This window comes from Kineosphaera limosa NBRC 100340 (assembly GCF_000298215.1).
Classification (GTDB): Bacteria; Actinomycetota; Actinomycetes; order Actinomycetales; family Dermatophilaceae; genus Kineosphaera; species Kineosphaera limosa.
In genome coordinates, this window is record NZ_BAHD01000034.1 from 1 (window position 1) to 57671 (window position 57671).

Sequence of the window (57671 nt, forward strand, 5' to 3'; positions counted from 1 at the left end):
ACTTCACCTGGGGGCACACGTCGGCACCCGGCAGTTAGAAGGCTGTTGATTGATCCGCTCGTCCACCTGACCCGTCAGCTGTTGGGCTGATTTTTGGTCTCTGCGTCCGAACCGATCTCCCACTCTAGCAGGCCCTCTCGTCCTCCGCAACTTGCCGGTCCTGGCGAGGACCTGGGTTACAGACGACATGCCTAGTGGAGCCTGGTTGTCGTGGGATCCCGCCTCGGGACCGGCCTGCGTTCGGATCGCTGTGCGATCTTCTTGAGTCCGTTCCTCCCGTTCAGCGGGGCGAGAAGAACTTTAGGCAGGCTCAGCCCGCGGAAGCAAATCGGCTGGTCAGCGGCTTGCGCGCCCTCGGATCGTCAGTTGGCCGGCCGAGGAACAGTCGGGCGCGACCTCAGCGACGGGCGGCGGCCAGGTTGCGCCGACCCCGCTTGAGGACTGCCGCGTGACCGTGCAGAAAGTCCTCCTCGGCCAGCACGTACTCGGGATCGGCGAGCTTGACGTTGTTCAGCGACGCTCCGCCCTCCCCGATGGTCCGGCGCGCGGCGTTGCGCGAGTCCGCCAGGCCGATCGCCACGAGGGCGTCGGTGACCGAGGTTCCGGGCGCCACGGTGGCGCCGTCCAACTCGCTCGTGGCGTCGGCGAAGGTCGCCGGGTCGATGCCGGCGAGGTCGCCCTTGCCGAACAACGCCGCCGAGGCGGCCTGCACGGCGGCGGTCGCCTCCGCCCCGTGCACCAGGGTCGTGATGTCGCTAGCCAAGGCTCGTTGTGCCGTGCGGCGGAAGGGTTCGTCGGCCACCTGGCGCTCGAGGTCTTCGATCTCGTCGCGGGTGCGGTCGGTGAAGACCTTGAGCAGCTTGACCACCGAGGCGTCCTCGATGTTGAGGAAGTACTGGTAGAAGGCGTACGGCGAGGTCATCTGCGGGGAGAGCCACACGCTGTTGCCCAGCGATTTGCCGAACTTCTCCCCCGAGGCGTCCGTCAGCAACGGCGTGGTCAGGGCGTGCACCGATGCCCCCTCGACCCGATGCACCAGGTCGACGCCGGCCGTCAGGTTGCCCCACTGGTCCTGCCCGCCGGTCTGCACCGTGCAGCCGTGCTCGCGGTACAGGTGCAGGAAGTCGAGCGCCTGCAGGATCTGGTAGCTGAACTCGGTGTAGGAGATGCCCTGGTCGGAGTTCAGCCGAGCGGCGACCGCGTCCTTCTTGACCATCTGGTTGACGCGGAAGTGCTTGCCGTAGTCGCGCAGGAAGTCCAACGCGCTGATCGGTGCCGTCCAGTCGAGGTTGTTGACGAAGATCGGCGGGTTCGACTCGTCGGCACCAAGGATCGCCTGCACCTGGGCGGCGATGCGCTCGACATCGCGGGCCGTGTCGTCTTTGGTCTTCAGCACCCGCTCACTGGAGGGCCGCGGATCGCCGATGAGGCCCGTGGAGCCCCCGACGAGGCCGATGATCCGATGCCCGGCGCGCTGCAGATGGCGCAGCACGATGAGCTGCACGAGGTTGCCGAAGTGCAGCGACGGGGCCGTGGGGTCGAAGCCGCAGTACACCGTGACCCGCCCGGACAGGGCCTGCCCCAACTCCTCGACGTCCGTGGTCTGGGCGACGAGTCCGCGCCACTGCAGTTCATCGAGGATCGTCGGGGCCCCAGTGCCGGGAGTGCTGTCGGCAGCGGGGCTGCCTACGCCCACGTCGGTTGTGCTCACGGTCGGCCGGTCCCTTCGTGTCGGCCTGCCGCGCGGGCAGACCGGGTGAGTCGATGCTGATGTTCGGCATCCAGCCTGCCGCATGTGCTCCTCACGGCCTCGTCTGCCCCCGGCGCGTCGCGCCGCCGCCACCAGCACGGCCACTGAGGCCTCGGCGTTCACTACGCCGGACACCCGGGCGATAGACCGAGACCGTGGGCTCTCCGACCGACCAGAACCGCCACGGAAAGTCCTGCGCATCGCCGCCCGGGCCGGACACACCCACGCGGGGGCCGGTCGCCATCTCCTCCGGTGCTCGCTGCGCCGGAGCATGCACGGTCACCGGCCCGCCTCCGGTCACGAAGAGGCCGTTCTGCTCCCGGTCCAAGCCCAGCGCGGAGGCCAGCCGGGCGGGTCCGCGAGCGAGGTCGCGTTGCTTGGGGGCAGCCTTGCCCGGCCGCGTGCGCCGGTCCGTTGCCACCGATTGGCCGGCGATCACTTCGCCGGCGCGCATAAGCACCGCGCTGGCCCGCCCCGCCGGTCCGCACACGAGGTTCGCACAGAAATGCATGCCGTACGTGAAGTAGACGTACAGGCCCCCGGGCGGGCCGAACATCGCCTCCGTGCGCGGCGTCTGACCGCGAAAGGCGTGGGAGCCCGGATCGTCCGCGCCGTCGTACGCCTCCACCTCGGTGAGCCGAACAGCCACGGGACCGTGGGTGACGACGCAACCCAGCACCTCCGGGGCTACCTGCAGCACCGGGCGATCGAAGAACTCGGCCGTCAGGGGCGGCCCGAACTGCGCGCTCATGTCCACGCCGCTCTCCCTGCGGGCCACTCGCCGGGCCTGCGGCGTCAGTCGCGCACGGACAGCGGCTTGGCGGCCCAGTGCCGATGCCACGCGCTGACCTGCCGGGCGCGGGACAACTGCTCCCGGACCTGCTGCGGTGCGGTGCCCCCGCGGCCGTCGCGCGAGGCCAGCGAGCCCTCTACCGAGAGGACCTCACGTACCCCGGGGGTCAGCGCCTCGTGGATGCCGACCAGGTCGTCGTCGGACAGTTCCCACAGCTCGATGCCGCGCTCCTCGCACACCCGAACGCAGGAGCCGGCCACCTCGTGCGCCACCCGGAAGGGCACACCCTGGCGCACCAGCCACTCCGCGACATCCGTGGCCAGCGAGAAGCCCTGGGGGGCCAACGCCGCCAGGCGATCGGTGTCGAACCGCATCGTCGCGATCATCCCGGCGAACGCCGGCAGCAGCACGTGCAGCGTGTCGACCGCGTCGAAGACCGGCTCCTTGTCCTCCTGCAGATCGCGGTTGTACGCCAGCGGCAGGGCCTTGAGAGTCGCCAGCAAACCGGCGAGGTCGCCGATGAGCCGGCCCGCCTTTCCGCGGGCCAACTCCGCGACATCCGGGTTCTTCTTCTGCGGCATGATGCTCGACCCGGTGGAGAACGCGTCGTCGAGGGCGATGAAGCCGAACTCCTTGGTGGCCCACAGGATCACCTCTTCGGCGATGCGGGAGACGTCGACCGCGGCCATCGCGGCGACGAAGCAGAACTCGGCGACGAAGTCGCGGGAGGCCGTGCCGTCGATCGAGTTCTCCACTGCGCCGTCGAAACCGAGGTCCTGGGCGACGAGCTCGGGATCAAGACCCAGCGAGCTGCCGGCCAGGGCACCCGAACCGTACGGGGACACGCTCGTGCGGGTGTCCCAGTCCCGCCACCGGTCGACATCCCGCAGCAGTGCCCAGGCGTGGGCCAGGAGGTGATGGGCCAGCAGCACCGGCTGGGCGTGCTGCAGGTGGGTGCGGCCCGGCATCGGCGCCTCGCCCGCGGCGCCCGCCTGATCGATGAGCGCATCGACGACGTCGAGCACGAGGGCACTGCACGTGCGGGCGTGGTCGCGCAGGTACATGCGGAACAACGTGGCGATCTGATCGTTGCGGGAGCGCCCGGCGCGCAGCCGCCCGCCGACCTCCGGGCCGGCCCGCTCGATGAGGCCGCGCTCCAGGGCCGTGTGCACGTCCTCGTCGTCGGGCGCCGGGGCGAACGCGCCCGACGCCACGTCATCCCCGAGCTGCCGCAGCGCCGCCAACATCGTCCGCAGACTCGCGTCGGCGAGCAGCCCAGCGCGATGCAGCACCCGAGCGTGGGCCCGCGATCCGGCCAGGTCGTAGGGGGCCAGGCGCCAGTCGAAGTGGGTGCTCTTGCTCAAGGCCGCCAGCGCCGCGGCGGGCCCGCCGGAAAACCGACCGCCCCACAGAGCCAGCGGCGTCCCCTGAGCCCCGTCGGTCGTCGCGCCCTCGCGCGCGCCTGCCTGCTCGTTCACTACGTTCTCCTGCGGTCGTCCAGCGGTTCGGTCGTCAACAGTCGGGTTCTGCGTCATCTTCTCGGTTGCCCCCGGATCCGTCACCGTCGGGTCCGGGTGCCGCCAGGCTGCCGGCCCTGTCGTCGGTCAGGTCGGGGTCGTTGCCGGCGGCCATCGCCAGGAGCCGCCGCACCACCTCCGCGCCGCCTGGCACATCGGCAGCGACCACCAGAATCGTGTCGTCACCGGCGACCGTCCCGACAATACGGCCGGCCTGCCACACCGCGCTGCGGTCGATCGCCGAGGCAAGGAAGCTCGCTGCGCCCGGCGGGGTGCGCAACACGACGAGGTGCCCGGCCTGCTCCGCGGCGACCAGCAGCTCCTCGCAGAGCCGACGAAGGCGGGAGTCGACCTCCTCGACGGCGACGGCCGGACGCGGGGTCATGTCACCGCCCTCGGCCGGCACCGCATAGACCAGCGTGCGCCCGCGGCGAACCTTGACCGCGCCGAGATCGACGAGATCGCGGCTGAGGGTGGCTTGGGTCACCTCCAGCCCGTCGTGCGCCAGCATCCCCAGCAGTTCGGCCTGCGAGCGCACGGGTTGGTTGTCGAGCAGTTCGACAATGCGCCGGTGGCGGGCCGTGCGGGACTGGGCGATGGGCACGTCAGCCGGCCTCCCTCGACGGGGTCGCCGACCGGCTGGGCGGCTGAGGCTGGGCGGTCGGCGCCGCAGCGTCCAACAGGCCGGGTAGGGCGGCGACGAACTCGTCGGCGTGCCCCGGTTCCAGGAGCAGCGACGGGGCGAGCCGAATCGTGTCGGGGCGCACCGGATTGACGATGAATCCGGCCTCCTGGGCCAGAGCCGTAGCCTGGGAGGCCACGTCAGCGCGCAGCCCGATGCCGAGCAGCAGCCCGTGCCCCCGCACCCCGTCGATGAGGTCGTGACCCAGCCCCAGCACCCCGTCGCGCAGCTTGGCGCCGACCTGGTTCACGTGGTCGAGGACCCCGTCGCGCTCGATGAGCGTCAGCACGGCCAAGCCCGCGGCGCACGCGAGCGGATTACCGCCGAAGGTCGTGCCGTGCTGGCCGGCGGTCAGCAGGCCGGTCACCTGGGGGCCGTAGGTGACGAGCGCCCCGATGGGGAAGCCGCCGCCCAGGCCCTTGGCCAGCGTCATCGCGTCGGGCACGATGCCGGCGCGCTCGTGGGCGAACCAGACGCCGGTGCGCCCGATGCCGCTTTGGATCTCATCCACGATGAGCAACGCGCCGTGGTCGGTGGTCAGCGCGCGCGCCAACCGCAGGTACTCCGGGTCGGCGGGCAGCACCCCGGCCTCGCCCTGCACCGGCTCGACGACGAAGGCGCCGATCTGGTCGCCGTGCTCCGCGAACACCGCGCGCAGTGCGTCGGGGTCGTTGTACGGCACATGCGGCAACACGCCGGGCAGCAGCGGGTCGAACGGCTCGCGGTAGGCGGGTTTGTGAGTGAGGGCCAGCGCGCCCGTCGACCGGCCGTGGAAAGCTCCCGTGGTCGCCAACAATCCTGTGCGACCGGTGCGGCGGGCCAGCTTGATGGCCGCCTCGATCGCCTCTGTGCCGGAGTTGGTGAAGAACACGCCCGAGCCGGCCGGGGCCTGCGCCAGCCCCAGGATCCGTTCGGCCAGCTCGACCTGACCTGGGGTGGTGAAGAAGTTCGAGACGTGCATCAACTGGTGCGCCTGCGCGGCGACGGCCGCGGCGACCTGCGGATTCGCGTGTCCCAGGCTGTTGACGGCCAAGCCGCCGACGAGGTCGAGGTAGCGGCGGCCCTCGACATCCCAGACCAGATCGCCGGCGCCGCGCTCCAGCACCAGCTTGGGACGGCCGAAGACGCCCAGCAGCGAGTGTTCGTAGCGATCCAGCAGGGCCTGCGATCCGCTCATGAGTGGCCTCCTTGCACGTCGGGCTGGGTGTCGGAGCCGGATTCGGCGGGCCCGTCGGGGAGCACCATCGTGCCGATTCCGGAGTCCGTGAAGACCTCCAGCAGCACCGCATGAGCCACCCGACCGTCGATGACGTGCGCCTGGCCGACGCCGGAGTCGACGGCGCGGATGCAGGCCTCCAGCTTGGGGGCCATCCCGGCGTCGATCGTGGCGAGCATGCCGCGGGCCTGAGCGACCGGCAGCTTGGAGAGCAGGGAGTCGCGGTCGGGCCAGTTCGCGTAGATGCCCTCGACGTCGGTGAGCATGACGAGTTTGCGCGCGTCCAGCGCCGCCGCCAACGCGGCCGCCGCGGTGTCGGCATTGACGTTGAGCACGGCGGTGTCGTCGTCGAGGTCGCGGGCGATCGTGGAGACGACCGGCACCCGTCCGGCGTCGAGCAGGTCGTGGATGGCGGAGGGGTCGACTCGCTCGACGTCGCCGACCAGGCCCAGGTCGACCGGGGTGCCGTCGACGAGCGTCCCGCGGCGGCGGGCGCCGAACAGGTGCGCGTCCTCACCGGAGAGGCCGACCGCAATCGGGCCGTGCCGATTCAGCAGGCCGACGAGCTCGCGACCCACCTGGCCCACGAGCACCATCCGGACGACGTCCATCGCCTCCGGCGTCGTGACCCGCAGGCCGCCGCGAAACTCGCTGTGGATGCCGAGCCGCGTCAGCATCGAGCCGATCTGCGGTCCGCCCCCGTGTACGACCACCGGGCGCAGTCCCGCGTACCGCAGGAAGGCGATGTCCTGCGCGAACGCCTCCTTCAGGTCCTGCCGCACCATCGCGTTGCCGCCGTACTTGAGCACCACGATCGCGCCGCGGAACCGCTCCAGCCAGGGCAGCGCCTCGACGAGGGTGGCCGCCTTGTCGGCGGCCGCCTGCTGGCTCGTCCCGGTCGTCGCAGAACTCATGTCACTCATCCCTCTCAGGTGCTGTAGGCGGAGTTCTCGTGGACGTAGTCGTGGGTCAGGTCGTTGGTCCACACCGTCGCCGCCTCCGACCCGGCATGCAGCTCGACGAGCACGTGCACGGTGCGGCCGGACAGGTCGACGCCGGAGCGGTCGTCCCCGACTCCCATCGCGCGGCAGACCTGCACGCCGTTGATCGAGACGTCCAGGGTGCGCGGGTCGAACGCGGCGTCGGTCGTGCCGACGGCGGCCAGGATTCGGCCCCAGTTGGGGTCGCCACCGAAGACCGCGCACTTGAAGAGGTTGTTGCGGGCCACGGCGCGGCCCACGCTCAGGGCATCGTCCTCGGTGGCAGCCCCGACGACCTCGATCGTGATGTCGTGGTGCGAGCCCTCGGCGTCGGCCAGCAGCTGCATCGCCAGATCGCGGCAGGCGCGGGTCAGTGCGTCGGTGAACTGCGCCTCGTCGACCTGCGCCGAGGCAGCCCCGGAGGACAGCAGCGCGACGGTGTCGTTGGTCGACATGCAGCCGTCGGAGTCGAGGCGGTCGAAGGAGAGGCGGCAGGCCTCGCGCAGGGCCCGCTCCAACTCCGGCGCCGTCAGGGCCGCGTCGGTCGTCAGCACGACGAGCATCGTGGCCAGCGAGGGAGCGAGCATGCCCGCGCCCTTGGCCATCCCGCCGATGCACCACCCGTCGCCCTCGACGAGCACCTCTTTGGCGACGGTGTCGGTCGTCATGATGGCGGTCGCCGCGTCGGGCCCGCCCGTGTCGGACAGTGCCGCGACGGCGGCGTCGACACCGCCCAGGAGGACCGGCATGTCGAGGCGTTCGCCGATGAGACCCGTGGAGCAGACGAGCACGTCACCGGAGGAGACGCCCAAGGCACCCGCGACGTGTTCGGCCGTGGCGTGGGTGTCTGCGAACCCCTCCGGCCCGGTGCAGGCGTTCGCGCCGCCGGAGTTCAGGATCACCGCATCGAGACGCCCATCGGCAACCGCCACCCGACTCCAGGTGACCGGCGCTGCCTCCACTCGGTTGGCGGTGAAGACCGCGGCCGCGGCGTGACTCGGGCCGTCGTTGACGACGAGCGCGACGTCGGGGCGGCCGCTGGCCTTGAGCCCGGCGGTGACGCCGGCCGCACGGAAACCTGTGGGAGTGGTGACGCTCACGAGGGGCTCCTGTTCGCCTTCTTGGGATGTGTGGCGGTGGTGCCGACACCGGCCGACGCGGTCTGGGCGATCGTGTGCCCCGCGGCCCGCCACACATCCGTGACCGCGCCCACCTGCTCGAGCGGGACGAGGAACCAGTCGGTGTCGAACGTCGACATCGTCACGACGCTCACGCCCACTCCGGTCAACGGGTCGAGCAGGTCACGCAGCACCCCGACGAGGGTGAAGTCCAGCGGCCCTTGCACCTCGAACGCCAGAAACGGGCCCGCCTGATCGACGCCGATCGGCACCGCGTCCGCCGCGGCCACGACCGAGGTCTCGTGGGCGTTCCAGGTGACCGACGCCAGCGGCCCGCCGCTGCGCGCCCACGTCGGAATCGGGCTACCGGGCTCCAGCCGAGCGATCTTGACGGGCTCGGTGTGCAGCGCCAGCGTCCAGACCGGCTGATCCGTCTCAGGCTGCGTCGACTCGGCTTGGACCGCCCCCGACGGGCTCGACCCGGGTTCGGTGGGTTCGGCTTCGGTGATCACGGAGCGACTCCGGCGGTGGGCAGACCGGTGGGCTCGGGCAGGCCGAGCGCGAGATTGGCGCAGTGCACCGCCGCGCCCGCGGTGCCCTTGGTGAGGTTGTCGACCGCTGCGGTGACGACGACCCGACCGGCCGACTCGTCGACCGCGAGCTGCAGGGCCACGCAGTTGCTGCCCAGCACCGCCCCGGTCGAGGGCCAACGCCCCTGCGGCAGCAGGTGCACGAACGGCTCCGCCGCGTAGGTCTCCTCCCACGCCTGGCGCACGGACTCCGCCGCCACCCCCGGCGCCAGGCGCGCGGTGCAGGTGGCGAGGATGCCGCGGGGCATCGGGGCCAGCGTCGGCGTGAAGCTGACAGTTGCCCCCGCCCCGGCCGCGGCCGACAGGTTCTGCACGATCTCGGGGGTGTGCCGGTGCACGCCGCCCACGCCGTACGGGCTCATCGCGCCCATCACCTCGGCGCCCAGCAGGTGCGGCTTGAGAGAGCGGCCCGCGCCGGAGGTGCCGCTGGCGGCGACGACGACGACGTCGGTCGGGTCGATGACGCCCGCGGCCAGACCGGGCGCCAGGGCCAGGCTCACCGCCGTCGGATAGCAGCCGGGTACCGCGATCCGGGTGGCGCCACGCAGGTCGTCGCGGGCGCGGGTGCCGTCGGCCCGCACGAGCTCAGGCATGCCGTAGGGCCAGGTGCCGGCGTGCGGGGTGTCGTAGAAGCGCGCCCACGCCTGGGGATCGGCGAGGCGGAAGTCGGCGCCGCAGTCGACGACGGCGACGTCCTGTGGCAGTTGCGCGGCCAGGGCCGCCGAGGCGCCGTGCGGGAGGGCGAGGAAGACGACGTCGTGCCCGGCCAACACCTGCGGGGTCGTCGGCTCGAGCCGGCGGTCGGCCAGACTCGGCAGGTGCGGCTGGTGGTCGCCCAGCAGCGAACCGGCGTTGGCGGACGCGCACAGCGCGCCGATCTGACATTCGGGGTGAGCGAGCAGCAGCCGCAGGATTTCTCCCCCGGCGTAGCCGCTCGCGCCTGCGATAGCGGCAGTGAACACCCGAGCAAATATACGCTGCGCCGTAAACTTATGCGAATACCGGGTGGCCCGGGATGGGGGGGCCAGGTCGCCACGCCGGCGCTACGCGATGGGGTCGTCTGCGCCCCAGCCGATGAGTCCGACGGTGCGGGCCTGCTCAGCCAGACCCGCGGTGGCCCGGTTGTGCAGACTCTGCGGCGTGTCCGCACCGGCCCGCACCATCCGCCCGGACCACGCGTCGAGTCGCCCGTCTGCCAGGGCGAGCGCCAGCTCGACGACCTGCGCCGGATCCGTCCAGTCCGTGCGCTGGCGGTGCACCGGCATCGACTCGGTCATGTCGGTGCGCACGACGCCCGGCGCGAGGTCGAAGGCGTAGACCCCCCGACCGGAGCCGGAGGCGTGGGTCGAACCGGTGATGCGGCCGAGCGCACTCTTGCCGACGTGGTAGGCGGAGGCGACCTCGCCAGGCCTGGTGCCGGCCCCGGAGTTCAGGTTGATGATGCGACCGGATCCGGCGGCGAGCATGCCGGGCAGCACCATCCGCGTCAGCAGGTAGGGGCCGCGCACGTTGACCTCGACGGCGTCCCACCACTGCGCCGGATCGGACTCCTCGATCGGCACCTCGTCGTCGACCACCCCGGCGTTGTTGACGAGCACGTCGATGCGGCCCGCCTCATCGAGCACCTGGGCGATCCAGTCGTGCACGGCGCGCTCGTCGGTGACGTCGACGGCAGCGAGCTGCAGGTCGCCGAGCGTGCCGCCGGAGCGAGAACAACCGAACACGCGGTAGCCGGCGTCGGCGAAGCCGCGGGCCAGGTGCGCCCCGATGCCGCGCGCGGCGCCGGTGATCACGACGACGGGAGACTCACTCACGACCATCACCCACGCTGGATCGCTCCTGTCGCCGCGTTCGCCCGCGCGACGGCCGCGTCCCGCAGTTCACTGACCTGGGCCGTCGTCATCGTCTTATCCCGCGGCCGGAACGTCATTCGGTACGCCAGCGACTTCCTACCCTCGCCGAGCTGCTCCCCGCGGAAGACGTCGAAGAGTCGCAAGGACTCCAGCGCCTCACCCGCACCGGCCCGCAGGGCGTCGCGGACGTCGGCGGCAGGCACCGACTCGTCGACGACGAGCGCGACGTCGGAGTGGGCCACCGGCAGCGTCGAGAGCGTCTGCACCTGCACCGGGTCGCCCGCGGCGGCGATGATCGCGTCGAGGTCGAGCTCGGCCGCACACGTGCGGGCCGGCAGGTCGAACGCAGCGCACACCTTGGGGTGCACCTCGCCGGCGTGCCCCACGAGCGTGCCGTCGGGCAGGCTCAGCGCCGCACACCGACCCGGGTGGAACGGCGAGTGCGCGTCCGCGGCCACCACGAGCTCGACACCGAGCGCGCGGGCCAATTCCGTGGCCGCGCCGATGGCGTCGGTAGCGTCGAAGGGGCGGCCGGCTCCCCAGGGGCCGGCGGGGTCGGCGTCGCCGCTCAGAGCGATCGCCAGGTGTCGCGGCTGTCGTGGCACGGCCGCGGTGATCGCCGCCAGGGTCGCCTCGTCCGGCAGCTGGCCCACCGGCGGGATCGGCGCCTTGGCAACCCCCTCGGCCGACACCGCCTGCGGGCGTACGACCAGCCCGTGCTCGAACACGGCGACGTCGCGGGCACCGCGGTTGACGTTGAGTCGCAGCGTCGCCAGCAGCGTGTCGAGAATGTTGGTGCGCAGCAGCGGCTGTTCGTCCGACAGCGGGTTGGCCAGGCGCACCGCGGTGCGCCGCTGGTCCTGCGCCGAGTGCCCGAGCTTGTCGAAGACCTCGGCACCGACGAACGGATACGACCAGACCTCGGTCAACCCCAGCCCCGCCAGCACCGCACCGGCCAGGCGCAGCGCGCGCTGGGCGCGGGTCAGGCCGCGGCCGGCGGGCGCGATCGGCAGCACCGAGGGGATGCGGTCGTAGCCGCGGATGCGGGCGACCTCCTCGACGAGGTCGGGGCCGTTGGCCAGGTCGGGACGCCATGACGGCGGCTGCACCTGCACCCGGCCGAAGTCCGCCGGGCGCCGATCGACCTCTGTGGCCTCTGCGACCTCGGTGACCTCGCAGCCGAGGTCGCGCAGCGTGGCGACGACGGCCTCGTGATCGAGACCGTCGGGCACCTGGCCGCCGGTCGCCTCCGGCGGCTGCACGAGCCGCCAGGCCAGGGCGGTGTCGAAGGCGAACCCGTCGCGCTCGACGCGCTCGTCGACGTCGGTGACGCCGGGGTCGATGGTGCCGCCGCCGAGGTCGGCCAGCAGCTGCGCGGCGAGTTGCGCGACCTTGGCCGTCATCGCCGGGTCGACGCCGCGCTCGAAGCGCTTGCTCGCCTCGGTGCTCAGCTTGTGCCGCCGCGAGCTACGGGCCACGGTGATCGGGTCGAAGTGGGCGGCCTCGATGAGCACATTGCTCGTCGTGGGGCCGACCTCGCTGGTCTCCCCGCCCATGACGCCGGCGATGGCCAGCGGCAGGTCGCCACCGTCAGTGATGAGCAGGTCCTGCGGGTGCAGGGTGCGGGTCACGTCGTCGAGGGTCTTGAGCGTCTCCCCCGGTCGCGCGCGGCGCACCTCGATCGCCCCGGAGAGGGTGTCGAGGTCGAAGGCGTGCAGCGGCTGCCCGGTGAGCATCATGAGGTAGTTCGTGATGTCGACGGCGAGGCTGATCGGGCGCATGCCGACCTGGGTCAGCCGGGTCGTCATCCACGACGGGCTGGCGGCCTGGGTGTCGACGTCGCGCACGATCCGTGCGACATATCGGTCACAGCCGACGTTGCCGTTCGAACCATGGATGGGGGCGTCGTCGATCAGCCGCACTTCGAAGCCTGCGTCGTTGGCGGCCGGCGGCTGCACCTGCTCCCCGACGGGGTCGCGGAACGAGGCGGTGGCGCCGGTGGCCAGCGCCAGATCGCGGGCGATCCCGCGCAGCGAGAACGCGTACCCGCGGTCGGGGGTGACGTTGACCTCGACGACCTCGTCGGCCAGCCCGAGCAGCTCGATGGCGTCCTGGCCCGGCTGCAGCCGCGCGACGACCTCCGGGGAGTCCGCGAAGTACTCGGTCAGCACGATGATCCCGTCGTGGTCCTCGCCCAGGCCCAGCTCGGCGGCCGAGCAGATCATGCCGTTGCTCATGTGGCCGTACGTCTTGCGGGCGGAGATCGCGAAGCCGCCGGGCAGGGTCGCTCCGGGGAGCACGACGACGACGAGGTCGCCGGGGCCGAAGTTGTGGGCGCCGCAGACGATCTCCTGGGTCACCGACTCGTCGCCGCCGGCGGCGGCGCGCTGGCCGTGGTTGCCGACGTCGACGTGGCAGAAGTGGATCGTCTTGCCGTTCTTCTGCGGCTCGTCGGTCTTGTCGAGGACGCGGCCGACGACGAGCGGACCGACGATGTCGCCCCCGTGCAGCCCCTCCTCCTCCAGCCCGACCTTGACGAGGTCGGCGGCGATGTCGACGCCGGTCTTGGCCGGGTCGACGTCCACCAGTTCACGCAGCCACGAGACCGGGGCCCGCATCAGATCTCCATCCCGAACGCCGCGGAGAAGCGGACGTCCCCTTCGACGATGTCGTGCATGTCGCTCACGCCGTTGCGCAGCATGATCGAGCGGTCGATGCCCATGCCGAACGCGAAGCCGGTGTAGACGTCGGGATCGACGCCGCAGGCCAAGAGCACGTTGCGATTGACCATGCCGCAGCCACCCCACTCGATCCAGCCGGTGCCGCCACAGGTGCGGCACCCCGGGTCCTTGCCGAAGCAGACCCAGCACTCGAAGTCCATCTCGGCGCTGGGCTCGGTGAAGGGGAAGAACGCGGGGCGCAGGCGGGTCGTCACGGCCGCGCCGAACAGCTCGCGGGCCAGGTGGTCGAGGGTGCCCTTGAGGTGCGCCATCGTCAGGTGTTTGTCGACGGCCAGCCCCTCGATCTGGTGGAAGACGGGCGTGTGCGTCGCGTCGAGCTCGTCGGTGCGGTAGACCCGCCCGGGCACCGCGACGTATACCGGCAACTCCTTGTGCAGCCCGGAGGTGTCGAGCTGCAGCAGGCTGCGGGCCTGCACCGGGGAGGTGTGGGTGCGCAGCACGAGCCCGGAGTCGGGCGGGTCGACGAAGAACGTGTCCTGCATCTGGCGCGCCGGGTGATCGGGGGCGAAGTTCAGGGCGTCGAAGTTGAACCACTCCGCCTCGACCTCCGGGCCCTCGGCGATCTCCCAGCCCATGGCGGTGAAGACGTCCTGGATGCGCTCGATCGTCAGGCTCAGCGGGTGGCGGGCGCCGACTCGCCGACCGGGGCCACCGACCGTGACGTCGATCGCCTCCTCGACGAGGATGCGCTCGTCTCGCTGCGCCTCCAGTTCGGCCTGCCGCTGCTTGAGGGCTTGGCCGACGCGTCCGCGGGCCTGGCCGACGCGCTTGCCGGCCTCGGCCTTGGCGCTGGGCGGCAGCGCGCCGATCTCGCGGTTGGCCAGCGCGAGTGGGCTCTTCTCACCGGCGTGGGCGAGGCGGGCCGCCTTGAGGGCGTCGAGGTCCTCGGCCTGCTCAATGGCTGCCAAGGCTTCGGTCACGGCCGCGTCGACGGCGTCCGGTGACAGGGCGCTGACCTCGACGGGGTCATAGGACGTGTTCGGTCCGGACATCTCTTCGCTTCGCGTCGTCGTGACGGCCGCGCGGGTCGGTGGCTGGCACCGACTGCGCGCAGGGCCCTTGCGGCCCAAATCCTAAGCGAGGGTCCCTGGTCGCCCCGAATGGGTTTCGCTCACCGGGCGTGGCGGCGGTGGGGGCCCCGGGCTTTCCGGCCCCGTCTCCGGTCGGCTAGGTGCGGCGGGCAACGTGTTGCTCCCTCCACGTAGCGGCACCTACTCGCCAAGGGCCGTCTCCACCCTCTGCCTGCCCCGGCTAGGCGCCCCGGGCAACATGGTGCGCCTTCCACCTAGCCGCCCAGGGCGGCGGCCGATCACGCCCGCCGACCCACCGTCCCGGCGATGCGCCCCGGGCAGCATGTTGCGCTCCCCGCCGAGCGCCCCAGGGTGGCAGCCAGCCCGACCCGCTGTCCACATGCCTGCCCTGCGGTGGTGGTCCGTCCACAGCCGACCGGGGCGACTCGGGCGCGTGGGCGGTGCGCTCGACCAGGGTGGAGTGCATGCCAGTATCCGAACCCTCCGACGGCGGAGAGCGCCAGCGGGCGAAGAGTCCCGCGGGAAGCGCCGGCCCTACGGCTCGCTGCGCCTGAGCCGCTCGGAGCGAGCTCGCCGCGCGTGGCCCATCGCGCGAGATCACGACGGTGTCGCGCATCGGGCCCAGCTGCGGCAGGCCGGGGTGTCGCGGGCGGATGTTCGCTCCGAGGTTGCCGCCGGACGCTGGCGCTCACTCGGGCGGCACACCGTGCGGATCCATGCGTCCACGACCGGTCGGGCCCGCTTGTGGCGGGCTGTGTGGGAGAGCGGCCCCGGGGCGCGGCTCGATGGAGTCTCGGCGCTTCTGGCTGACGGCTTGACGGGCTTCTCCCCCGATGCCATCGACGTCACCGTGCCGGCAGCGAACCACGCCCACGCGCTGGCCGGGGTGCGGCTGCATCGCCCAAGGTCGGCGCCGGAGGTCGTTTCCGCGGGGATACCCCGGGTGCGACCCGACATCGCCGCGATTCGCGGTGCGCTGTGGGCACACTCGGAACGCCAGGCGGCCCTGATCATCTGCCTCGCGGTGCAGCAAGGGCTCGTCGAACCGGGTCGGCTGATGGCTGCAGCGCCCGTCACGAAGTCTGGTCGAGGCGCGTTCGTGCGCACGATCGTGACGGATGTGTGCGACGGCTCGCATTCACTGGGGGAGCTGGATTTCGCGCGCCTGCGTCGGAGCCGCGGACTGCCGACTCCGTCACGGCAGGCCGTACGGGTGCTGCCCGATGGGCGCGTGTACCTCGACGTGTACTGGGCGGAGCACGGTCTGGTCGTGGAGATCGACGGCGGGCACCACACGCTGGCGCTGGAACCCGTGCGGGACGCCCTGCGGCAGAACGACCTCACCCTCACCGGCGACCGCGTGCTGCGCATCCCCCTGCTCGGGCTGCGACTGGAGCCCGACAAGTTCCTAGATCAGGTGGAACGCGGCCTCGGGCTCGCGCACCCCTTAGGCGCCGCAAGGCAGGGCGAGCAACATCCTGCCCGGGGCGCCTAGCTGGGCAGGCACCGTGGTGGGCGCCCTGGCAGCAACCCGGCACGCTAGGCAAAGCGAGCAACATGTCGCCCGGGGTGCCTAGCCGGGCCGGCGCCGCGGGCGGGCGAGCGAGCCGCGGGTGGGGGTTTGACACGGGGCACCCATCTACGTGCAATATATTGCATGCCAGTTCCCAGTGCCGAGAGCGTCGGTAGCCAGCCCCTGTTGCGCGACCGCGCGTTTCTCTTGCTGCGCACCGCGATCGTCGACGGTGTGCTCGAGCCCGGCGAGCAGTTGCGTGAGCAGGAGTTGCAGCGTTGGCTCGGGGTCAGCCGCACACCGATCCGCGAGGCGCTGCTGAGGCTGCAGGCGGCGGGCCTGGTGGAGATGTCGCCGGGGCGCTCCACCGTCGTCACCGAACTGGAGAGCGCGGCGACCCGCGATGCCCGGCCGGTGGTCGCCGCGGTCCATCAGATCGCGGTCCGCGAGGCGCTCCCCCACCTGACGCCATCGCACATCCGGTCGCTGCGGGATCGCAACGCCCGGTTCGCCGCGGCGCTGGAGGCCGGGGATGTCGACGCGGCGCTCGACGCCGACCACGCGCTGCACGCCCTGTTCGTCGACGTCGCCGGCAACTCCGTCGTCGCCGCTGTGCTCGACCAGTTCAGCCCGCTGTTGCGCCGGCTGGCCCGGGCGCGCTTCGCCTCCCACGACGCGGCGAACTCCGTCGCCGAACACGACGCCCTCATTGCCGCGTGTGCAGCCGGCGACGCCGACGAGGCAGCCGCGGTCACCGCGCGGATCTGGACCCACCTGACCCCGCCCCTCGACCCCGGTACTCGGCGCCCGGCCTAGCAACCCCTCGAATCCCCTGACGCGCCGACCACCCGACCGACTCCCGCACGAACCACCGCACGAACTACCGAACGAACCACCGCACGAACCAAGGAGACCCGCATGGCCCTGTCCGATTTCCCCCGCCACCAGCTGACGTTCGGCCCCTCACCCGTGCACCCGATGCAACGCCTCAGCAAGCACCTGGGCGGCCCGCAGATCTGGGCCAAGCGGGAGGACTGCAACTCCGGACTCGCCTACGGCGGCAACAAGACCCGCAAGCTGGAGTACATCGTCCCCGACGTGCTCGCCTCCGGCGCCGACACGCTCGTCTCCATCGGCGGCTTCCAGTCGAACCACACCCGCCAGGTCGCCGCGGTGGCGGCCCACCTGGGCCTGAAGGCCGTCCTCGTGCAGGAGAAGTGGGTCGACTGGCCGGACAGCGTCAACGACAAGGTCGGCAACATTCTGCTCTCGCGCCTCATGGGCGCGGACGTGCGACTCGACCCGCACGGCTTCGACATCGGCATCCGGCAGTCGTGGCAGGACGCGCTCGATGAGGTCGAGGCGAATGGCGGCACTCCCTATCCGATCCCCGCCGGCGCGTCGGAGCACAAGTTCGGCGGCCTCGGCTTCGCGAACTGGGCCTACGAGGTCGCCGCGCAGGAGGAGGAGCTCGGAGTCTTCTTCGACACGATCGTCGTGTGCACGGTGACCGGGTCGACGCACGCCGGCATGATCGCCGGCTTCGCCGCGCTGGCCGACGCCGGCGGCCGCCCGCGCCGGGTCATCGGCATCGACGCCTCCGCCACACTCGAGAAGACCATCGATCAGGTGGGCCGCATCGCCCGCAACACCGCCTCCCTCATCGACCTGGGCCGCGACCTGCGCGACGACGAGATCGAGGTGCTGCCCGGTTGGGCCGGCGACCTGTACGGCATCCCCGTCGAGTCGACGATCGACGCGATGCGCCGCACCGCGCAGCACGAGGGCGTCATCCTCGACCCCGTGTACGAGGGCAAGTCGATGGCCGGGCTGTTCGGTCTCGTCGAGAACGGCACACTTACCGCACAGAACACTGTGCTTTATGCTCACCTCGGAGGGCAGCCGGCACTGAACGCCTACAGCGGCATCATCTGATGACGATCCAGACCCACCCAGCATCCTCGCCCGAGGCGGGCGCGCACGACGTCGATGTGGCGGCGCTGGAGTCCATCGCCCGCCGGGTGCTGTGGACGGCGACGGCGATCGTCGACGCGGCCAACCGGGTGCGCCCCAACGTCGGCGGCCTCAAGGTCGGCGGTCACCAGGCGTCCTCGGCCAGCGCGGTCGACATCATGACGTCGCTGTGGTTCGCCCGGCTGACCGGCGCGGACCGCATCAGCGTCAAGCCGCACGCCTCGCCGGTGCTGCACGCCATCTCCTATCTGCTCGGCGATCTGCCGGAGCGGCACCTGGGCACGTTGCGCGAGCTCGGCGGCCTGCAGTCCTACCCGAGCCGCACCAAGGACCACGACCGCGTCGACTTCTCCACCGGCAGCGTCGGCATCGGCGCCACCGCTCCCCTGTGGGCGGCGATCGCGCACCGCTACCTGCGCAGCCACGATCCGTCGATCCCGGCGGCGGGGCGGTTCTTCTCGATCGTCGGCGACGCGGAGCTCGACGAGGGCGCCATCTGGGAGGCCGTCGTCGACCCGATGGTCGGCCAGCTGGGTGAGGTGACGTGGATCGTCGATTTCAACCGGCAGTCGCTGGACCGGATCGTGCCGGACGTGCAGATTCACAAGTGGCGGGGCCTGTTCGAGGCGGCCGGCTGGCAGGTGCTGACGTGCCTGTGGGGACGGCGGATTCGGGCGGTCTTCGAGGCGCCCGACGGACACCTGCTGCAGGCACGGCTGGAGTCGATGCCGAACGAGGAATATCAGCGGTTGTTGCGCTGCGGCTCGGCGGAGGCGCACCGGCGCTTGCGAGACGGCAATGAGCCTGCCCTGGCGGCGGTGCTCGACACTATCGACCCCGACACCGTCGGCGACCTGCTGCGCGACCTCGGCGGACACGACATCCCGCAGTTGCTGTCGGCCTACGACGACATCGACCCGACCCGACCGACGGTGATCTTCGCCTACACGGTCAAGGGGCGCGGCCTGTCGACGCAGGGGCATCCGAGCAATCACTCGGCGCTGCTGACCGGCGCGCAGATGGAGCAGCTGGCCGAGGCGTGCGGGATGTCGCTGGCGGATCCGTGGCGACGGTTCGACGCCGACAGCACGGAGGGCCAGGTCGTCGCGGAGGCGGCGCGCCGCTTGGAGCGGCCCGCGATCCCGGTGGCGCCGCCGCCGTCCGTGCCGGCCGACCTAGGGCTGCCGCATCGCCGGCCGATGTCGTCGCAGGCGGCGCTGGGGCGGATCCTGTCCGAACTCCCCCGCGCGGCGCCGGAGCTGGCGCAGCGACTCGTGACGCTGAGTCCGGATGTCGCGTCGTCGACCAATCTCGGCGGCTGGATCAACAAGAACGGTGTGTGGTCGGCCGGAGAGCGCACGGACTGGTTCGCCGATGACCCGCAGACGATGCTGCGGTGGCGTGAGTCGGAGTCGGGTCGGCACCTTGAGCTGGGCATCGCCGAGGTGAACCTCGTCGGGTTGGCCGGTGAGCTGGGCGCGACCTGGTCGCGGTGGGGCCGACCGCTGGTACCGCTGGCCACGATGTACGACCCGTTCGTGTCGCGCGCCTTGGAGCCGTGGTCGTTCTCGATGTACGCGGGCGGCCAGTCGATCCTCGTCGGCACGCCGTCGGGCGTGACGTTGGCTTCGGAGGGCGGTGCGCACCAGTCGATCTCGACACCAGGCATCGGGCTGCAACAACCCGGGTGCACCGCGTGGGAGCCCGCGTTCGGCCAAGACCTGGAGTGGGTGTTGCTCGACCAGATGAGCCGCACCGGGGTGCCCGGTGGCGAGTCGGCGTACCTGCGGCTCTCGACGCGTTCGGTGGACCAGTCGCTGGCCGGCGTGCCGGAGGATCCGGCGCTGCGGGAGCGGCGGCGTCGGCAGGTGCTGGCCGGCGGCTATCGCCTGAGCACCCACCCAGCCGCACAGGACTCTGTGGTGCTCGTCGGCATGGGCGCGCTCATGCCGAACGTGCTCGCGGCCGCGCAGCAGCTCAGTGAGCTGGGCGTCACCGCCGGGGTGGTGTGCGTGACGAGCGCCGATCTGCTGTTCCGGGAGTTCACGCGCCGCGAGCAGCGGCTTGACCGCTCTTCGGGCGCGGTCGCGGCGCAGGTCTTACCGGCCCTGTTTCCGCCGGACGCCCCCGCGCCGCTGGTCACCGTGCTCGACGGTCATCCTCACACTCTGGCCTTCTTGGCCGGTGTGCGCGGCGACCGCATCGCGGTGTTGGGCGTCACCGGCTTTGGCCAGTCGAGCAACCTCAACGACGCCCACCGCCTCCACGGCATCGACGCCGACGCCATCGTCGCCGCCGCCCTCGACCTCGTCGGGCACTGACCCCCCTCGCTGGTGTCCCGGTAGCTGCGGGTTGCGGCCATATCGCCAACACCGGGCTACCGGGGCAACAGCGAGCGCCTCACCCCACTCAGTGCTGGGCGCGGGCGGAGGCGTAGAGGCAGACGGTGGCGGCCATGGCCAGGTTCAGGGACTCGGCGTGGCCGTAGAGGGGCACGGCGACGGCTTCGTCGCAGGCCTCCAGCAACTGGGACGGTAGACCCCAGGCCTCGTTGCCCATCACCCAAGCGTGCGGGCGGGTCAGGTCGGTCTCGAAGAGTCCGGCGTCGCCGCTGCCGTCGGCGGCAAGGGTGCGGATCCCCTCGGCCCGAAGGCGCTCCAGCAGCGCGGGCACGTCGAGGCCGAGCACGATCGGCAGGTGGAAGTGGGAGCCGACGGCCGAGCGCACGACCTTCGGGTTGTACACGTCCACGCTGTCGGTGCCCACGAGCACGGCGTCCGCTCCGGCGGCGTCGGCGCCGCGGATGACGGTGCCGGCGTTGCCGGGGTCCCGCACGTTGGTCAACACGACGAGCAGGCGCGGCCGCCCCTCCCCCTCCCCTCCGTCTCCGGTCAGCACGTCGGCGAGGGCGACGTCGACCGGGCGGCAGACGGCCAGCAGACCCTGCGGGGTGTTGGTGTCACACATGACGCGCAGCACGTCAGCGCTGGTGTCGCGCACGGGAACTCCGGCCTGCGCCGCCGCCTGCAGGATGTCGGCGTGGCGTTCGCGTCCGGCGGGGTCGGCGAAGACTTCGCGCACGACATCCGGGCGCCAGGCGAGCGCCTCCCGAACGGCCTGGGGCCCCTCGACCAGGAACAGTCCCTCTCGCGCACGCACAGAGCGCCGGCCCAACCCGGCGACCGAGCGGACCCGCTGCGCCCTGACATTCGTCAGTGGCGCTGCTGCGGGCGCTTCGGTGCCGGAGGGCCGGCGCTGTGCGGCAGTGGTGTCAGCCAACGTGAGGGCGGGGCTCAGGCCGCGCTCTCGGTGGACTCGCTCTGCGCGGGCACGTTGGCCTTGGCGATCTCGACGAGCGTGGCGAAGGCGGCCTCGTCGTTGACGGCGAGCTCGGCGAGCATGCGACGGTCGACCTCGACACCGGCGGCCTTGAGACCCTGGATGAAGCGGTTGTACGTCATGCCGTGCGCGCGCGCACCGGCGTTGATGCGCTGGATCCACAGCCGACGGAAGTCACCCTTGCGGGCGCGACGGTCGCGGTAGGCGTAGCCCAGCGAGTGGGTGACCTGCTCCTTGGCCTTGCGGTACAGGCGGGACCGCTGACCGCGGTAGCCGCTGGCGCGCTCGAGGACGACCCGGCGCTTCTTCTGGGCGTTGACTGCCCGCTTCACGCGTGCCACGTGAGTACTCCTTCTACTGATCGGGGGCCGCTGCCAACTGCGGCTGGTGGCGCAGACGGCGTCGGAGCGCTCCGTGTGGGGCGCCGGCGGCGGGGAGGGGTCGGCTTACTTGCCGAGCAGCTTCTTGACCTTCTTGGCGTCCTGCGGGGCCAGCTCCACGTCGTTCGCGATGCGACGGGTGAACTTGCTGGACTTGCGCTCCAGCAGGTGACGGCCGCCGGCCTGCTCGCGCATGACCTTGCCCTTGCCGGTCAGGCGGAAACGCTTCTTGGCGCCGCTGTGCGTCTTCATCTTCGGCATGGTGAGCCGATCTCCTTCGTGCGTTGGGGTCCCGCCCGGTCGGGCGACACCGTGGTGCGTCTCGGACGTCGTGCTCAGGCCTGAGCGGCCTGCGCCACGTCCTCCGTGGTCGGTGCGGACTCCGCCTCTGCTCCCGCTTCGCCCTGCTCGGCGCGTGCGCTGTCGCGCCGACGCCGCTGCTCAGCCTTCGCGTCCGCCTTCTTCTTCGTCGGGCCGAGCACCATGATCATGTTGCGGCCGTCCTGCTTGGGGGCGCTCTCAACGAAGCCGAGCTCGGTGACGTCCTGCGCGAGCCGCTGCAGCAGCCGGTAGCCCAGCTCGGGGCGGGACTGCTCGCGGCCGCGGAACATGATCGTGACCTTGACCTTGTCGCCCGCGTTGAGGAAGCGGACCACGTGGCCCTTCTTCGTCTCGTAGTCGTGCGGGTCGATCTTCGGTCGGAGCTTGATCTCCTTGATGACCGTGTTGACCTGGTTCTTGCGGGCCTCACGGGCCTTCAGGGCAGCCTCGTACTTGTACTTGCCGAAGTCCATGAGCTTGGCGACCGGGGGGTTGGCCATGGGCGCAACCTCGACGAGATCGAGGTCGACCTCGCCGGCGAGCCGCAGGGCCTCTTCGATCTTGACGATCCCGACCTGCTCGCCGTTGGGCCCGACGAGTCGGACCTGCGGAACTCGGATGCGGTCGTTGATACGAGGATCGCTGATGTCGTGCTCCTTCATGTCGGTGCTACTGGAGGGGTGCCGCTCCGGGCGTGGGCCCGACGCGGGTGATCTCGCACCGCGGGGAGCTATTCACCCGCCCGGCGTCGAGGACATCGACCCGGACAGACGAAAGGCCCTCCGCGAGGCATCCCGCGAAAGGCCGAATCACCACCTGAGTGCCACTGGTTGTCGACCGATACGGTCGAGCGGCACCCGCAAACCTGAGGTTGCGTATCCGTGGACCCGGCAGCCTGGGCGGCTGACGCGGGTGGAAGCGTGGTGAGCGGCTTCTCTTGGGCGGCCGAGCACGCAGGCACGACCGATCGCCGTCTAGCTTACCAGTCGGCGTGACCAGCCCGCCAATCGTCGTTGGCGCTCTGGCTCGCCGGCCTCCCGACTCGACGACCCGGCCCGTGGTCGGCGCATGTTCTTGTCGTGGGCGCGCCTTAGGCGGCGGCTCGGCGTGGGGTCTTGTTGCGGAGCAGGAGGGCGACGGAGATCGCCGCGAAAGCGACCCCCAGAGCGAGAACGCCGCCGGCCTGCGCAGTTGCCTGTGAGCCGCCCGGGGCAGCGTCGGCCAGAGTGGCGTTCCGCTGGACCCAAGCGACGAGGGTCGCGGCCGCCGCGAGCCAGAGCGCAACCGGCAGTGCGCGGAGCCGACGCGCCACGAAGGCCGCCGCGGGAGGGCCCAACACGATGAAGCCCGCGAGCAGTGGCGGGCCGAACAGCTCGATGAACGACACCCCGCCCTCCTCTTCTGTTGCGCGTCTACACCCACCCCTGATCTCGCTCATCTGATCGACAGTTTGCGCGAATTCGCTTCGGAGATATGGGTATTCATGCACCAACTGGTCAGCTTCTCAAGGTGCGGACACATGTTCCCATTCTGACTTCTCACCTGTAGTCTAGAGACAGACTTAGCGCCACCTAGACGGGTGACGTCGCCGTCTTCCGTGCCGTGCTTTGGGGGTGTCATGTCTGGGTGGGAATGGGAGAACATCGGGGGCTCCTTCGACGAGACAATGCTGCCGCCCACCGTCAGCGACTTCTGCGACTGTGTCGTCGTCGACGAGTCGGGCAATTGCGAGCACGCTGTATCCATCCCGGTCACGCCGCAGATGTACGAGCACTTCCTGGCGCACGGCGTGTGGCCCGATCCGCAGGCCATCGGTGCGCCTGGGGCATCCGGTGAGCTTGCGGCATCCGGTGATGACGCGATCGACATCCCGGAGGGGATTCCCGATGACTTCTCGCTGGCTGCGGCATCCTCGGAGTTGCAGCACTGGGAGTCGCTGGTGGCGCGGGTCGAGGTGCGGCGCGCGCGACTGTTGGGGTGGATGGTCGAGCAGCAGACGCAGATCGATGTGCGCCGCTGGCAGGTCGAGAACTCGACCGAGGACGAGCCGAGCGCGTCGGCCGTCGCGGGATTGCGGGCGGGGGCGCGGACCTCGGTGGTCGACACCATGACGGCGGTGTGTGGCGGGTTCCGGGGCGCCTGGCTGGATCGGGCCCGGCTGGGGACCGCACCGCCGGAGTTGGCCCAGAAGCTGAAGCCAGCGGTCGCTGCGGGCGATTTGAATACGTTCCAGGCCTCGACGCTGCTGCGGGAGTCCGAGGAGCTGGACATCACCGCGCACCAGCGGGCGGCGCTGATCGACTCGGTCGTGGAGCACGCGCAGGGATACCGGGCGCGGCGTGGGATTCCGGTGTCGCAGCCGTTGTTCCGGTCCCGAGTGCGCAAGGCCGCGTTGGAGCATGCGGGGCCGGTCAAGCAGAAGCAGGCCGCGCAGGATCGGCGGCGGGTGAAGTTGTTCGGGATGGACGATGGGCAGGCCGGACTGGAGCTCCACGGCCCCGAGACCCGGGTGACGGCGGCGATGGCGCGGCTGGATGCGGTGGCCCGCAGCGTGAAGGCGGCCGGGGATCAGCGAACCTTGGAGCAGTTGCGCGCGGACGCCGCGCTCGATCTGCTGATCTTCGGCCAGCCCGAGCAGGAGGCCGCCACGAGCATCGATCACCCCGGCGAGGGCGGCTGGCCACCCGCGGTCGTCAACGTCGCCATCTCGGCCGCGTCGCTACTGGGCGCCAACCAGGCTCCCGGGATGCTGGAAAGCACCTGGGCCGCCGCGCAGACCATCCGAGAGCTGGCCCACGCCCGCGGGAGTGCGTGGCGGCGGATCGTGGTCGACCCGGTCACCGGGTACGCGGTGAACGCCACCGTGGACTCCTACCGGCCGACCGCAGAGATGGCGCGGGTCGTGCGGGCCCGGGACGGGCGCTGCCGGGCGCCAGGCTGCATCCGACCCGCCGCGCACGCCCAACTCGACCACGTCCAAGAACGCCGCGACGACGGGCCGACGAAGGGCAACAACCTCCAAGACCTGTGCACCGGGCACCATCCAGCCAAGAGTCGCCGCCACTGGTCCGCCCAGATGGACGATGCCGGCGTCGTCACCTGGCGTCTGACGGACGGCACCATCACCAGCACCTACCCCATGGACTATCGCGAGTTCGGCGTCCACGACGCCCACAACAACAGTCACGCCGGTCACGCCGGTGACGGGGGTGACGGGGGTGGCGGTGGTGACGGCGGCGGTGACGGTGAGGGCGGCGGCAGTGACGGTGAGGGCGGTGATGGGAGCCTGGGAAGGAGCAGTGAGGCCTCGGGCGCAAAGACGCCAGACTCGGCGCAAGGGGCACCGCAGTCGACCGAGTGCTCCTCGAGCCGCGACGCCAGGCACATCGACCCGCACATCGACCCGCACGACGACCCCTTGGCCGAGTATCACGCCGGCCGGCAACTCGATGCGCAGCTCGAACTCGCCCGGGAGAACCGAGGCCTGCGAGAGCAGATCGACTCCCTACGGGAGCAGTCCGACTCCCTTCACGCCCAGCTGGACAGGGTCAACAAGGTGCTCGCCGAAAACCCGCCGTTCTGAACAACCCGAAGCTGCTGCTCCTCGCCCTGCTTCACGCACCCTGACCGTCTCCAATGCACACTGTTCTGTGCGAGAGGCCTCCGACGGTCAACGCTCCGGCCGGTCAAGCGCTGCGCAGGACCATGGCGAGGTCGTCGACCCGGATGCGGACCTCGGGGTCGGCGGCCAGCGACTCGCCCACGATGCCGGCCAACTCGCGGACCGCCTCCTGCGGCAGTCCCTCACGCAAAGTGAGGACCACCCGCGTGACGCCGGGTGCGTGCACCGAGCCGTCGGCCAGGTCGGCCGCAACGATGTCCGGACGACCCGCGATCGCTCGGGACAGGGCCACGCGGACGACCTCGTCCTCGTGCGCCGGGCGCCAGGGGTGCCCCTGGGCCAGCGCCCAGATCTGACTCAACCGCAGCACCTGCGCCGGGGCGCCCTGCGGGCCCGTGCCCAAGTCCAAGAGCACCGCGTCACACGCGTCCTCGACCGCGGCCCTCGCCGCATCCCCCGCCCGCACCGGCACCGGACGGCCCTGCGGGCGCCACTGCGCCAGCGAGTCCAGGCCCGTGAACAGCGGCATCGCCCGACGACCGTCCGGCGCCGTGAGCACCGGCATCGCCATGTCCGACTGCACCTCGCGGCGCAGACCCCCAGGCGTCGACTCCTCGACGTCCGAGGCCACCGCCTCGATCGCCACAAACAGCCGGGCTGAGGCCAGCGCCGCCATCAACTCCGCCTCCGCGCGCGCGATCGCCTGCAGATCAGCCTTGCCGCCCTCGGTCACCTCCGCCGCCGCCAGCGTCGACAGGGCAGCGCGCACCGCCGCGTCCGGCTCGCCCTGGTCCCCCGCGAACGGGGAGCCAGTCACCTCGCGGCCCTGCCACGGCGTCCCCGCCGTGTCCGCCCCCTCCGCGGCATCGTGCCCGTGCAAGCGTTGATGGCCCGCGAAGGGTCCGGCGGCGGGTTCGCCCACCGCGCCCCCGAGCCGGCCGGCCGGTTCGCCCTCGGGGTGGTGGCCGTGGCCGTGGCCGTGGCCGTGGGGGTCGCCCATCATGGCCGCCCGGCCACGTCGAGGGCCTGCGTGAGGGTGAACGCACCCTTGTAGAGGGCGGATCCGATGATCGCCCCCTCCACACCCTGCGGCACCAGGGCGCGCAAGGCGGCGACATCCTCGAGCGTCGAGACTCCCCCTGAGGCCACGACCGGGCGGTCCGTGCGGGCACACACCTCTTGCAGCAGACCCAGGTTCGGGCCGGCGAGCATGCCGTCCTTGGCCACATCGGTCACCACGTAGCGGGCGCAACCCTCCTCGTCCAGGCGAGCCAGTGTCTCCCACAGGTCACCGCCCTCGCGGGTCCAGCCGCGGGCGGCCAGCGTCGTGCCACGCACATCGAGGCCGATGGCGACGCGGTCGCCGTGCTCCGCGATGACGTTGGCCGTCCACTCCGGATTCTCCAACGCCGCCGTCCCGATGTTGACCCGACGACAACCCGTCGAGAGGGCCCGCTCCAGCGTGTCGCTGTCGCGGATCCCCCCCGACAGCTCCACCTGCAGATCCAGCGTCCCGACGATCGAGGCCAGCAGTTCGTGGTTGCTGCCGCGACCGAACGCCGCGTCGAGGTCGACCAGGTGCAGCCACTGCGCCCCGGCCTCCTGCCACGCCAACGCCGCCTGCAGGGGGTCTCCGAAGTCCCAGCCGGAACCCGCCACGCCCTGCTGCAACTGCACCGCGCGGCCATCGACGACATCGACCGCCGGCAACAGCTCCAGCAGCGGCGCCCCGGAGAGTGAGGTGGGCGTGGCGGGGCCGGTCTCGTCGGTCTGGGGCTTAGGGGTGTTCATCGTGCCTCTCTCATCGGTGGGCTACTAGCTCGGCCATTCGTCCGGCTTTCGGGCGCCGAGTCGTCGGCCAATCGTCGGCCAGTCGCGTTCTCACAAGGTCTGGAGCCAGTTGCCCAGTAGCGCGGCTCCGGCATCACCGGACTTCTCGGGGTGAAACTGGGTGGCCCACAGCGGGCCGTTCTCGACGGCCGCCACGAACGGGGCACCGTGCTCCGACCACGTGACGAGCGGTGCCACTCGGGCGAACGCACCCTCGGGGTGCAGCGTCCACTCCTGCGCGGCGTAGGAGTGCACGAAGTAGAAACGCTCGTGGCCCGCCCCGGCGAACAGCGCGGAGTGGGCCGGCGCCGAGACGGTGTTCCAGCCCATGTGTGGCACGACCTGCGCGGGGAGCCGGGTCACGGTGCCCGGCCACTGCGCGAGGCCCGGTTGTGGCGCCCCGACGCTGGGTTCCGCGGAGGCGTCGAACAGCACCTGCATGCCGACGCAGATCCCGAAGACGGGTCGCCCCCCGGCCAGTCGCACGTCGATGAGCCTCGGCCCGTCGACGGCGCGCAGCCCGGCGGCGCAGGCGTGAAAGTTGCCGACCCCGGGCACCAGCAGACCATCGGCGCCCAGCGCCGCAACAGGGTCAGCGGTCAGCTCCACGGCCGCACCGAGGCGCTGCAGCATTCGCACCGCGGAGCGCACGTTGCCGCTGCCGTAGTCCAGCACCACCACCCGCGGTGATCGGCGGTGAGAGCCGGCAGCGGAGGCCGTCACGAGATCGCCGTCAGGCGGCTCGCCGTCGGTGGCCGCTCCCACACTGCCCGATGCCGCTGGCGGGTCACCGGACGCTTCGTCAGCCGATGTGTCAGCCGGTTCGTCGGTTGGTTCGCCCGCCGGTTCGTCGGTTGGTTCGTCGGTTGGTTCGTCAGCCGGTTCGTCGACTAGGTCCGGGTCGGCCGACCCGTCGTCCGTGTCGCCGCCCTCCGACTCGGACTCCGACTCCGAACCCTCTGGACCAGACTCCGGCGTCGGAGCCTCGGTCTCCTCCTGTTGCCGCTGGCCGTGGACCTTGGGCCGGGCGTCGGAGTGGCGGCCGATCATCTTGGGGTCGATCGGGGGCAGCATGTCAGGCCTCCATCTCGATGCGGTACCTCGCCTCTTCGGAGACGAGGCGGTCGAACGCCCGGGCGTGCCGGGCGGCGGGCTCGACGAGGCGCGCGCCGGGCAGGTCGGTGATGTCGAGGTCGCCGCTCAGCAGCGGGGCACCGGGCAAGTCGAGCAGGTCGAGCACGTCGCGCAGCAGCGTGATCGCGTCGCCGCGGCCGTCGCGCAGCCGGTCGCGCAGGCGCTGCGAGCGCTGCGCCGCTTCCCGTTCAGGCAACGCGGTGCCGGCCCCGGAGTCCAGCGCGGAGTCCAGCGCCGAGTCCACCGCGGAATCCACCGCCGATGCCGCCGCGGAGTCTGCGCTTACCGACGCGGAGTCTGCGCTTGCCACGGATGCTGCGCTGGAATCCCGCGCAGAGTCACGAATTGCGTCCTTCGCGGAGTCCCGCGCGGAGTCCCGCGCGGAGTCCTGGGCGGAGTCGGCGCCGAGCAGGCCGGCGGCGGTCAGCAGGTCGGCCGGGCGCGCCCCGGGCAGCCCCACGGGTGGCACGAGCCCGTCGCGGGGGGTCCAGATCGCCCACCGAGGCACCGACCGCCACGCCGCGGGATGCACGGTGACGGTGGCCTGCCGCCCGAGCTGGAAGAAGCCCAGGGTCGGGCGCATCCACACGCCGGCGGGTCGGCCGGCCATGCTGGCGACTGCGTCGTCGTAGGGATAGCGGGCCCGCGCGGGACCGCTGGGCATGACGACGCTCCATCCCTCCAGCGGCGCGACGATGACCGCACTCAGCCCGCGGCGCGACCACGCGACCGCCGTCTCGGGACGGCACCGCGAGAGCAGGATGCCGCGCCCCGAGGAGATCGCCCGCCGACCGCGTCGCGCGGCCAGCGCTTTAGAGGCTGCCCTTGGCACTGGGCACCCCGGTGACCCGCGGGTCGGGCTCGATGGCGGCGCGCAACGCGCGGGCGATCGCCTTGAACTGGGCCTCGACGATGTGGTGCGGGTCCCGACCGGAGAGCACCCGCACGTGCAGCGCGATCTGCGCGTGGTGAGCGAGCGTCTCGATGACGTGGCGCGTCATGGACCCGGCGTAGGTGCCGCCGATGAGCACGTACTCCTGACCGGCCGGCTCTCCCTCGTGCACCGCGTACGGGCGGCCGGAGACGTCGACGACCGCTTGGCACAGCGCCTCGTCGAGCGGCACACACGCGTCACCGAAGCGACGAATCCCGCGTTTGTCCCCCAGCGCCTGCAGCAGCGCGTCACCCAGGACGATCGCCACATCCTCGACCGTGTGATGGCCGTCGACGTCGACGTCACCCTGGGCCTGCACGCGCAGGTCGATGAGGCTGTGTTTGGCCAGGCTCGCGAGCATGTGGTCGTAGAAGCGGACCCCGGTGGACACCTGCGACTCCCCCGTGCCGTCCAGATCGAGCCACAGGTCGACGCTGCTCTCGGAGGTGGCCCGGCGCAGGTGGGCGGTGCGGTGCCCGCCCGTCTGCCCGCCCGGCTGCTCGGGCGCGGTCGTCTGGGCCGCCGTCGGCTCGGGCGAGGTCGGCACGGGTCTGGGCGGGTGTTCGCTCACTGGTGCTCCTGCGGGTCGGGGTCGTCAGCCGTTTCGGAGGCCGTAGCGGAGTCCGGTTCGCCATCGTTGTCGCCCGTGGGCACCTCGTCAGCCAGCGAGATTCCCTCAGCGTGTGACTCACCGGCCCGAGGTTCGCCGGCCCGTGCCTCGTCCGCAGCGGAGGTCGCGTGGGCCAGTGCCTCGGGGTGCTGAGCCAGGTGGTCGGCCAGAACCCCCAGCATGGCCTGCGTCTCTTCCGGTGTGCCGGCGGTTACGCGCAGGTGCCCCGGGATGCCGACGTCGCGCAGCAGCACGCCGTGATCGAGCAGCGCCTGCCAGCTGGCGGGGGCGTCGGCGAACCCGCCGATGAGCACGAAGTTGGCGTCGCTGGGCACGGGCACCAGGCCCAGTTCGGCGACCCGCGCGACGATCGCGTCGCGTTGCTCTTTGATGGCATCGACGGTGCCCAGCAGCGCGTCGGCGTGCGCCAGGGCGGCGCGGGCGACGGCCTGGGTCTGGGTCGAGAGGTGGTAGGGCATCCGCACGAGCCGCAGCGCGTCGACGACGGCCGGGTCGGCGGCCAGGTAGCCGACGCGGCCGCCGGCGAGCGCGAACGCCTTGCTCATCGTGCGGGAGACGACCAGGCGGGGGCGCCCGGCCAGCAGCGTCGTGGCGCTCGCCGTGCCCGGGCGGGCGAACTCCGCGTAGGCCTCGTCGACGACGATCAGCGCGGTGGGCACCGCGTCGTACACCGCGCGCACCAGGTCGAGGTCGATCGCGGTGCCGGTCGGATTGTTCGGCGAACACAGAAACACGATGTGCGGGTTGTGCTGACGCACCTGTCGCACCACGGGCTCGACGACGAGGTCGAAGTCCTGCGGCGCTGCCGCGGCTCCCGCACCCGATCCCGTGCTGCGGCCGGCGCCCCGGGCGCCGTCGATCCAGCGGGTGCCCGTGGTGCGCGTGATGATGGGGTGCATGGAGTAGGAGGGCGTGAACCCCAACGCCACCCGGCCGGGACCGCCGAACGCCTGCAGCAGGTGCAGCAGCACCTCGTTGGAGCCGTTGGCCGCCCACATCTGCTCCGGGGTGAGGTCGGTGCCGGTGACCCGGGTCAGGTAGGCCGCGAGATCCGCACGTAGCGCGGTGAACTCGCGGTCGGGGTACCGGTTGAGGCCCGGCGCCGCGTCGGCCATCGCCGCCATGATCGACTCCACGACCTGCGGCGGCACCGGATAGGAGTTCTCGTTGGTGTTCAGCGCCACGGGGACGTCGAGTTGCGGGGCGCCGTAGGCGGTGCGCCCGATGAGGTCGGGCCGCAGCAGCGTCGACAGCACCGCGTCGACCGCCTCCCGGCCGTCCGGGACGGTCACGAAGTCACGTCCGATCCAGCGCCCACCGAGCCAGCGCCCACCGATCCCGCGCCCACCGATCCCGCCGCACGGCTGGCTCCAGCGCCACCACCTACTCCCGCCATGGCTGCGGCTCCGCCGACGCGGGCCAGGATCGCGTCGCCGTGCGCGGGCAGGTCTTCGTCGCGGGCCAACGCGACGACCCCGTCGGCGACCTGGCCCAGCGCCTGCTCGTCGTACTCGATGAGCTGCACGCCGCGCAGGAAGGCGTGCACCGACAGCCCGCCGGAGTGGGCGGCGGTGCCGGCGGTGGGCAGCACGTGGTTGGAGCCGGCGCTGTAGTCGCCGAGGCTGACCGGTGAGTAGGTGCCGACGAAGATCGCGCCGGCGTTGGTGACGCGCCGAGCCACCTGCGCGGCGTCGCGGGTGTGGATTTCGAGGTGCTCGGCCGCGTACGCATCCACGACCGCCAGCCCCGCGTCCAGATCGTCGACGAGAACGACCGCGGACTGCCGCCCGGCCAGGGCCGTGGTGACGCGCTCGGCGTGCTTGGTCGCCCCGACCCACCGCGCCAGGGCGGCCTCGACGGCTCGCGCCAGCGGCTCGGAGTCGGTGACCAGCACCGCGGCGGCCAGCGGGTCGTGCTCTGCCTGGCTGACCAGGTCGGCGGCCACGTGATCGGGGTCGGCGGTCTCGTCGGCCAGGATCGCGATCTCGGTGGGACCGGCCTCGGCGTCGATGCCGACGACGCCGCGCAGGTGCCGCTTGGCCGAGGCGACGAAGATATTGCCCGGGCCCGTGATGATGTTGACCGGCGGGCAGTCGACGTCGGCGTCGCGCACCCCGTACGCGAGCATCGCGATGGCTTGGGCTCCACCGACCGCGTACACCTCCTGCACGCCCAGCAGCGCGCAGGCCGCGAGGATCGTCGGGTGCGGGTAGCCGGCGAAGACCCCGGTGTTGTCCCGCTGCGGCGGGCTGGTCACGGCGATCGAGCCCACCCCGGCGACCTGCGCGGGCACGACGTTCATGACGACGCTGCTGGGGTAGACGGCCAGGCCACCGGGCACGTAGAGGCCGACGCGGGCGGTCGGCAGCCACCGCTGGGTGACGCGAGCACCGGGCCCCAGGGTCGTCGTGTGCTCTGCCGGCAGCTGGGCGGTGTGCACCGTTCGGGTGCGGTCGATGGCCTCGACGAGAGCCGCCCGCACGATCGGGTCGAGCTGATCGGTGGCCGCCGCCAACACCGCCGCCGGTACCCGCAGATGCGCAGGCCGCACGCCGTCGAACTGCTCCGACAGTTCCGCGATGGCCGCGGCTCCGCGCTCGCGGACCTGCGCGCAGATCGGAGCCACGACCCCGAGGGCGTCGTCCATGTCGAATTCGGCGCGCGGCAACGAATCGCGCAGGTCCGCGCGCGAAAGCCGGTGGCCGCGCAAGTCGAGTCGGCTGATCACGGCGTTCAGTCTAGGCATCGGGTCTGACACGCCGAACGGGCGACCGGAGCGCGGACCCGACACGCCGGTCAGTCGGCCCCGGGCCCGGTCTCGCGCGCTCCCGCCAGCGGGTCGCGCGCGCCGGGCACCAGGTGGGTGGCGTCGAGTTGGTCGAGGAGGAAGGCGTTCTCCCAGGCGTACTGCTCCCAGGCGTCGTAGCGGCCGGATCGGCCGCCGTGGCCGGCGGTCATCTCCGTGCGCAGCAGGATCGGCCGGGCGGGGTCGGCCGGTGTCAGCTCCCGCAGCCGCGCGACCCACTTGGCCGGCTCGGTGTAGGCCACGCGGGTGTCGTGCAGGCTCGTCGTCGCCAGGATGGCCGGATACTGCGCGCCCGCCACGATCGTCTCGTACGGGCTGTAGCCGGCCATCCGGTCGTAGGCCGCTACGTCGTGCAGCGGGTCGCCCCACTCGTCCCACTCGATGACGGTCAACGGCAACTCGGGGTCCAGGATGGTCGTCAGAGCATCGACGAAGGGCACCTGGGCGAGGGCCACGCGGAACAGCCCTGGCTCCAGGTTCAGGGCCGCCCCGACCGTCAGGCCACCGGCCGACCCGCCCTCGATCCCCAGCCGCCGGCGATCCACCACCTGCTCGTCGAGGAGCAGATGGGCCGCGGCCACCGTGTCGGTGAAGGTGTTGGTCTTGGCGGCCAACTTGCCGTCCTCATACCACGATCGGCCCAGCTCGCCGCCGCCGCGCACATGCGCGACCGCGAAGACCAGACCGCGGTCGAGCAGGCTCAGTCGGGGGATCGAGAACCAGGGGTCCAGGCACGTCTCGTAGGCGCCATAGACATACAGCAGCCCGGGGGCGCTGCCGTCGCGTGGGATCTGCGCGCGGGAGACGACGGAGACGGGCACCCGGGTGCCGTCGGCGGCGCTCGCCCAGAGCCGCTCCTCTCGGTAGTCGCCCGGGTCGTACCCGCCGAGCACCGGGGCCCGCTTGAGCACCTCCGTGGTGCGGGTCGTCACGTCGAACTCCGCGACGGTCACGGGGGTGACGAACGACTCGAGCCGGTACCGCAGCGCCCGCGTCGCCCACTCTGGGTTGTCGCTCAGGCTCACCGACGCCAGCGCCTGCTCGACCGGAAGGTCGAAGGGCTCGCCGGGAGAGTGTGGCGCCGCCGGATCCCACGGGACGATCCGCAGCGACGGCAGGCCCGCCGAGCGCAGCGAGACGACGACCTGACCCGCGAATGCCTCGACACCCACGACTCGCTCGTCGGCGCCGACGGCCAGCCAGGGCCGCCACGGGAGGCTCGACTCCACCGCTGACTCGCTCGCAGCCTCCGCGTGCTCGCTCGCAGCCTCCGCGTACTCGCTCGCAGACTCCGTGCGCGATTCGCCCTCCGGCGGCGGCCACGGCATCCAGGCCAGCTCGAAGTCGGGCCGCTGCGCGTTGTGCACGACCAGCAGCGCGTTGGCTGCCGGCTCCACCTCGTACTCCAGACCCGGCACGCGGGGGGCGACGACCCGCAGCGGCCCGGTCGGCTCGGCCAGGTCGAGCAGCCGCGCCTGCGTCGTCGTGCGCGAGCCCGCCTGCACCACGAGCCAGCGGTCGTCGCGCGAGACCCCGATGCCCAGCCAGAAGCGCTCGTCGGGCTCGGCGAACACCCGCACGTCCGCCTCCGCGGGGGTGCCCAACTCGTGCCGCCACACCTCGTGCGGGCGCCACGCGTCGTCGAGGCGGGTGTAGAACAGGTGCCGCCCGTCCAGCGACCACACGACGCCGTAGCCGATCTGCGTCACCTCCTCCACGACCTGCCCGGAGTCGATGTCGCGCACCCGCAGCGTGAACCGCTCGTCGCCGCGCAGGTCGACCGCGTAGGCCAGGAGGCGCGAGTCGGGGCTCACCTCGAACGCGCCGTAGGCGAAGAAGTCGCTGGTGCCCGCTTCGGCGTTGCCGTCGAGTAGCAGCTGCTCGCCCGCGGGGATCTGCCCTGGGACCAGTTGCGGACGGGAGCCGTCGGCGCTCATCGGTACCCGGGCCTCGATGCCGTACTGCAGGCCTTCGACGGTGCGCCGGTAGTACCACCAGCCGCGGTGCCCCACGGGCACCGACAGGTCGCTCTCCTGGGTGCGGGCCCGGATTTCGCGCACGAGGGTTTCGCTCAGCGCCTGCGTGTGCGCGGTGACGGCCCGCGCGTAACTGTTCTCGGCTCGCAGGTGGTCGAGCACCGCCTCGTCGTGCGGGTCACCCAGCCAGGCGTAGGGGTCCTGCACCTGCCGGCCGTGATGCCGGCGGGTGTGCTCGCGGCGCTGCGTAACCGGAGGGTCGGGGTGGGGCACGGCAGGAGGTACCTCAGGAGACGCCGACTGATCGGCTGCGCTGGCGGGGGTGGTCATGGGCTCACCTTGACACTGATCGTTGCCCGCGACCGGCTATCGACACGGCGTGGGTCGGCGGCCCGCGCGGACCTGGAGGCCAGTCCCCGTCGGGCTCAACCGGACTGCCCGGCAGCAGGACGTGTCAACAATCACTGTCCCGCTGGTCGCACAGGCGCCGCACAGCACGCTGAAGTCTCGTACATTTCTCACGAAGTTCTATGGTTCCCAAGCAGTTTCGCTCAGGGTTGCGTTGTCCTGGTCGATGAGCAGCACGGTGTTGGGCGCACGTTCGTCCTGGACGATCGACGCCTGGGGGCTCACGGGGGTGAGCGCTGCGGAACGGTGGCTGTCCCGGCCGCCGGCCCGCGGGGTCGCGCTGCCAACGACGCCACAGCACTGCCCACCGCACGACCCGCAAGGCCTAGAACTACACAGCTCCCAGCACGCGCAACTCCCCTGCGACGAGAACCAGCACGCGCCCCCCTGACGAGAAGAGAGCAGGCATCCTGGTGATCCTTCAGTCCACGCACACTTCCGGACCGTCGACCCGGCACATCCTGCTGACCGGTGTCACCGGTTTCGTGGGTCAGGCCATGCTCGAGCGACTCCTGTCGAGCACCGACGCCCGCGTCAGCGTGCTCATCCGCTCCCGCAACCGCAAGTCCGCCCAGCAACGCCTGGACGAGTTACTCGACAAACCCGTCTTCCAACCCCTGCGCGCTCGACTCGGCGACGAGTCGATGCAGGAGGCGGTGCGGAGCCGAGTGCACGTCATCGAAGGCGACCTGCGGGATGTGCCGGACCTTCCCGGCGACCTCGACGGGGTCGTGCACAGCGCCTCCAGCGTCAACTTCGACGACCCCATCGACAAGGCCTTCACGACGAACGTCGGCGGACCGCACGCCCTGTACCGGGCGTTGGCCCGCAGCGGTGGCCGCACCCGCCGGGCCCACGTCGTGCACATCTCCACGTCGTACGTCGCCACCGGCCGGGTGCAGGTCGCGACGGAGGTCAGCCTGGAGCACGACGTCGACTGGCGCGCCGAGACCAGCCGCGCCGTGGAGTTGCGCGGCCGGCTGGCGCGCGCCGGGCACGAGCCCCGCGAGCAACTGGCCATGCTGCGCCGCGCCGGCAAGGAGCGCGCCCGCGAGCTGGGCTGGACCGACGTGTACACGCTGACGAAAGCGCTCGGGGAGCGAGTCGCCGAGGACCTGTGGGCGGGCCAGGGGCGGCGCCTGACGATCCTGCGACCCACGATCATCGAGAGCGCGCTGCGCTACCCGTACCCGGGGTGGATCGACGGCTTCAAGGTGGCCGACCCGCTCATCGCGGCCTACGCCCAAGGCCGACTCCTCGGCTTTCCGGGGCGCCCCGAGTCGGTGCTCGACATCATCCCCGTCGACTTCGTCGTCAACGCCGCCGGCGCCGCCCTCGACAACCCGCCGGCCTCCGGGCAATCCCGCTATCTGCAGGTCAGCTCCGGGACGACCAATCCGCTGACTCTGGCCGAACTGCGCGTCTGGGTGCAGGACTACTTCGCGGCCCATCCCTGGATCGATCGCGACGGGCAGGTCATCGAGCCCGAACCATGGGAGTTCAGCGACCCCGAACGCCTCGACCGCTGGGCCGCCCGCCGGCAGCGGGCGCTGCGCAACTCGGCCACGCTGCTCGAGCTCGCTCCCGCCGGGTGGTTCGCCCACGCCCGGGCCGGCGTGCGTGCCGGACTGCGCGGTCTGGACACCCTGCGCGGCTATGTGGACCTCTACCAGCCGTACACGTGCGCGACCACGACCTACGACGACACCCACACCCGCGAACTGCTGGGCCACCGACGCAACCCCCGCGACCTGTTCGACGTCAACGCCATCGACTGGCAGCGCTACCTGACCCAGGCGCACCTACCGGCCCTCGTGGCCATCATGGAGGGACGGCAACGCACCCCTTCTTCCGGTGCCCCTCGCACGGCAGTGAGCCCGCTGCGCCGCCCCCGCCCTCGAGCCGGCCGACACACCGCCGAGGAGCACACGGCCCAGGCCCTGGGGGCCTAACCGGCTAGGCAGGCCGGTCCCAGCAGCGCCTTGAGGTCGCCGAAGAGCGCCGGCGAGGCGGTGACCCGCAGCGAATCGTCGAGGCGCATGACAACGCTGCGGCCTGGCTGGGTGAGCTTGACGTGCACCTCGGTGCCGCCCGGGTGCTCGTGCAGCACATCCTTGATGCGCAACGCCATGCCGTTGGTGGCCCGTGCCAGCGGCATCGACACGACGACCGGGCCGCGGGGCCCCTCGGTGATCTCCGGCAGCGTCAGCTCCTGGGCGTACAGCGAGACCGAGTCATCGCGCCGGTTCACCCGGCCCTTGACGACGACCACGGTGTCGGTCGAGAGCATCGTCGAAACGGTCAGGTACGTCGAGGGGAAGAACAGGCATTCGATGGCGCCGCCCAGGTCCTCGACGGTGACGATCGCCCACAGATCGCCCTTCTTGGTGCGCTTGAGCTGCAGCGAGGTGATGAGCCCGGCGATGGTGACCATCTGCCCCTCACGCCCGCCGTGCCCCCCGTGCCCGTTGTGGCCGTTGCTGTCGGCGTCGGGGTCGACGGCCGTGACCTGCCCGATCGAGGTGTCGGCGTGCGCCGCCAGGATGTGCTCGATGCCGAACAACGGGTGGTCCGAGACGTAGAGGCCGAGCATCTCGCGCTCGAACGCCAACAGCACCTGCTTGTCCCACTCGCCGGCCGGGATCGGCGGCAGCGCCTGCAGCGCCTGGCCGCCGTCGGACTCGTCGTCGCCGTCGAGGCCGGCGAACGCCGCGAACAGGGAGTCCTGGCCCGCTGCCTCGTTCTTCTTCTCCTCCACGAGCGCATCGACGTACTGCTCGTGGATGCGCACCAGTCCCGAGCGCTGGTGCCCCAGGGAGTCGAACGCCCCGCCCTTGATGAGGGAGTCGATCGTGCGCTTGTTGCACACGACCGCCGGCACTTTCCGCAGGAAGTCCTCGAACGAGGTGTACTCGCCCTTCTCCCCGCGGGTGCGCACGATCGCCTCGACGACATTGGCGCCGACATTGCGGATGGCCTCCAGGCCGAAGCGGATGTCTTCACCGACGGCCGCGAAGTAACCGATGGAGGCGTTGACGTCCGGCGGCAGCACGTGGATGCCCATGCGCCGGCACTCGCCGAGATAGAGGGCAGACTTGTCCTTGTCGTCGCGCACACTCGTCAGCAGCGCCGCCATGTATTCGGCCGGATAGTTCGCCTTGAGGTAACCGGTCCAGTAGGAGACCAAGCCGTAAGCGGCCGTGTGCGCCTTGTTGAAGGCGTAGTCGGAGAACGGCACGAGCACGTCCCACAGCGCCTTGACGCTGGCGGCGGCGAAACCCTGATCCAGCATTCCCTTTTCGAAGTTGACGAACTCCGCGTCGAGCACCTCGCGCTTCTTCTTGCCCATCGCGCGACGCAGCAGGTCTGCATTGCCGAGCGTGTACCCGGCGAGCTTCTGCGCGATCTCCATGACCTGCTCCTGGTAGATCACCAGACCGTAGGTCGTGCCGAGAATCGGCTCGAGGGCGTCGATCATCTTCTGCTCGAGCTGGCCCTTCAAGCGCGGGTCGAGCGGGATCATCTCCTGGCGGCCGTTCTTGCGCAGCGCGAAGTTGGTGTGCGCGTCGACGCCCATCGGGCCGGGCCGGTACAGCGCGAGGGCCGCGGAGATGTCTTCGAAGTTGTCGGGGCGCATCAGGCGCAGCAGCGTGCGCATGCCGCCGCCGTCGAGCTGGAACACCCCAAGGGTGTCGCCGCGGGTCAGCAGGTCGTACGTGCTGCGGTCGTTGAGGTCCTTGGAGAGCGCGTCGAGGTCGATGACCTCGTCGCGGTTCATCGCCACGTTGGCGATCGCGTCGTCGAGGATCGTCAGGTTGCGCAGGCCGAGGAAGTCCATTTTGACCAGCCCGAGCGTCTCGCACGTCGGATAGTCGAACTGCGTGATGATCTGCCCGTCCTGCTCCCGCTTCATGATCGGGATGACGTCGATGAGCGGTTCGGAGCTCATGATGACGCCGGCCGCGTGCACGCCCCACTGCCGCTTCAGCCCCTCCAGGCCCAACGCCGTACCGACGATCTCCTTGGCCGCCGGGTCCTCGTCGTGCAGCGCCCGGAACTCCGCGGCCTCGGCGTAGCGCTTGTGCTCGGGGTCGAACACTCCCGACAGCGGGATGCCCTTGCCCATGACGTCGGCCGGCATCGCCTTCGTGAGCTTCTCGCCCATGGCGAATGGGAAACCCATGACCCGGGAGGCGTCTTTGAGTGCCTGCTTGGCCTTGATCGTGCCGTAGGTGACGATCTGCGCGACCCGCTCGCTGCCGTACTTCTCGGTGACGTACTTGATGACCTCGCCGCGGCGACGCTCGTCGAAGTCGACATCGAAGTCGGGCATCGACATCCGCTCGGGGTTGAGGAACCGCTCGAAGATCAGCCCGTGCGGGATCGGGTCGAGGTCGGTGATCTTCATGGCATAGGCGCACATCGATCCCGCACCCGAGCCACGACCGGGCCCCACGCGGATGCCCTGAGCCTTGGCCCACGTGATGAAGTCGGCGACGACCAGGAAGTAGCCGGCGTACCCCTTGGAGACGATGACCTCGATCTCGAAATCGGCCTGGGTGCGGGCATACTCCGGCACCTGCCCCTCGAACCGCTCGGCCAGCCCCTTGTTGACCTCTTTGACGAACCAGCTGCGCTCGTCTTCCCCCGGCGGGCACGGAAAGCGCGGCATATACCGGCCCTCACCCTCGGTGAAGCTCACCTCGCAGCGCTCGGCAATGGCCAGCGTGTTGTCGCACGCCTGCGGCAGCTCTCGCCACAGGTGACGCATCTGTTCCGGTGACTTCAGGTAGAAGTCGTCGGCGTCGAACTTGAACCGGCCCGGATCCATGAGCGTGGAGCCGGACTGCACGCACAGCAGCGCCGCGTGCGCCTTCGCATCCTCGGCCTTCGTGTAGTGCAGGTCGTTCGTCGCCACCAGCGGCAAACCCAGATCCTTGGCCAGGCGCAGCAGGTCTTTCTGCACCCGCCGCTCGATCTCCAGACCGTGATCCATCAGCTCGCAGTAGAAATTCTCCGCACCGAAGATGTCGCGGAAGTCGGCCGCCGCCGCCCGCGCCTGGTCGTATTGCCCGAGCCGCAGTCGGGTCTGCACCTCGCCCGACGGGCAGCCGGTCGTCGCGATGAGCCCCTGCCCGTACTGGGCCAGCAACTCCCGATCCATGCGCGGCTTGAAGTAGTAGCCCTCGAGGCTGGCCAGCGAGCACAGCTTGAAGAGATTGGCCATGCCGTCGTTGTTGCGTGCCCACATCGTCATGTGGGTGTAGGCACCTGACCCGGAGACGTCGTCGCGCCCGCCGTCGCCGAACTTGACCCGAGTCTTGTCGGTGCGATGGGTGCCCGGCGTCAGGTAGCCCTCGATGCCGATGATCGGCTTGACCCCGTGCTTCTTGGCCTTCTGCCAGAACTCGTACGCGCCGAAGATGAAGCCGTGGTCGGTCGTGGCCACCGCCGGCATCCCCATCCGCGCGGCCTCGGCACACAGGTCGTCGATACGCGCCGCACCGTCGAGCATCGAGTACTCGGTGTGGTTGTGCAGATGGACGAAGGAGTCGGTGCCAGACACGGGTGCAGCTCGCCTCACAGTGCTCGAGAACGGGAGGGACCGCGCCATCCTACGACCGAGTACCGACAGCCTCGCTCAGGTCGCCGGCACCACCTGACGCAGCCCCCGACGGTCCAGGTCAACGGCCCGGATTGGCGCTCCCGGCGAGTCGGCGCCTCGTTCACGACCCGCTCAGCTCAGCGGGCGCAGTGTGGCGGTGAAGTGCCGCAGCACCTTCGGCTCCCACGTGATCTCATATCCGGGAACAGACCCGGCGCGCTCCTTGATGGCGCCCAGGGCCTCCGCGATGACGTCGAGGTGGGCCTGGGTGTAGACGCGCCGCGGGATCGCCAAGCGGGTGAACTCCAGGGGCGCCTGCTGCTCTTGCCCCGTCGCGGGGTCGCGGTCCATGAGGTAGGAGCCGATGTCGCAGGTGCGTACGCCGGCCTCGATGTACAACTCGACCGCCAGAGCGTGGCCGGGGTACTGGTGCCACGGCAGGTGCGGCAGCAGCTTGCCGGCGTCCACAAAGACGGCGTGGCCGCCGGCCGGCCGCTGATAGGGGATGCCGAATTCGTCGAGGCGGGCGGCGAGATAGGCGACCTGCCCGGTGCGGTAACGCAGGTAGTCCTCGTCCATCCCCTCGCGCAGTCCGACGGCCAGAGCGGCCAGGTCGCGCCCGGAGAGGCCGCCGTAGGTGACATAACCCTCTCCGGCGATGACGAGCGAGCGCACGTCGGGCACGTGCTCGCCCTCCTCGCGCACTCCGAGCAGGCCGCCCATGTTGGTGATGGCGTCCTTCTTCGCGCTCATCGTGAAGATGTCGCCGTAGGAGAAGAACTCGCGGATGATCTCCGCGATGGTCGCGTCGGCGAATTCGGCCTCGCGGGCCTTGATGAAGTAGGCGTTTTCGGCGAACCGGGCCGCGTCGATGACCAACGGGATGCCGTGCGCCGCAGCGATGCGCGCGGTCTCACGCATGTTCGCCATGGAGACCGGCTGACCACCGACGGAATTGTTGGTGATCGTCACGACGATTCCCGCGACCTCATCCCCGTGCTCGGCGATGAGCGTTTCGAGTCGCGCATTGTCCATGTTGCCCTTGAACGGGGCGTCCAGGCCGGAGTCCAGGCCTTCGGGGCACACGCAGTCGATGGGGCGCCCGTTTGCGAGGGCGACGTGCGCGCGGGTGGTGTCGAAAAAGGTGTTGGAGATGACGACCTGGCCGGGACGCCCGATGAGCACCGGGAAGAGCACCTTCTCGGCGGCGCGCCCCTGGTGCACCGGCTGGATCCACTCGTAGCCGAAGATCTCTTGCGCGACGCCGATGAGGTCGTAGTAGCTGCGCCCGCCCGAGTAGGCCTCGTCGCCGGTGAGCATCGCCGACCACTGCGCGTTGCTCATCGCGTTGGTGCCGCTGTCGGTCAGCAGGTCGATGTAGACGTCGTCGGCGTGCAGGCCGAAGTTGTTGTAGTTGGCGGCCGCGATCTTCTCGCGCCGCTCCTGAGCCGTGGTCAGGCGGATCGGCTCGACCATCTTGATCTTGAAGGGCTCGGGGATGTACTTCATCGCGGCAGTCCTCTCGCATGGTGTGCCCGCTCTGGTGGAGGCGGGTGCGAGAACCGGACGTGGGGTGCTGCCGACTCCCGCAGCAAGAAGCTATCGCCACCCCGCTGGAGCCCGGACCCCGAGCAGGCGCGCAGGATCCTCGACCTCCTGGCCACCCTGGTCGAGCCGCTGCACCAGACGATCCCGGGCTCCAACGAGGTCGTGCTGCACGAGTTGGTGAAGCTACCGGACTCGATCGTCGCCATCAGCGGAGGCAGCCTGACCGGCCGCGTCGTCGGCTCGCCGGCGACCGACACCCTGCTCGCCGCGTTCGCCCGAGACGAGGTTGAGACCCATCTGGCCTATGCGTCGCGGCTACCGGGCGGTCGAGAGCTGCGGTCGAGCACGATGGTCTGCTCAGACTCCGCAGGGGTGCCCGTGGCGGCCCTCTGCGTCAATATCGACGTGACAATGTGGCGGGCCGTGCATCACCTCGCCGACTCGATGCTCCCGGCAGTCACCACCGCCGTCGTCGAGGCGGGCGACGCACCGACCGAGGAGTTTCCACGCGGCATCGACGAACTCGCCGAGCACCTGCTCGGCGATCGCGGCGGTTCAGGTACCGGTCGAGCAGATGCAGAAGCGGCACAAGCTCGCCGTCGTGGGCGACCTGAAGGAGCGTGGCTTCTTCATGCTCAAGGAGAGCGTCGAGACCGCTGCCAGCGCCCTGGCAGTCACCCGCTTCACGATCTACAACTACCTCAACGAGATCGACGCGCAGGTCGACGCCCGGTCGCACAGCCGGTCAGCCGTCGGCGAGGATGTCCAGGGCTGATTGCAGATCCGGCGGATAGGCACTCTCGAAGTTGACGTACTCGTTCGTGCCGGGGTGCACGAAGCCCAGCCCGACGGCGTGCAGCCACTGCCGCTCCAGCCCCAGCCGACCGGCGAGCACCGGATCACCGCCGTAGAGCGGATCGCCGACGCAGGGGTGACGCAGCGCCGACATGTGCACCCGAATCTGGTGGGTGCGCCCCGTCTCCAGGTGCACCTCCAGGAGGGAGGCAGCCCGAAACGCCTCGAGGAGTTGGAAGTGCGTGATGCTCGGCTTGCCGGACTTCATCACCGCGAACTTGAACTCCGCGCCCGGATGCCGCCCGATCGGGGCGTCGATCGTGCCGACGACCGGGTCCGGCAGGCCCTGCACGAGGGCGTGATAGGTCTTGTCGACCTCCCGGTTGCGAAAGGCGCGTTTGAGCATCGTGTACGCGTACTCGCTCTTGCACACGACCATCAGGCCGCTCGTTCCGACGTCCAGGCGGGACACGATGCCCTGACGCTCGCTGGCCCCCGAGGTGGAGATGCGGTAGCCGGCGGCGGCCAGACCACCGACGACGCTCGGGCCGCTCCAGCCGACGCTCGGATGCGCCGCGACCCCGACGGGCTTGTCGACGACGACGATGTCGTCGTCGTCGTGCACGATGCTCATCCCCGGCACGGGCTCGGCGACCACCTCCAGACCCGGCGGCGGCGCGACCGGCGGCAGAGTCACCTCCAGGAGGCTGCCGGCACGCACCCGGTCGGACTTGCAGACCACCGAACCGTCGACCCGCGCGTGGCCCTCGCCGGCCAGTTGCGCGGCCCGGGTACGGGAGAACCCGAACAGCCGCGCCAACGCCGCGTCCACCCGCTCTCCCTCCAGGCCCTCGGGCACCGGCAGAGTCCGCACCTCAGCCACGGTTCTCCTCCGCGTCGGTCGCGCGCTGACCGCCCGCGCCCTCGCCCTCGCGGGAGCCGTCGAAACCGATGCCGCGGAAGGCCGTGAGAGCAAGCAGGAACGCGGCAGTGACGATCGCGGAGTCGGCGATGTTGAACACCGGCCAGTTCGGCAGCTGCAGAAAGTCGACGACATGCCCGTGCATGAAGCCCGGCGGGCGCGTCAGCCGATCGGTGAGGTTGCCGGAGGCCCCGCCGAGGACGAGTCCGAGCCCGACCGCCCACCACGCCGACCCGACCCGGAACGCCGCCACGACGATCGCCAACGAGACGACCGCCTGGATCGTGGCAAACACCGGTGTGACGCCCGTACCGAGGGAGAACGCGGCACCCGGGTTGAACAGCAGGTTGAGCTGCAGGATCTCCCCGACCAGGGGGCGGGGCACACCGGGCGTCAGCTCGCGCAACGCCCACATCTTGGTGAGTTGGTCCAGGCCCCAGACGGTCAGGCCGAGGCCCAGGACGGTGGCGGTGAGCACGACCCGGCGTGATGCGCCCGCGGGTCGTGCTGAGGCTGTGGTGTCGGCGGGCGTCAGCGCCGCTCCTGCTTCTGCTTGCATGGCACACACAGGGTCGCACGGGGAAACGCCTGCAGCCGCATCTTGCCGATCGGCTCGCCACACGACTCGCACCGACCGTAGCTGCCGGAGTCGATGCGCTCCAGCGCCCGCTGGTTCTGCTCCAGCAGCTTGCGCGAGTTCTGGGTCAGCGTGAGGTTCTGCTCCCGCTCGAGCACCTTGCCGCCGGTGTCGGCCGAGTCGTCGCCGGAGCCGCCGCCGTAGTCACGCATCAGCCCGGCGAGATCGGACTCGGAGAACTGCAACTCCTCGGCGATCCGCGCAATGTCGTCCTCGAGTTCGGCCCGCACTTGCGCGACCTCCTCGCTCGTCCATGGGTCTTCCCCTGGGCGCACGGGCAGCGTGTCGGCATCCGCCTCGACGCCGGACTGACCCGTTGAATTCGCTTTCACGGCCATGTGACCTCGGTCCAGATCGTGCCGGTGTCCCGGCAATGGTTGCGTGCCGGTCCCCCGGCAGTGGTTTCTTGCCGGTCCCCCGGCAGGGTTATCGAATGGTGCTCGGGCTGCGCCCGGCATCAGGGGATAAGCGACGAGGATAGACCGTCAAACGGGTCGCGCCACGGTAAAAGGCTGCGACTACTCTGAGCTATCCCTTTGTCCGCCCCTGCGCCGGTGCGCAGCGTGCGGCCCGCGCGCACACGGCGGGGGTCGTCCGGGCCGGACGACCCCCGCCGTAGCGGCTAGCGGCAGGGCCGGTCAGCCCTGATGCGCCGGCTCGGCCTCGCGCTGCTCCTGCTGGTCGTGCCCGCGGTTCTCCCGCGGGTGACGCCCGTTGGCCTCGTGCCCGTTGACGTGTTCCAGCACGCCGTCGGTCGCGGTCAACTCGTGCAGCTGCCCCTCGATGAAGCCGCGCAGGCGGGAGCGGTAGTCGTTCTCGAAGGAGCGCAACTGAGCGATGGCCTGATCGAGGGTGAGGCGCTCGCGCTCCATCTCCTCGATGAGCGATTGCTTCCGCTCCTCGGCCTCGGCCAGGAGGCTGGTCGAGCGATCCTGAGCCTCCGTGAGCAGCCGCTCATGGGTCGACTGGGCCTCGCTGGTGAGCCGGTCGAACTCACTCTGCGCGGTCGTGACCAGATCGTCGTGCCGACTCTGCGCGCTGCGCACGAGCTCTTCGGAGCGGGCCGTGGCGTCGCCGACGATCTTGTCGCGGCGGCTCGTGGCGTCCCCGATGAGGCGATCGTGCTCGCTGCGGCCCTGCTCGACGTACTCGTCGTGCACCTTCTGGGCCAGAGCGATGAGCCCCGCAGCGTCGGCAGCGGGCGCCGGCGCAGGCGCGGGAGCAGCGGTCGGAGCGGCTGACGCCGCACCCTGAGCCTCGTTGGCTCGCGCCGTGGCCTCCTGCACCTGCTCGTTGGCCGCCGCGATCCGCTGCGCCGCCTCCGCCTCGATCTTCTCGGCGTCGGCCTTGGCCTTGGCGATGCGTTGCGCCGCGTCCTTCTCCGCAGCCTCGACCGCCTGAGCAGACGCAGCGGAGGCGCCGGCGGCCACCGCGGGCCGAGCGCCACCGGATTCGAGTTTGCGACGCAGGTCGGTGTTCTCACCGCCTAAGCGCCGAAGCTCGGCAACGACCTCATCGAGGAAGTCGTCGACCTCCTGCTCGTCGTAACCGCGTCGAAACTGCGTGGCGGTGAAATTCTTGTTGAGAACGTCCTCGGGCGTGAGAGCCATGTGTTCCCCTCGAAGTCGGCCGATGTGCGGTGGAGTCGGATTGTGTCTCGACGCCCCTGGCGCCATGGCGCCAGTTGTCGTCTCGATCCTCCCCCAATGAGCCCGCTTGGCGGCTACCCACAACTGCGACGACCCCATGCGTCACAGCTGCACCCGCCTTACGAGCACCACAGATCATCCGAGCTGCGTCAACAAGCTTACCAGCAAAGACAATCCGATGATCAGCACGATGAATGAGAGGTCCAACGCGACCGATCCGAGCCGGATCGGAGGGATCACTCGGCGCAACGCGCGCAACGGCGGATCGGTCACGGTGTAGATGCCTTCGGCCACCACCGCGAGAAAGCCGCGGGGCCGCCAGTCGCGGGCGAACACCTGGATCCAATCGATGACCAGTCGCGCGATGAGCACGATGATGTAGATGTTGATCAGCGAGACCAACAGGCCGGTGACGGGATTCATACCCTCGATTATCCGTGATCTGCCTGGATGTGGGCTGATGCGTCCAGGTCGGTCGGGCGGCAACCGGCCTGGATCGCTGCGGCCTCTCAGCTCTGGTTGAACAGGCCCTTGGCGGTGGCCGACGGCTCGCCGTCGACAGAGGTGACCTCGACATCGGCCGGCGAGAGCAGGAACACCTTGTTGGTGACCCGCTCGATCGAGCCCTGCAGCCCGAAGACGAGGCCGGCGGCGAAGTCGACCAGACGCTTGGCGTCGGCGTCGTCAAGGGCCGTCAGGTTCATGATGACCGGCGTACCCTCGCGGAAGTTCTCGCCGATCTTCTTGGCCTCGTTGTAGGTGCGCGGGTGGATCGTCGTGATGCGGTGCACGCCGCCTACCTCCATGTCCTTGACGACCTCCCGGACGGGTGTGCGCCGGGGCAATGGGGTGACCTCGGCGCGCCGGATCGGCGCCGTAGCTGCCGAGCCGGAGGTCGGCTCGTCATCCTGCACGAGGCTGGGCACGCTGGCAACATGCGCCACAGGGCGCTCAGTGCGTTCCGGACGCTCGACGGCGGCGCGCGGTGCAGCCTCGCTACGCTCGGCAACCCGACGGACCGGGCTGGCCTCCTCGCGGGGGCGCTGATCGGCGCGCTCGCGCTCGGCCCGCTCGCGGTCGGTGTCGCGGCGCTCGTCGTACTCGTCGTAGCGGTAGGCGTCATCGTCCTCGGCCAAGCCGAGGTACACCATCGTCTTGCGCAGGGCCCCTGCCATCTCGCGCTCCTTGCTGTGCGTTGTCGTGATCCTCGGTCGCTCCACCTCGCCGGGGACGGCCCTTCGAGCCCCAAGCTAACCATGCGCCGGACGGGACCCCAGGATTGCGCTGCCGACACGCAGGTGTGTCGCTCCGGCGGCCACCGCCTGCTCCAGATCGCCGCTCATTCCAGCGGAGATGAGGCCGGCCTGGGGATGCTGCGCGACCAACTCCTTCGCCACGCAACGCAACCGAGCAAAGGCCTGCGTCGCCGCATCCGGCGCGTCGGCTCCGCCTGCGTTCAGCGGCGCGACGCCCATCACCCCGCGCAGCACCAGACCAGGCAATTCGGCGACGAGGTCGGCCAACTCGCGGGCCTGCGCCGGCGGCAGCCCGCCGCGCCCCTGGGCCGCGTCAGCGTCGGTGTCGAGGCCGAGCTGCAGCAGCACGCCGAGCTCACGATCGCCGGCCACGGCGGCCTTGCTGAGGGCGCGGGCCAGCTTGGGCCGGTCCAGGGAGTGCACGAGGTGCGCATAGCCGGCGACCGAGGCGGCCTTGTTGGTCTGCAGCTGGCCGATGAAGTGCATCCGGGGGGCAATCAGACCGGCCCGGTCGGCGAGCTGCGCGATCTGAGTGGCCTTGGCGGCCGCCTCCTGGTCGCGATTCTCGCCGACGTCCCTGACCCCGAGGCCGGCCAGGCGCAGCACATCGGCGGCGGGAAAGAACTTGGTGACCACCACGAGCGTCAGCTCTGCAGGGTCACGTCCGGCCTGCTCGGCGGCCGCGGCGATGCGCGCGTGGACGCGGTCCAGTCCCGCGGACAGCTCCTGCGTGCGGGCGTCCTGGGAGTCGGGGCGCTGCGGGCGTGGGTGGCTCACGGGGCCCAGCGGCGCACCACGCCCGCGGACCGACCGGTGGTCTGGCGGCGCCGATAGGAGTACAGGCTCTCGGACTCGCGGGTACAGCCCGGGATCCAGGTCACGGGTACGTCGTGGGCTCGCAGTTGATCTACGACGCCGGCGGCCACGTCGATGGCCGGGGTGCCGGTCCACGAGACGGTGGCGCTGACGGCGCTGGTGGCCGCGGCCTCGTCGCGCATCTCCTGCGGCACCTCGTAGCAGCGACCGCAGACCGAAGGGCCGATCGCCGCCTCGATGCGTTGCGCCCCCGCTTCGCGCATCACCTCGATGGTGCGCGGCACGATGCCGTTGATCATGCCGGGTCGCCCGGCGTGCACGGCGGCGACGACCCCGGCTTGGGGGTCGGCCAGGAGCAGCGGCACGCAGTCGGCGACGAGCACCGCCAGCGCCACATCGGGATTGGTCGTGACGATGGCGTCCGCCTCGGCGGGCTGGCCGTCGGGCCAGGGGCCGTCGGCCAACACGACATTCGTGCCGTGGGTCTGGGCCAGGAACAGCAGGTGGTCGCGCGCCACCCCGAAGGCGGTGGCCAGCTCGCGCCGGTTGGTCTCGACGATCTGCGGATCGTCGCCGACGTGGCCGCCGAGATTGAAGTTGCCGTAGGCGGCCTCGGCTCGGCTGCGGCCCCCGGAGGCACTCGTGAATCCCCAGTCCAGGCCCGATTCGCTCGGGGTTGCCGGGTCGACCTGCTTGCGCCAGTAGAACACCCCGCCACCCTACAGAGCGTGCCCGGGAACTGTCCTGACCGCGGCTCAGCCAAAGACCGCGGCGCCCGCCCCCGAGGTGGGGGCGGGCGCCGCGGCCAGGCCGGCGTTTGGGCGCGGGCCTACTTCAGGAAGTCGGGGACGTCGAGGTCGTCGCCCTCGTCGAAGGTCACCGTGCGCGGCGGGCGCGCCGGCTGGGCCGGGGCGCCCTGGTGGGCGGGCTCGGGGGTACGGGCCGGCTGCTCGGCGCGCTGCGGCTGCCCCTGCGCGGGGCTCCACGTATCGCGAGTCGGCGGGGCGAGTCGCTGCACCGGCTCGTCGTCCTCACCGGAGATCGGCTCGGGCTGCGGACGCGGCGTCGAGCCGAAGACACCTTGGCTGCGCGGCGCCTGCCGACGCTGCTGCTGCTGGTCGGCGCGCTCCTCGCGACGCTGTTGCGGGCCGCCGCCGTCGAAGCCGGCCGCGATGACCGTGACCCGCACCTCGTCGCCGAGGGCGTCGTCGATGACGGCACCGAAGATGATGTTCGCCTCCGGGTGCGCGGCCTCTTGCACGAGGCGAGCCGCCTCGTTGATCTCGAACAGACCAAGGTCGGAGCCACCCTGGATGGACAGCAGCACGCCGTGGGCGCCGTCGATGCTGGCCTCCAGCAGCGGCGAGGAGATCGCGAGCTCGGCGGCCTGCACCGCGCGATCTTCACCGCGGGCCGAGCCGATGCCCATGAGCGCCGAGCCGGCGCCCTGCATCACGGACTTGACGTCGGCGAAGTCGAGGTTGATCAGACCCGGTGTCGTGATGAGGTCGGTGATGCCCTGGACACCGGAGAGCAACACCTGGTCGGCGCTGCGGAAGGCGTCGAGCATCGAGACGGCGCGGTCGCTGATCGAGAGCAGCCGGTCGTTGGGGATGACGATGAGCGTGTCGACCTCTTCGCGCAGGGCCCCGATGCCGGACTCGGCCTGGTTCGCCCGGCGGCGGCCTTCGAAGGTGAAGGGGCGGGTGACGACGCCGATGGTCAGGGCACCCAGGCTCTTGGCGATGCGGGCGACCACGGGGGCACCCCCCGTGCCCGTGCCACCGCCCTCGCCGGCGGTGACGAAGACCATGTCGGCGCCGCGCAGCGCCTCCTCGATCTCCTCCTCGTGGTCTTCGGCGGCCTTCTTGCCGACCTCGGGGTCGGCGCCGGCGCCCAGACCGCGGGTCAGTTCGCGGCCGACGTCGAGCTTGAGATCGGCGTCGCTCATGAGCAGTGCCTGTGCGTCGGTGTTGATGGCGATGAACTCGACACCCTTGAGACCGACCTCGATCATCCGGTTGATCGCGTTGACACCGCCCCCGCCGATGCCGACGACCTTGATGACGGCCAGGTAGTTCTGTGGTGCTGCCACGTCGGGGGGCCTCTCGTGAAAATTGTCTGTTGACGACCTGTGTAATGCGCTTCCTGCGCGCTCATGTCCATAAGGGCCGGGATCTGAGACCGCTCGACCCGCTGCTGCGGGCCGCGAGGCGATAGACCTCAACCTGAGGTGGGGACCCGGCTCACCGATCGTCACGTACGAGCCGGCCCGGTGTGGAACGGTACTCGACGCTTCGTCGGCACCGCCCAGCCCCCACCTCGTGCGCCATCCTACGCGAGACCGCAGCCGAATCCAGCCAGGGTCGGGCGTGCCGCCCGAGCTTCAATGTCAAGTTCAGGCATGGACTCCCGGCGAAGGTGGGGTCACCCGGTCGTCACCGGTCGCCCCGGCACGGTGACGTCGATGAGACGGACGCCCGGCTGATCCAGCAGCGCCAGGGCCACCACGCTCTTCAGCTCATCCTGCCCCGCAGGGCCCCAGCGCACGTCGATGGTCTGGAAGCGCACGGTGACGATGCCGCCGGCATCGACCTGCACCTGCTGTATCTGTGCACGTCGCTGGGGTGGGAACGCGAGCACGGCGGTGGCGGCCGCGGCGGCGGCGGACGCAGGCTCGCCGGCGAGCGTCGCGGGGGTGACCCCCTCAGGCGCCGAGGGCACCGACTCGTACGCGAGGCCGTCGGCGTCCACGAGCCACAGGCCGGGCTTACCCCCGGTCGCGGCCAGCACCGGGGTGCGCGGCGTGACCGAGATCGACAGGGTCTGCGGCCAGTCTCGTTCGACGCTAACCCTCGAGTAGCGCCCGAGTGCTTTCACCTGAGCAGCCACTGTTTCAGTATCAACTTCTACTAGAGGTTCACCCAGAGTGACCGAAGCCGCCTGCAGGATCTGACGCTGCCGCGCTGCTACGGAGTCGTCGGCCAAGGCCACCCCGGTCGAGGGAGCCTGCGGGTCGGTGACATGGACGTGCACCGCCTCCAGGCGGGTCCAGGCAGAGCCCCACAGCAGGTAGCCGAGGCCCGCGCCGAGCACCGTGAGCACCGCGATGATCCGCAGGCCGTGCCGCAGCACCGCCTGCCGATGGGAAAGCAGCAGCGTCCGCGCCGCAACCCAGCGGTCGGTCATGGTTGTCGTGATGTAGGCGCGAACTCGCGCCACGGTCTTTCGTCCCCCCCGTTCCCCCACCAACACATCGATCACCTCTTCGTCGGCGTGACGGGTACACGCGCGAATCGAGTCCTACTGCGGGGGCGGGTTCGCCTCCAGCAGCTCCAACACGGCCGGGCCGACGTCGGTGACATCCCCCGCACCGACGGTCAACACGAGATCACCCGGCCGAACCAGCTCCGCGACGACGCGCGGAGCCGAAGCCTTGTCGGGCACATACCGCACCTGGCGTTCACCGGGCAGCGCACGCAGGTGCTCGGCCACGAGGTCGCCGCTGACACCCGGCATCGGGTCCTCGCGGGCGGCGTAGACGTCAAGAATCACCGCGACATCCGCTGGGGCCAGACCGGCGGCCAGGCTCTGCGCGAAGTCGCGGGTCCGCGAGTACAGGTGCGGCTGGAAAACCGCGACGAGCCGCCCGGGGCGCGCCAGCGGTGCCGCTGTGGCCACCACGGCCGCCACCTTGCCGGGGTTGTGCGCGTAGTCGTCGACCACCCGCACCCCCGCCGCCTCGCCCTTGGCCTCGAAGCGCCGCCGGGTGCCGGAGTACGCGCGCAGCCCGGCCAGCACCTCGGCCGGGCGGGCGCCGAGACCGGCGGTCGCGGCCAGGTAGGCGGCGGCCGCATTGCGCAGGTTGTGCTCGCCGGGCACCTCGATGACCAGCTCGCCACCCTCCCCGGAGGCTGGGCCCGCGAGGCGAGCGCGGCCGGTCATCCCGTCGAAGCGCACCTCACACAGCCGCAGATCGGCCTCCGGTGCGGTGCCGTAGGTCAGGACGCGCACCCCGGCGGCGGCGGCTCGCTGCGCAAGCTGCAGGGAGCCGGCGTCGTCGGCGCAGGCCACCAGCAGGCCGCCAGGGCGGATGGTGCCCGTGAAGCGAAGGTAGGCGTCCTGAACCGCCTCGAAGGTGCCGTAGAAGTCGAGGTGATCGGGCTGCACGTTGGTCACGATGGCAACCTGCGGGCGGTAGGCCAGAAACGACCCGTCGCTCTCGTCGGCCTCGATGACCATCGACCGGCCGCCGCCGACATGAGCGTTGGTGCCGGCCGCAGACAGCTCGCCGCCGATGGCGTAGGAGGGGTCCGCCCCGGCGTCGATCAGGGCGACCGTCAACATGGAGGTCGTCGTCGTCTTACCGTTGGCCCCGGCGACAGCGACCGGCACCCGACCCGCCGCGAGCGCGGCCAGGGCCTGGGAGCGGTGCAGCACCCGCAGCCCGGCGGCGCGAGCCGCGGCGAGCTCAACGTTGTCCTCTCGGATCGCGGAGGAGACGACGACGGTGTCGACGCCCGCCAGATGCGCCTCCTCGTGCCCCACCCACACCGTGGCGCCGTCGGCGCGCAGGGCGCCAAGCATCGCGGAGTCGCGCGCGTCTGAACCGCTGACGGTCAGGCCCGCCTGCAGCAGCAGTCGCGCTACCGCGGACATGCCGGCCCCGCCGATGGCGAGCACATGCACGCGGCCGAGCTCGTCGACCGCGGGAACGGGGGCCTCGTAGTCGAATCGGGTGATCGGGCTCATCGATGGTCCTCCCCCTGGGCCGACCAGGCACGGTCGACAACGTCGGCGAGGCGCTCGTCGGCGTGCCGCTCCCCGACGGAGGCCGAAGCTGCGGCCATGGCGGCGACCCGGCGCGGGTCGGCCAGCAGGGGCACGACGACGCTGCGCACCCACGCGGCGTCGACCTCGTCGTCGGGGGTCAGCGTCGCACCGCCGGCGGCCACGACGCCCTCGGCGTTGAGCCGCTGCTCGCCGTTGCCGATGGGCAGCGGGACGAAGAGGGCCGGCAGCCCGACGGCCGTCAGCTCGCACACCGTATTGGCCCCGGAGCGCGCGACGACGAGGTCGGCGGCGGCGTAGGCCAACTCCATCCGCTGCGCGTAAGGCCGCACGACGTACCGCCCGGCCTGCACCCCGACCGGCTCGAACTCCTTGCCGTTCCCGCTCAGGTGCAGCACTTGCAGGTCCGCGGGTGCGTCGGGGCCGGCCAGGTCGGCGGCGGCCGCGGCGAAGGCGCCGTTGAGACGGGCGGCCCCCAGCGAGCCGCCGGTCACCAGCAGGGTGGTGCGCGTCGGGTGCAGACCGAAGAACTCGCGGGCCTGCGCGCGCAGTTCGTCGCGGTTCAGGTCGCTGATCTCGCGCCGCAGCGGCATGCCGACCACCTGCCCGTGCGCCAGCGGGGTGTCGGCGAAGGTGACCGCAACGTGCCGGGTCAACCGGGCGCCGAGCTTGTTCGCCAGCCCCGGGCGGGCGTTCTGCTCGTGCACGACGATGGGGATGCCGCGGCGGCGCGCGGCCAGGTAGGCGGGTGTGGAGACGTAGCCGCCGAAGCCGACGACGACCTGCGGTGTCAGGTCCCGCAGCACCGCGTCGGTCGCGGCGACCGCCCCCCACAGCGACGACGGCAACCGCAACGCCTGGGCCGAGGGCCGGCGCGGAAACACCACCTTGGGAATCGTGCGCAGCTCGTAGCCGCGGTCGGGCACGAGGCGCGCCTCGAGCCCGGTGCTGGTGCCCAGCACCTCGATGCGGATGCCGGGGTTGCGGCGGCGCAGCGCGTCGGCCAAAGCCAGCAGCGGGGAGACGTGCCCGGCCGATCCGCCTCCGGCCAGTAGCACCCGCTCGGGGGTGCCGGCGCCGGGCCTCGACTGCGCGCTCGGGTCACTCATCGCCGGCCCCGCCCGGCGGGGAAGACCGACAGGCTGCGCAGCATCACCCGCGGCCTGGCGTCGAGGGCGCGCTTGCAAGCGGGTTCGTTGCGCGCGAAAGAGATGACCATGCCGAGTGCGGCGAGCGTCATCACGAGGGCCGACCCACCGCTGGAGACCAGCGGCAGCGGCACCCCGATGACCGGCAGCAGGCCGATGACCGAGCCGATGTTGATCATCGCCTGCGAGATGATCCACGCCATGACGCCCGCGGTGGCGACACGCACGAACGGATCGTCGGTGCGCATGACGATCCGGTAGCAGGCCAGGGTCAACAAGGCGAACAGCACGAGCACGGTCAGCGTGCCCCCGATGCCGAGCTCCTCACCGATGATCGCGAAGATGAAGTCGTTGTGCGGCTCCGGCAGCCATAGCCACTTCTCGCGGCTGGCGCCGAGCCCCAGGCCGGACAGGCCCCCGTCGGCGAGGGCGTACAAGCCGTGCTGACTCTGCCAGCACTGGTGCACCTCTTCGCAGCCCAGCCAGGTGTTGAGGCGATGCATGCGGTTGCCGCTGACGAGCACCATCGCGGTGACCCCGACCGCGGCGGCACCGCCGGCCAGAACGAACAACCGCCCGGAGACCCCGCTGGCCCACAGCAGCCCGGCCAGAGTCGCCAGCAGCACCAGCGCCGTGCCCAGGTCGTGCCCCAACAACACGAGACCGACGACAAGGGCGCCGGCGGGAAAGACGAGCGGCACGATCGCGTGGCGCCATTGGCCCAGGAGCCGACGCTTGGTGGCCAGCACCGAGGCGCCGTAGACCACGAGGGCGAGCTTGCCGATCTCCGAGGGCTGGATCTGGATCGGTCCCAGCGTCAGCCAGTTGCGGTTACCCAGGACGTTGACGCCCAGCGGCGTGAAAACCAGGGCCTGCAGGCACAGGGCCCCCAGCAGCATGGGGATCGCGAGGCTGCGCCACGTGCGGACCGACATCCGGCTGGCCACCACCGCGCCGACCACGCCGATCACGGCGAAGACCAGCTGCCGCCGGAACGTGACGAAGGCGTCGCCCCGCGCCTGCACGGCCGCCACACTGGAGGCCGAGAGCACCATGACCAGGCCGATGAGCAGCAACGCCGCAACGACCGCGATGAGCAGATAGTAGGTACTCAGCGGCGACTCCAGGCGCGCCCAGATCGGGTGCTCCTGGGGAGGGATGCCGGCGACCGGCTCATCCTCGCGACGCCGCTCTCGCGGGCGTGGCGTACTCGTCAGGCTCACCGCCTGGTCCCCCTTCGGTGCCGGTAACGCTTACAGTCACTCGCCGAGGTGACGGCGCACGGCGGCGGCGAACGCGTCGCCCCGGGCACCGTAGCTGGGGAACATGTCCAGCGACGCCGCAGCGGGCGCCAGCAGCACGACGTCCCCTGCTTCGGCGAAGGAGGCGGCCGCAGCGACGACCTCCTCCATCGCCCCAGTGTCGGTGCTGGCGACCTCGTGCACGGGGACATCGGGCGCGTGTCGGGCCAGCGCCTGGGCGATCTGTGCGCGATCGGCACCCAACAGCACCACGCCCCGCAACCGCCCCGCGGCCCCGCGCACCAACTCCTCGACGTCGGCACCCTTGAGCTGCCCCCCGGCGATCCACACGACCGGGTCGTAGGCGGCCAGCGAGGCCTGCGCGGCGTGCGGATTGGTGGCCTTGGAGTCGTCGATCCAGCTGACGCCGGCGCGGGCGGCGACCAGGGCGATGCGGTGCGGCTCGAAGACGTAGGTGCGCAGTCCCTGGCGGACGGCCACCGGTGGCGCGCCGGCGGCCCGCGCCAGGGCTGCGGCGGCCAGTGCGTTGGCGACGACGTGCGGGGCCGGCGGCAGGTCGCCGCGCTGCAGGTCGGCCAGCGTGCCCAGCTCGGCCGCGCTCGTGCGCCGCTCCTGCACGAACGCGCGATCGGCCAGCACGTCCTCCACGAGGCCGACCATCGAGATGGCGGGGGTGCCCAGGGTGAAGGCCACGGCCCGGCAGCCCTCGACGACCTCAGCGTCGACGACCAATTGCTCGGTCGCCGGGTCTTGCTCGTTGTAGACGCAGGCCACCTGCGTGTTGGCGTACACACGGCCCTTGGCGCGGGCGTACTCCGCCAGTGAACCGTGCCAGTCGAGGTGGTCGGGGGCGATGTTCAGGCACACCGAGGCCAGGGGCGAGACGGAGCGCTGCCAGTGCAACTGGAAGCTGGACAACTCGACGGCAATGACGTCGAACGGCTGCGGATGCAGCACCGCCTCCAGGATCGGAGTGCCGACATTGCCGGCGGCGGCCGCCCGCAGGCCCGCGGCGGCCAGCATGCCGGCCACCATCGTGACGACCGTGGTCTTGCCGTTGGTGCCGGTGATCGTCAGCCAAGGGGCGGGGTTGTGGGCCGGGCGCATCCGCCACGCCAGTTCGACCTCGCCCCACACCGGGATGCCGCGCTGCGCGGCCGCTGCGAGCAGTGGGTTGTCGGGCCGCCAGCCGGGCGAGGTGACGACGAGGTCGGCATCGGCGAGGCTCGCCTCCGGCTCGGAGATGGCCTGCTGACCCTGCGGGCCGAGTAGCAGCCGCGCGCCGAGGATCTCCAGGATGCGGGCGCGCTCGGTGAGGGCCTGACTCGTGCCGGAGTCGACCCCCGTGACGACGGCGCCGCGTTCGAGAAGCGCGTCGGCCGCCGCGAACCCGCTGACGCCCAAGCCTGCGACGACGACGCGCAGACCCGACCAGTCCGCGTCGCGATGAGTCAGCCCCGGCCGCGGCTCATAGGGATCGCGCTGCTCGCCGGTTGGTGCCAGCCCGTCGCTCATCCAACTCCCCCGACCATCCATTCGGCGTAGAAGATGCCCAACCCGAAGCCGACGCACAGGCCCGCGACGATCCAGAACCGGATGACGATGGTCACCTCGTTCCAGCCCACGAGTTCGAAGTGGTGCTGCAGGGGTGCCATGCGGAACACCCGTTTTCGGGTCATCTTGAACGAGGCGACCTGGATGATGACCGACAAGGTGATGGCGACGAACAGGCCACCGAGGATGACGACCAGCAACTCGGTGCGGGTCACGATGGCCAGACCGGCCAGCGCCCCACCCAGGGCCAGCGAGCCGGTGTCGCCCATGAAGATTTTTGCCGGTGAGGCGTTCCACCACAAGAAGCCGATGCAACTGCCCATGAGGGCCGCCGCCAGGATCGCCACGTCGTGCGCGTGCGGCGTCGAGTAGCACTTCAGCGAGGTGGTCACCGGGTGGCAGTTCTGGTTGAACTGCCAGATGCCGATGAGCACGTAGGCGCCGGCCACGAGCACGCAGGCACCGGTGGCCAGACCGTCCAGGCCGTCGGTGAGGTTCACCCCGTTGCTCAGTCCGGCGATCATCAGGTTGATCCACAGCAGGTAGGCC

Annotated in this window: 49 protein-coding genes and 1 pseudogene (1 of these 50 running past the window's edge); 8 read left to right on the forward strand and 42 right to left on the reverse strand. The window is 71.0% G+C overall.

The features are described from left to right. Positions 1–397 precede the first annotated feature (397 nt). From tyrS to pheS, 12 genes are all read right to left on the reverse strand, one after another. Positions 398–1711 carry a tyrosine--tRNA ligase gene (gene tyrS, locus KILIM_RS11130; protein ID WP_006592784.1) on the reverse strand — a complete coding sequence of 438 codons (1314 nt, stop codon included), beginning with the start codon at positions 1709–1711 and terminating at the stop codon, positions 398–400. A 91-nt stretch (positions 1712–1802) separates the two neighbouring features. After that, positions 1803–2501 (reverse strand): DNA-3-methyladenine glycosylase, encoded by a 699-nt coding sequence (locus tag KILIM_RS11135; RefSeq protein WP_040563065.1) that lies wholly within the window; start codon positions 2499–2501, stop codon positions 1803–1805. A 44-nt stretch (positions 2502–2545) separates the two neighbouring features. After that, a complete protein-coding gene (gene argH / locus KILIM_RS11140) occupies positions 2546–4078 on the reverse strand; it encodes an argininosuccinate lyase (RefSeq protein ID WP_083876098.1) in 1533 nt (510 codons plus the stop codon). Next, positions 4056–4664 carry an arginine repressor gene (locus KILIM_RS11145; RefSeq protein ID WP_006592787.1) on the reverse strand — a complete coding sequence of 203 codons (609 nt, stop codon included), beginning with the start codon at positions 4662–4664 and terminating at the stop codon, positions 4056–4058. Before KILIM_RS11145 ends, argH begins: the two co-directional genes overlap by 23 nt. A gap of 1 nt (position 4665) precedes the next feature. After that, positions 4666–5919, reverse strand: a complete 1254-nt coding sequence (locus KILIM_RS11150) for an acetylornithine transaminase (protein WP_006592788.1) — start codon at positions 5917–5919, stop codon at positions 4666–4668. Next, on the reverse strand, positions 5916–6872 hold the full coding sequence (gene argB, locus KILIM_RS11155; RefSeq protein ID WP_006592789.1) for an acetylglutamate kinase: 957 nt from the start codon (positions 6870–6872) through the stop codon (positions 5916–5918). Before argB ends, KILIM_RS11150 begins: the two co-directional genes overlap by 4 nt. 14 nt (positions 6873–6886) lie before the next feature. Beyond that, the gene (gene argJ / locus KILIM_RS11160) at positions 6887–8038 is read right to left on the reverse strand and encodes a bifunctional glutamate N-acetyltransferase/amino-acid acetyltransferase ArgJ (protein ID WP_006592790.1); all 1152 of its coding nucleotides are present in this window, start codon (positions 8036–8038) and stop codon (positions 6887–6889) included. Further along, positions 8035–8568 carry an ACT domain-containing protein gene (locus KILIM_RS11165; protein ID WP_006592791.1) on the reverse strand — a complete coding sequence of 178 codons (534 nt, stop codon included), beginning with the start codon at positions 8566–8568 and terminating at the stop codon, positions 8035–8037. Before KILIM_RS11165 ends, argJ begins: the two co-directional genes overlap by 4 nt. Beyond that, positions 8565–9608, reverse strand: a complete 1044-nt coding sequence (gene argC, locus KILIM_RS11170; RefSeq protein ID WP_006592792.1) for an N-acetyl-gamma-glutamyl-phosphate reductase — start codon at positions 9606–9608, stop codon at positions 8565–8567. The genes KILIM_RS11165 and argC overlap by 4 nt, the downstream gene beginning before the upstream one ends. 81 nt (positions 9609–9689) lie before the next feature. Next, positions 9690–10466 carry an SDR family oxidoreductase gene (locus tag KILIM_RS11175; RefSeq protein ID WP_040563056.1) on the reverse strand — a complete coding sequence of 259 codons (777 nt, stop codon included), beginning with the start codon at positions 10464–10466 and terminating at the stop codon, positions 9690–9692. Then, positions 10466–13117, reverse strand: a complete 2652-nt coding sequence (gene pheT, locus KILIM_RS11180) for a phenylalanine--tRNA ligase subunit beta (RefSeq protein WP_006592794.1) — start codon at positions 13115–13117, stop codon at positions 10466–10468. Before pheT ends, KILIM_RS11175 begins: the two co-directional genes overlap by 1 nt. After that, positions 13117–14232 carry a phenylalanine--tRNA ligase subunit alpha gene (pheS, locus tag KILIM_RS11185; RefSeq protein ID WP_006592795.1) on the reverse strand — a complete coding sequence of 372 codons (1116 nt, stop codon included), beginning with the start codon at positions 14230–14232 and terminating at the stop codon, positions 13117–13119. The genes pheT and pheS overlap by 1 nt, the downstream gene beginning before the upstream one ends. An 853-nt stretch (positions 14233–15085) precedes the next feature. On the opposite strand from pheS, the gene KILIM_RS11190 reads away from it, so the two are divergent. The 4 genes from KILIM_RS11190 to KILIM_RS11205 all read left to right on the forward strand — a co-directional run bounded on the left by KILIM_RS11190 (position 15086) and on the right by KILIM_RS11205 (position 20079). Further along, positions 15086–15766 (forward strand): DUF559 domain-containing protein, encoded by a 681-nt coding sequence (locus tag KILIM_RS11190; RefSeq protein WP_246308449.1) that lies wholly within the window; start codon positions 15086–15088, stop codon positions 15764–15766. A gap of 162 nt (positions 15767–15928) precedes the next feature. Beyond that, a complete protein-coding gene (locus KILIM_RS11195) occupies positions 15929–16600 on the forward strand; it encodes a GntR family transcriptional regulator (protein ID WP_040563058.1) in 672 nt (223 codons plus the stop codon). 102 nt (positions 16601–16702) lie between these two features. Further along, on the forward strand, positions 16703–17719 hold the full coding sequence (locus KILIM_RS11200; protein WP_006592798.1) for a 1-aminocyclopropane-1-carboxylate deaminase: 1017 nt from the start codon (positions 16703–16705) through the stop codon (positions 17717–17719). After that, the gene (locus KILIM_RS11205; protein ID WP_006592799.1) at positions 17719–20079 is read left to right on the forward strand and encodes a thiamine pyrophosphate-binding protein; all 2361 of its coding nucleotides are present in this window, start codon (positions 17719–17721) and stop codon (positions 20077–20079) included. The genes KILIM_RS11200 and KILIM_RS11205 overlap by 1 nt, the downstream gene beginning before the upstream one ends. An 88-nt stretch (positions 20080–20167) precedes the next feature. Here the strand turns inward: KILIM_RS11205 and KILIM_RS11210 are convergent, their stop codons facing one another. The 5 genes from KILIM_RS11210 to KILIM_RS11230 form a co-directional block, all read right to left on the reverse strand. Continuing rightward, positions 20168–21037, reverse strand: coding sequence for a TrmH family RNA methyltransferase (locus tag KILIM_RS11210; RefSeq protein ID WP_006592800.1), 870 nt, complete (start codon positions 21035–21037; stop codon positions 20168–20170). 14 nt (positions 21038–21051) lie between these two features. After that, positions 21052–21438 carry a 50S ribosomal protein L20 gene (gene rplT, locus KILIM_RS11215; RefSeq protein WP_006592801.1) on the reverse strand — a complete coding sequence of 129 codons (387 nt, stop codon included), beginning with the start codon at positions 21436–21438 and terminating at the stop codon, positions 21052–21054. 105 nt (positions 21439–21543) lie between these two features. Further along, positions 21544–21738 (reverse strand): 50S ribosomal protein L35, encoded by a 195-nt coding sequence (rpmI, locus tag KILIM_RS11220; protein ID WP_006592802.1) that lies wholly within the window; start codon positions 21736–21738, stop codon positions 21544–21546. Positions 21739–21812: 74 nt separating this feature from the next. Next, complete coding sequence (gene infC, locus KILIM_RS11225) at positions 21813–22460, reverse strand: translation initiation factor IF-3 (RefSeq protein WP_006592803.1); 648 nt, start codon at positions 22458–22460, stop codon at positions 21813–21815. A gap of 428 nt (positions 22461–22888) precedes the next feature. After that, complete coding sequence (locus KILIM_RS11230; protein WP_006592804.1) at positions 22889–23185, reverse strand: hypothetical protein; 297 nt, start codon at positions 23183–23185, stop codon at positions 22889–22891. Between the two features lie 231 nt (positions 23186–23416). Between KILIM_RS11230 and KILIM_RS22375 the strand changes: the two genes are divergently transcribed. Continuing rightward, complete coding sequence (locus KILIM_RS22375; RefSeq protein WP_006592806.1) at positions 23417–25381, forward strand: HNH endonuclease signature motif containing protein; 1965 nt, start codon at positions 23417–23419, stop codon at positions 25379–25381. A 103-nt stretch (positions 25382–25484) separates the two neighbouring features. Here KILIM_RS22375 and KILIM_RS11240 read toward each other — a convergent pair whose 3' ends face one another. The 8 genes from KILIM_RS11240 to KILIM_RS11275 form a co-directional block, all read right to left on the reverse strand. After that, entirely contained in the window at positions 25485–26423 is a 939-nt protein-coding gene (locus KILIM_RS11240) for an SseB family protein (RefSeq protein WP_006592807.1), read from the reverse strand. Next, positions 26420–27211, reverse strand: coding sequence for a bifunctional 1-(5-phosphoribosyl)-5-((5-phosphoribosylamino)methylideneamino)imidazole-4-carboxamide isomerase/phosphoribosylanthranilate isomerase PriA (priA, locus tag KILIM_RS11245; protein ID WP_006592808.1), 792 nt, complete (start codon positions 27209–27211; stop codon positions 26420–26422). Before priA ends, KILIM_RS11240 begins: the two co-directional genes overlap by 4 nt. A gap of 90 nt (positions 27212–27301) precedes the next feature. Then, the gene (gene hisH, locus KILIM_RS11250; RefSeq protein WP_083876104.1) at positions 27302–27973 is read right to left on the reverse strand and encodes an imidazole glycerol phosphate synthase subunit HisH; all 672 of its coding nucleotides are present in this window, start codon (positions 27971–27973) and stop codon (positions 27302–27304) included. Positions 27974–28325: 352 nt separating this feature from the next. Continuing rightward, a complete protein-coding gene (locus KILIM_RS11255) occupies positions 28326–29216 on the reverse strand; it encodes a hypothetical protein (protein ID WP_006592810.1) in 891 nt (296 codons plus the stop codon). After that, positions 29197–29778 carry an imidazoleglycerol-phosphate dehydratase HisB gene (gene hisB, locus KILIM_RS11260; protein ID WP_040563078.1) on the reverse strand — a complete coding sequence of 194 codons (582 nt, stop codon included), beginning with the start codon at positions 29776–29778 and terminating at the stop codon, positions 29197–29199. The genes KILIM_RS11255 and hisB overlap by 20 nt, the downstream gene beginning before the upstream one ends. 107 nt (positions 29779–29885) lie before the next feature. Then, on the reverse strand, positions 29886–31241 hold the full coding sequence (locus KILIM_RS11265; RefSeq protein ID WP_006592812.1) for a histidinol-phosphate transaminase: 1356 nt from the start codon (positions 31239–31241) through the stop codon (positions 29886–29888). After that, on the reverse strand, positions 31238–32677 hold the full coding sequence (gene hisD / locus KILIM_RS11270; RefSeq protein WP_157551648.1) for a histidinol dehydrogenase: 1440 nt from the start codon (positions 32675–32677) through the stop codon (positions 31238–31240). The genes KILIM_RS11265 and hisD overlap by 4 nt, the downstream gene beginning before the upstream one ends. Before the next feature lie 68 nt (positions 32678–32745). Further along, positions 32746–35061 carry a S9 family peptidase gene (locus KILIM_RS11275; protein WP_157551649.1) on the reverse strand — a complete coding sequence of 772 codons (2316 nt, stop codon included), beginning with the start codon at positions 35059–35061 and terminating at the stop codon, positions 32746–32748. 491 nt (positions 35062–35552) lie between these two features. Between KILIM_RS11275 and KILIM_RS11280 the strand changes: the two genes are divergently transcribed. Then, positions 35553–37091 (forward strand): SDR family oxidoreductase, encoded by a 1539-nt coding sequence (locus KILIM_RS11280; protein WP_006592816.1) that lies wholly within the window; start codon positions 35553–35555, stop codon positions 37089–37091. On the opposite strand, the gene dnaE is transcribed toward KILIM_RS11280, so the two are convergent. Beyond that, a complete protein-coding gene (gene dnaE, locus KILIM_RS11285; protein ID WP_246308563.1) occupies positions 37088–40654 on the reverse strand; it encodes a DNA polymerase III subunit alpha in 3567 nt (1188 codons plus the stop codon). The genes KILIM_RS11280 and dnaE overlap by 4 nt on opposite strands. A gap of 222 nt (positions 40655–40876) precedes the next feature. Continuing rightward, positions 40877–42253 (reverse strand): tryptophanase, encoded by a 1377-nt coding sequence (locus tag KILIM_RS11290; RefSeq protein WP_006592818.1) that lies wholly within the window; start codon positions 42251–42253, stop codon positions 40877–40879. Here KILIM_RS11290 and KILIM_RS25455 point away from each other — a divergent pair. Together KILIM_RS25455 and KILIM_RS24645 are read left to right on the forward strand one after the other, a co-directional pair. Continuing rightward, positions 42137–42730, forward strand: a pseudogene (locus KILIM_RS25455) (PAS domain-containing protein); the annotation flags it as partial. The gene KILIM_RS11290 and the pseudogene KILIM_RS25455 sit on opposite strands and share 117 nt — an antisense overlap. A 106-nt stretch (positions 42731–42836) precedes the next feature. Then, a complete protein-coding gene (locus KILIM_RS24645) occupies positions 42837–43067 on the forward strand; it encodes a helix-turn-helix domain-containing protein (protein WP_255247641.1) in 231 nt (76 codons plus the stop codon). On the opposite strand, the gene KILIM_RS11300 is transcribed toward KILIM_RS24645, so the two are convergent. The 15 genes from KILIM_RS11300 to mraY form a co-directional block, all read right to left on the reverse strand. Beyond that, the gene (locus KILIM_RS11300) at positions 43038–43970 is read right to left on the reverse strand and encodes an RluA family pseudouridine synthase (protein WP_006592820.1); all 933 of its coding nucleotides are present in this window, start codon (positions 43968–43970) and stop codon (positions 43038–43040) included. The two genes, KILIM_RS24645 and KILIM_RS11300, sit on opposite strands and share 30 nt — an antisense overlap. After that, complete coding sequence (gene lspA, locus KILIM_RS11305; RefSeq protein ID WP_083876100.1) at positions 43963–44568, reverse strand: signal peptidase II; 606 nt, start codon at positions 44566–44568, stop codon at positions 43963–43965. Before lspA ends, KILIM_RS11300 begins: the two co-directional genes overlap by 8 nt. Next, the gene (locus tag KILIM_RS11310) at positions 44541–44984 is read right to left on the reverse strand and encodes a TraR/DksA family transcriptional regulator (RefSeq protein WP_006592822.1); all 444 of its coding nucleotides are present in this window, start codon (positions 44982–44984) and stop codon (positions 44541–44543) included. The genes lspA and KILIM_RS11310 overlap by 28 nt, the downstream gene beginning before the upstream one ends. Before the next feature lie 300 nt (positions 44985–45284). Continuing rightward, positions 45285–46256 carry a DivIVA domain-containing protein gene (locus KILIM_RS22385; protein WP_006592823.1) on the reverse strand — a complete coding sequence of 324 codons (972 nt, stop codon included), beginning with the start codon at positions 46254–46256 and terminating at the stop codon, positions 45285–45287. A 174-nt stretch (positions 46257–46430) separates the two neighbouring features. Next, complete coding sequence (locus KILIM_RS11320; protein WP_006592824.1) at positions 46431–46718, reverse strand: YggT family protein; 288 nt, start codon at positions 46716–46718, stop codon at positions 46431–46433. An 86-nt stretch (positions 46719–46804) separates the two neighbouring features. Continuing rightward, entirely contained in the window at positions 46805–47470 is a 666-nt protein-coding gene (locus tag KILIM_RS11325; protein ID WP_006592825.1) for a cell division protein SepF, read from the reverse strand. A 75-nt stretch (positions 47471–47545) separates the two neighbouring features. Next, positions 47546–48328, reverse strand: coding sequence for a YggS family pyridoxal phosphate-dependent enzyme (locus KILIM_RS11330; protein ID WP_006592826.1), 783 nt, complete (start codon positions 48326–48328; stop codon positions 47546–47548). After that, positions 48325–49077 carry a peptidoglycan editing factor PgeF gene (pgeF, locus tag KILIM_RS11335; RefSeq protein WP_006592827.1) on the reverse strand — a complete coding sequence of 251 codons (753 nt, stop codon included), beginning with the start codon at positions 49075–49077 and terminating at the stop codon, positions 48325–48327. Before pgeF ends, KILIM_RS11330 begins: the two co-directional genes overlap by 4 nt. Positions 49078–49196: 119 nt before the next feature. Next, positions 49197–50462, reverse strand: a complete 1266-nt coding sequence (ftsZ, locus tag KILIM_RS11340) for a cell division protein FtsZ (RefSeq protein ID WP_006592828.1) — start codon at positions 50460–50462, stop codon at positions 49197–49199. A gap of 332 nt (positions 50463–50794) precedes the next feature. Then, positions 50795–51556 (reverse strand): cell division protein FtsQ/DivIB, encoded by a 762-nt coding sequence (locus KILIM_RS11345; protein WP_051988754.1) that lies wholly within the window; start codon positions 51554–51556, stop codon positions 50795–50797. Between the two features lie 114 nt (positions 51557–51670). Continuing rightward, on the reverse strand, positions 51671–53119 hold the full coding sequence (gene murC / locus KILIM_RS11350; protein ID WP_006592830.1) for a UDP-N-acetylmuramate--L-alanine ligase: 1449 nt from the start codon (positions 53117–53119) through the stop codon (positions 51671–51673). Then, positions 53116–54267: an undecaprenyldiphospho-muramoylpentapeptide beta-N-acetylglucosaminyltransferase gene (gene murG / locus KILIM_RS11355; RefSeq protein WP_006592831.1), complete on the reverse strand. Its 1152-nt coding sequence runs from the start codon at positions 54265–54267 to the stop codon at positions 53116–53118. Before murG ends, murC begins: the two co-directional genes overlap by 4 nt. Continuing rightward, the gene (gene ftsW, locus KILIM_RS11360; protein ID WP_006592832.1) at positions 54264–55529 is read right to left on the reverse strand and encodes a putative lipid II flippase FtsW; all 1266 of its coding nucleotides are present in this window, start codon (positions 55527–55529) and stop codon (positions 54264–54266) included. The genes murG and ftsW overlap by 4 nt, the downstream gene beginning before the upstream one ends. A 36-nt stretch (positions 55530–55565) precedes the next feature. Next, a complete protein-coding gene (gene murD, locus KILIM_RS11365) occupies positions 55566–57083 on the reverse strand; it encodes a UDP-N-acetylmuramoyl-L-alanine--D-glutamate ligase (protein WP_006592833.1) in 1518 nt (505 codons plus the stop codon). Then, positions 57080–57671, reverse strand: the 3' portion of a protein-coding gene (gene mraY, locus KILIM_RS11370; protein ID WP_006592834.1) for a phospho-N-acetylmuramoyl-pentapeptide-transferase. It continues 497 nt past the right edge of the window; 592 of the gene's 1089 nt are visible here — the last part of the coding sequence; the start codon falls outside the window, past its right edge; its stop codon occupies positions 57080–57082. Before mraY ends, murD begins: the two co-directional genes overlap by 4 nt.

Excerpts from the sequence above, each read along its gene's own strand:
- KILIM_RS11175 (WP_040563056.1), bottom strand. The coding sequence starts at position 10,466 with ATGGTCGTGAGTGAGTCTCCCGTCGTCGTGATCACCGGCGCCGCGCGC.
- dnaE (WP_246308563.1), bottom strand. The coding sequence starts at position 40,654 with ATGCTCGACGGTGCGGCGCGTATCGACGACCTGTGTGCCGAGGCCGCG.
- KILIM_RS11150 (WP_006592788.1), bottom strand. The coding sequence starts at position 5,919 with ATGAGCGGATCGCAGGCCCTGCTGGATCGCTACGAACACTCGCTGCTG.
- KILIM_RS11205 (WP_006592799.1), top strand. The coding sequence starts at position 17,719 with ATGACGATCCAGACCCACCCAGCATCCTCGCCCGAGGCGGGCGCGCAC.
- murC (WP_006592830.1), bottom strand. The coding sequence starts at position 53,119 with ATGAGCCCGATCACCCGATTCGACTACGAGGCCCCCGTTCCCGCGGTC.
- murG (WP_006592831.1), bottom strand. The coding sequence starts at position 54,267 with ATGAGTGACCCGAGCGCGCAGTCGAGGCCCGGCGCCGGCACCCCCGAG.
- rpmI (WP_006592802.1), bottom strand. The coding sequence starts at position 21,738 with ATGCCGAAGATGAAGACGCACAGCGGCGCCAAGAAGCGTTTCCGCCTG.
- KILIM_RS22385 (WP_006592823.1), bottom strand. The coding sequence starts at position 46,256 with ATGGCTCTCACGCCCGAGGACGTTCTCAACAAGAATTTCACCGCCACG.
- KILIM_RS11275 (WP_157551649.1), bottom strand. The coding sequence starts at position 35,061 with ATGACCACCCCCGCCAGCGCAGCCGATCAGTCGGCGTCTCCTGAGGTA.
- pheS (WP_006592795.1), bottom strand. The coding sequence starts at position 14,232 with ATGTCCGGACCGAACACGTCCTATGACCCCGTCGAGGTCAGCGCCCTG.
- argB (WP_006592789.1), bottom strand. The coding sequence starts at position 6,872 with ATGAGTTCTGCGACGACCGGGACGAGCCAGCAGGCGGCCGCCGACAAG.
- infC (WP_006592803.1), bottom strand. The coding sequence starts at position 22,460 with ATGAAGGAGCACGACATCAGCGATCCTCGTATCAACGACCGCATCCGA.
- murD (WP_006592833.1), bottom strand. The coding sequence starts at position 57,083 with ATGAGCGACGGGCTGGCACCAACCGGCGAGCAGCGCGATCCCTATGAG.
- KILIM_RS11240 (WP_006592807.1), bottom strand. The coding sequence starts at position 26,423 with ATGATGGGCGACCCCCACGGCCACGGCCACGGCCACGGCCACCACCCC.
- KILIM_RS11325 (WP_006592825.1), bottom strand. The coding sequence starts at position 47,470 with ATGGCAGGGGCCCTGCGCAAGACGATGGTGTACCTCGGCTTGGCCGAG.
- priA (WP_006592808.1), bottom strand. The coding sequence starts at position 27,211 with ATGAACACCCCTAAGCCCCAGACCGACGAGACCGGCCCCGCCACGCCC.
- KILIM_RS11195 (WP_040563058.1), top strand. The coding sequence starts at position 15,929 with ATGCCAGTTCCCAGTGCCGAGAGCGTCGGTAGCCAGCCCCTGTTGCGC.
- KILIM_RS11135 (WP_040563065.1), bottom strand. The coding sequence starts at position 2,501 with ATGAGCGCGCAGTTCGGGCCGCCCCTGACGGCCGAGTTCTTCGATCGC.
- KILIM_RS11290 (WP_006592818.1), bottom strand. The coding sequence starts at position 42,253 with ATGAAGTACATCCCCGAGCCCTTCAAGATCAAGATGGTCGAGCCGATC.
- KILIM_RS11320 (WP_006592824.1), bottom strand. The coding sequence starts at position 46,718 with ATGAATCCCGTCACCGGCCTGTTGGTCTCGCTGATCAACATCTACATC.
- argH (WP_083876098.1), bottom strand. The coding sequence starts at position 4,078 with ATGACGCAGAACCCGACTGTTGACGACCGAACCGCTGGACGACCGCAG.
- KILIM_RS11200 (WP_006592798.1), top strand. The coding sequence starts at position 16,703 with ATGGCCCTGTCCGATTTCCCCCGCCACCAGCTGACGTTCGGCCCCTCA.
- lspA (WP_083876100.1), bottom strand. The coding sequence starts at position 44,568 with ATGCAAGCAGAAGCAGGAGCGGCGCTGACGCCCGCCGACACCACAGCC.
- KILIM_RS11310 (WP_006592822.1), bottom strand. The coding sequence starts at position 44,984 with ATGGCCGTGAAAGCGAATTCAACGGGTCAGTCCGGCGTCGAGGCGGAT.
- pheT (WP_006592794.1), bottom strand. The coding sequence starts at position 13,117 with ATGCGGGCCCCGGTCTCGTGGCTGCGTGAACTGGTGGACGTCGACCCG.
- KILIM_RS11345 (WP_051988754.1), bottom strand. The coding sequence starts at position 51,556 with ATGACCGACCGCTGGGTTGCGGCGCGGACGCTGCTGCTTTCCCATCGG.
- KILIM_RS22375 (WP_006592806.1), top strand. The coding sequence starts at position 23,417 with ATGTCTGGGTGGGAATGGGAGAACATCGGGGGCTCCTTCGACGAGACA.